This window comes from Paenibacillus sp. MER 180 (assembly GCF_023713665.1).
GTDB lineage: Bacteria > Bacillota > Bacilli > Paenibacillales > Paenibacillaceae > Paenibacillus_B > Paenibacillus_B suaedae.
On record NZ_JAMAVT010000003.1, the window covers coordinates 1 to 57,671 of the forward strand.

45 protein-coding genes and 1 CRISPR repeat array are annotated in these 57,671 nt (G+C 46.0%); of the genes, 27 read left to right on the forward strand and 18 right to left on the reverse strand.

Features of this window, described 5'->3' with window-relative positions; genetic code table 11:
* The 4 genes from M3661_RS05010 to M3661_RS05025 all read left to right on the forward strand — a co-directional run.
* A partial coding sequence (locus M3661_RS05010) for a hypothetical protein (RefSeq protein ID WP_251482778.1) occupies positions 1-206 on the forward strand: 206 nt, incomplete at its 5' end.
* The gene (gene cas2, locus M3661_RS05015; protein WP_251482780.1) at positions 176-457 is read left to right on the forward strand and encodes a CRISPR-associated endonuclease Cas2; all 282 of its coding nucleotides are present in this window, start codon (positions 176-178) and stop codon (positions 455-457) included. The genes M3661_RS05010 and cas2, both read left to right, overlap by 31 nt.
* 177 nt (positions 458-634) lie before the next feature.
* A CRISPR array of direct repeats spans positions 635-2,382; the repeat unit is 30 nt; unit sequence GTTTGACAGTAACATGAGATGTATTGAAAT.
* A gap of 349 nt (positions 2,383-2,731) precedes the next feature.
* The gene (locus tag M3661_RS05020) at positions 2,732-4,030 is read left to right on the forward strand and encodes a helix-turn-helix domain-containing protein (protein ID WP_311279535.1); all 1,299 of its coding nucleotides are present in this window, start codon (positions 2,732-2,734) and stop codon (positions 4,028-4,030) included.
* Positions 4,031-4,279: 249 nt separating this feature from the next.
* A complete protein-coding gene (locus M3661_RS05025; protein WP_251482784.1) occupies positions 4,280-4,435 on the forward strand; it encodes an aspartyl-phosphate phosphatase Spo0E family protein in 156 nt (51 codons plus the stop codon).
* Positions 4,436-5,152: 717 nt separating this feature from the next.
* Here the strand turns inward: M3661_RS05025 and M3661_RS05030 are convergent.
* The 5 genes from M3661_RS05030 to M3661_RS05050 form a co-directional block, all read right to left on the reverse strand.
* Positions 5,153-5,518 carry a hypothetical protein gene (locus M3661_RS05030; protein ID WP_021253174.1) on the reverse strand — a complete coding sequence of 122 codons (366 nt, stop codon included), beginning with the start codon at positions 5,516-5,518 and terminating at the stop codon, positions 5,153-5,155.
* A 160-nt stretch (positions 5,519-5,678) separates the two neighbouring features.
* Positions 5,679-6,128 (reverse strand): hypothetical protein, encoded by a 450-nt coding sequence (locus tag M3661_RS05035; RefSeq protein WP_251482787.1) that lies wholly within the window; start codon positions 6,126-6,128, stop codon positions 5,679-5,681.
* A gap of 378 nt (positions 6,129-6,506) precedes the next feature.
* Positions 6,507-6,686 carry a hypothetical protein gene (locus M3661_RS05040; protein ID WP_065293685.1) on the reverse strand — a complete coding sequence of 60 codons (180 nt, stop codon included), beginning with the start codon at positions 6,684-6,686 and terminating at the stop codon, positions 6,507-6,509.
* A gap of 74 nt (positions 6,687-6,760) precedes the next feature.
* Complete coding sequence (locus M3661_RS05045) at positions 6,761-7,552, reverse strand: bacterial surface protein (RefSeq protein ID WP_251482789.1); 792 nt, start codon at positions 7,550-7,552, stop codon at positions 6,761-6,763.
* 314 nt (positions 7,553-7,866) lie between these two features.
* On the reverse strand, positions 7,867-8,328 hold the full coding sequence (locus M3661_RS05050) for a hypothetical protein (protein ID WP_021262189.1): 462 nt from the start codon (positions 8,326-8,328) through the stop codon (positions 7,867-7,869).
* Between the two features lie 618 nt (positions 8,329-8,946).
* Between M3661_RS05050 and M3661_RS05055 the strand changes: the two genes are divergently transcribed.
* On the forward strand, positions 8,947-9,402 hold the full coding sequence (locus tag M3661_RS05055) for a macro domain-containing protein (protein ID WP_251482797.1): 456 nt from the start codon (positions 8,947-8,949) through the stop codon (positions 9,400-9,402).
* Positions 9,403-9,440: 38 nt separating this feature from the next.
* Here the strand turns inward: M3661_RS05055 and M3661_RS05060 are convergent, their stop codons facing one another.
* Together M3661_RS05060 and M3661_RS05065 are read right to left on the reverse strand one after the other, a co-directional pair.
* The gene (locus M3661_RS05060) at positions 9,441-9,830 is read right to left on the reverse strand and encodes a BsuPI-related putative proteinase inhibitor (RefSeq protein ID WP_251482799.1); all 390 of its coding nucleotides are present in this window, start codon (positions 9,828-9,830) and stop codon (positions 9,441-9,443) included.
* Between the two features lie 249 nt (positions 9,831-10,079).
* Positions 10,080-11,396 carry an NRAMP family divalent metal transporter gene (locus M3661_RS05065; protein WP_251482801.1) on the reverse strand — a complete coding sequence of 439 codons (1,317 nt, stop codon included), beginning with the start codon at positions 11,394-11,396 and terminating at the stop codon, positions 10,080-10,082.
* Positions 11,397-11,871: 475 nt separating this feature from the next.
* Here M3661_RS05065 and M3661_RS05070 point away from each other — a divergent pair, with 475 nt between their 5' ends.
* The 7 genes from M3661_RS05070 (at position 11,872) to M3661_RS05100 (ending at position 19,922) form a co-directional block, all read left to right on the forward strand.
* A complete protein-coding gene (locus M3661_RS05070; protein WP_251482803.1) occupies positions 11,872-13,227 on the forward strand; it encodes a cohesin domain-containing protein in 1,356 nt (451 codons plus the stop codon).
* Between the two features lie 167 nt (positions 13,228-13,394).
* A complete protein-coding gene (locus M3661_RS05075) occupies positions 13,395-14,621 on the forward strand; it encodes an acyl-CoA dehydrogenase family protein (RefSeq protein WP_251482805.1) in 1,227 nt (408 codons plus the stop codon).
* A 68-nt stretch (positions 14,622-14,689) separates the two neighbouring features.
* Positions 14,690-15,466, forward strand: coding sequence for an SDR family oxidoreductase (locus M3661_RS05080; RefSeq protein WP_251482807.1), 777 nt, complete (start codon positions 14,690-14,692; stop codon positions 15,464-15,466).
* Between the two features lie 87 nt (positions 15,467-15,553).
* The gene (locus M3661_RS05085) at positions 15,554-16,639 is read left to right on the forward strand and encodes a phosphotransferase family protein (protein WP_251482809.1); all 1,086 of its coding nucleotides are present in this window, start codon (positions 15,554-15,556) and stop codon (positions 16,637-16,639) included.
* A gap of 65 nt (positions 16,640-16,704) precedes the next feature.
* Entirely contained in the window at positions 16,705-17,484 is a 780-nt protein-coding gene (locus M3661_RS05090; RefSeq protein WP_065293696.1) for an enoyl-CoA hydratase/isomerase family protein, read from the forward strand.
* Positions 17,485-17,545: 61 nt separating this feature from the next.
* Entirely contained in the window at positions 17,546-19,231 is a 1,686-nt protein-coding gene (locus M3661_RS05095; RefSeq protein WP_251482811.1) for a long-chain fatty acid--CoA ligase, read from the forward strand.
* 124 nt (positions 19,232-19,355) lie between these two features.
* Positions 19,356-19,922, forward strand: a complete 567-nt coding sequence (locus tag M3661_RS05100; RefSeq protein ID WP_251483211.1) for a TetR/AcrR family transcriptional regulator — start codon at positions 19,356-19,358, stop codon at positions 19,920-19,922.
* Positions 19,923-20,139: 217 nt separating this feature from the next.
* Here M3661_RS05100 and M3661_RS05105 read toward each other — a convergent pair whose 3' ends face one another.
* Positions 20,140-20,328, reverse strand: a complete 189-nt coding sequence (locus M3661_RS05105) for an aspartyl-phosphate phosphatase Spo0E family protein (protein WP_065293698.1) — start codon at positions 20,326-20,328, stop codon at positions 20,140-20,142.
* 441 nt (positions 20,329-20,769) lie between these two features.
* Here M3661_RS05105 and M3661_RS05110 point away from each other — a divergent pair, with 441 nt between their 5' ends.
* The 8 genes from M3661_RS05110 to M3661_RS05145 all read left to right on the forward strand — a co-directional run bounded on the left by M3661_RS05110 (position 20,770) and on the right by M3661_RS05145 (position 32,943).
* Complete coding sequence (locus M3661_RS05110; RefSeq protein ID WP_251482813.1) at positions 20,770-21,786, forward strand: LacI family DNA-binding transcriptional regulator; 1,017 nt, start codon at positions 20,770-20,772, stop codon at positions 21,784-21,786.
* 116 nt (positions 21,787-21,902) lie between these two features.
* Positions 21,903-24,272: a glycoside hydrolase family 65 protein gene (locus M3661_RS05115; RefSeq protein WP_251482815.1), complete on the forward strand. Its 2,370-nt coding sequence runs from the start codon at positions 21,903-21,905 to the stop codon at positions 24,270-24,272.
* Between the two features lie 112 nt (positions 24,273-24,384).
* On the forward strand, positions 24,385-25,680 hold the full coding sequence (locus M3661_RS05120) for an ABC transporter substrate-binding protein (RefSeq protein WP_251482817.1): 1,296 nt from the start codon (positions 24,385-24,387) through the stop codon (positions 25,678-25,680).
* A 60-nt stretch (positions 25,681-25,740) separates the two neighbouring features.
* Positions 25,741-26,637 carry a carbohydrate ABC transporter permease gene (locus M3661_RS05125; protein WP_065293701.1) on the forward strand — a complete coding sequence of 299 codons (897 nt, stop codon included), beginning with the start codon at positions 25,741-25,743 and terminating at the stop codon, positions 26,635-26,637.
* A gap of 13 nt (positions 26,638-26,650) precedes the next feature.
* Complete coding sequence (locus tag M3661_RS05130; RefSeq protein WP_065293702.1) at positions 26,651-27,493, forward strand: carbohydrate ABC transporter permease; 843 nt, start codon at positions 26,651-26,653, stop codon at positions 27,491-27,493.
* A gap of 85 nt (positions 27,494-27,578) precedes the next feature.
* On the forward strand, positions 27,579-29,774 hold the full coding sequence (locus tag M3661_RS05135) for an alpha-L-rhamnosidase-related protein (RefSeq protein WP_251482819.1): 2,196 nt from the start codon (positions 27,579-27,581) through the stop codon (positions 29,772-29,774).
* Between the two features lie 65 nt (positions 29,775-29,839).
* Positions 29,840-30,574 (forward strand): beta-phosphoglucomutase, encoded by a 735-nt coding sequence (gene pgmB, locus M3661_RS05140; RefSeq protein ID WP_251483213.1) that lies wholly within the window; start codon positions 29,840-29,842, stop codon positions 30,572-30,574.
* Between the two features lie 62 nt (positions 30,575-30,636).
* Positions 30,637-32,943: a glycoside hydrolase family 65 protein gene (locus M3661_RS05145; protein WP_251482821.1), complete on the forward strand. Its 2,307-nt coding sequence runs from the start codon at positions 30,637-30,639 to the stop codon at positions 32,941-32,943.
* 79 nt (positions 32,944-33,022) lie between these two features.
* On the opposite strand, the gene M3661_RS05150 is transcribed toward M3661_RS05145, so the two are convergent.
* The 5 genes from M3661_RS05150 to M3661_RS05170 form a co-directional block, all read right to left on the reverse strand.
* Positions 33,023-35,071: a methyl-accepting chemotaxis protein gene (locus M3661_RS05150; RefSeq protein ID WP_251482823.1), complete on the reverse strand. Its 2,049-nt coding sequence runs from the start codon at positions 35,069-35,071 to the stop codon at positions 33,023-33,025.
* A gap of 261 nt (positions 35,072-35,332) precedes the next feature.
* Positions 35,333-37,393 (reverse strand): methyl-accepting chemotaxis protein, encoded by a 2,061-nt coding sequence (locus M3661_RS05155; RefSeq protein WP_251482825.1) that lies wholly within the window; start codon positions 37,391-37,393, stop codon positions 35,333-35,335.
* 250 nt (positions 37,394-37,643) lie between these two features.
* Complete coding sequence (locus M3661_RS05160) at positions 37,644-38,825, reverse strand: hypothetical protein (RefSeq protein WP_251482827.1); 1,182 nt, start codon at positions 38,823-38,825, stop codon at positions 37,644-37,646.
* Positions 38,826-38,850: 25 nt separating this feature from the next.
* A complete protein-coding gene (locus M3661_RS05165) occupies positions 38,851-39,567 on the reverse strand; it encodes a YiiX/YebB-like N1pC/P60 family cysteine hydrolase (protein ID WP_065291279.1) in 717 nt (238 codons plus the stop codon).
* A gap of 99 nt (positions 39,568-39,666) precedes the next feature.
* Positions 39,667-40,941 (reverse strand): esterase/lipase family protein, encoded by a 1,275-nt coding sequence (locus tag M3661_RS05170; RefSeq protein ID WP_251482828.1) that lies wholly within the window; start codon positions 40,939-40,941, stop codon positions 39,667-39,669.
* A gap of 225 nt (positions 40,942-41,166) precedes the next feature.
* Here M3661_RS05170 and M3661_RS05175 point away from each other — a divergent pair, with 225 nt between their 5' ends.
* The 3 genes from M3661_RS05175 to M3661_RS05185 all read left to right on the forward strand — a co-directional run bounded on the left by M3661_RS05175 (position 41,167) and on the right by M3661_RS05185 (position 47,498).
* A complete protein-coding gene (locus M3661_RS05175) occupies positions 41,167-43,692 on the forward strand; it encodes a GH39 family glycosyl hydrolase (RefSeq protein WP_285852837.1) in 2,526 nt (841 codons plus the stop codon).
* 255 nt (positions 43,693-43,947) lie between these two features.
* Positions 43,948-45,189 carry a PTS sugar transporter subunit IIC gene (locus M3661_RS05180; protein WP_251482830.1) on the forward strand — a complete coding sequence of 414 codons (1,242 nt, stop codon included), beginning with the start codon at positions 43,948-43,950 and terminating at the stop codon, positions 45,187-45,189.
* Between the two features lie 23 nt (positions 45,190-45,212).
* Positions 45,213-47,498, forward strand: a complete 2,286-nt coding sequence (locus M3661_RS05185) for a beta-glucosidase family protein (protein WP_251482832.1) — start codon at positions 45,213-45,215, stop codon at positions 47,496-47,498.
* A 129-nt stretch (positions 47,499-47,627) separates the two neighbouring features.
* On the opposite strand, the gene M3661_RS05190 is transcribed toward M3661_RS05185, so the two are convergent.
* On the reverse strand, positions 47,628-48,326 hold the full coding sequence (locus tag M3661_RS05190; RefSeq protein ID WP_251482834.1) for a cupin domain-containing protein: 699 nt from the start codon (positions 48,324-48,326) through the stop codon (positions 47,628-47,630).
* 196 nt (positions 48,327-48,522) lie between these two features.
* On the opposite strand from M3661_RS05190, the gene M3661_RS05195 reads away from it, so the two are divergent.
* On the forward strand, positions 48,523-49,068 hold the full coding sequence (locus tag M3661_RS05195) for a putative glycolipid-binding domain-containing protein (RefSeq protein WP_251482836.1): 546 nt from the start codon (positions 48,523-48,525) through the stop codon (positions 49,066-49,068).
* A 157-nt stretch (positions 49,069-49,225) separates the two neighbouring features.
* Here the strand turns inward: M3661_RS05195 and M3661_RS05200 are convergent, their stop codons facing one another.
* The 4 genes from M3661_RS05200 to M3661_RS05215 form a co-directional block, all read right to left on the reverse strand.
* The gene (locus tag M3661_RS05200; protein ID WP_251482838.1) at positions 49,226-50,365 is read right to left on the reverse strand and encodes a glycoside hydrolase family 18 protein; all 1,140 of its coding nucleotides are present in this window, start codon (positions 50,363-50,365) and stop codon (positions 49,226-49,228) included.
* A 6-nt stretch (positions 50,366-50,371) separates the two neighbouring features.
* Complete coding sequence (locus M3661_RS05205) at positions 50,372-51,472, reverse strand: acyltransferase (RefSeq protein WP_065291274.1); 1,101 nt, start codon at positions 51,470-51,472, stop codon at positions 50,372-50,374.
* A 75-nt stretch (positions 51,473-51,547) separates the two neighbouring features.
* Entirely contained in the window at positions 51,548-52,873 is a 1,326-nt protein-coding gene (locus tag M3661_RS05210) for a glycosyltransferase family 2 protein (protein ID WP_065291273.1), read from the reverse strand.
* Positions 52,874-53,361: 488 nt separating this feature from the next.
* Positions 53,362-54,411, reverse strand: coding sequence for an AI-2E family transporter (locus M3661_RS05215; RefSeq protein ID WP_065291272.1), 1,050 nt, complete (start codon positions 54,409-54,411; stop codon positions 53,362-53,364).
* 292 nt (positions 54,412-54,703) lie between these two features.
* Between M3661_RS05215 and M3661_RS05220 the strand changes: the two genes are divergently transcribed.
* From M3661_RS05220 to M3661_RS05230, 3 genes are all read left to right on the forward strand, one after another.
* Positions 54,704-56,392: a methyl-accepting chemotaxis protein gene (locus M3661_RS05220; RefSeq protein WP_251482840.1), complete on the forward strand. Its 1,689-nt coding sequence runs from the start codon at positions 54,704-54,706 to the stop codon at positions 56,390-56,392.
* Between the two features lie 68 nt (positions 56,393-56,460).
* Entirely contained in the window at positions 56,461-56,742 is a 282-nt protein-coding gene (locus M3661_RS05225) for a hypothetical protein (protein WP_251482842.1), read from the forward strand.
* A gap of 191 nt (positions 56,743-56,933) precedes the next feature.
* Complete coding sequence (locus tag M3661_RS05230; RefSeq protein ID WP_065291269.1) at positions 56,934-57,626, forward strand: hypothetical protein; 693 nt, start codon at positions 56,934-56,936, stop codon at positions 57,624-57,626.
* Positions 57,627-57,671 lie beyond the last annotated feature (45 nt).

The following is a 57,671-nucleotide window of genomic DNA, read 5'->3' on the forward strand; positions in this document are numbered from 1 at the left end:
ACCGCTGTACGACATGTAATTTTACTTCTAATGATACTGGACTTCTTTTAGACATTAGAAAAACTCCCATCATTGTAGCAGTAGAAGTTTTGTTTTTCCTACTGTCTACTATGATGGGAGCATATCAGAAACACCGTTTATGCCTTTTCTTCTTAAAGAACGGAGATGAGCGAGCATGGGAAAGAATTATAACTATGTTATTTTAGTTTATGATATCGGAGAAAAGCGTGTAGGACGCGTGTTTAAAATATGCAAAAAATATCTGGTACATTTTCAGAAATCAGTGTTTCGTGGAGCAATTACACCTGCGAATTTATTGAAATTGCGAGGTGAATTGAAGAAGGCAATTGATAAAGAATCTGATTTTGTAGCGATATTCAAAATGACTGGTGACTATGTGTTTGATGAAGAGATTATTGGGGTTAGATTGAACAACTCTGAGTCTTTACTACTCTAATTTTCCCAACCTCTTTCATACATAAAATTGTTCTATCCTTTGTGCAGCAAGGGAATAGGGCGATTATTGACACGTTGAAAGAATTACCCACTCCCGGTTGGGAAACAAATAGCGAAAACCGCGTGGCTGTAGTAAAATTGACTTATTCAAAGATTAGAAAACCCTGATTTGACTAGGGTTTGACAGTAACATGAGATGTATTGAAATTGGTACGGACGTTTGTAGTACATACTCGCCATGTTGTTTGACAGTAACATGAGATGTATTGAAATTATGGTCACCTATGATCATACGATCGAGCAGAATCTGTTTGACAGTAACATGAGATGTATTGAAATAGTGCAGACTTGGACGTATTCGTCACACCGCCGCGCGTTTGACAGTAACATGAGATGTATTGAAATCTAGTTACCCGCTCCCCGCTAGTTGTCTTGTTACCCCGTTTGACAGTAACATGAGATGTATTGAAATACGAGCTTACCAGCAACTTGTGACAGGCGGTTGATTGTTTGACAGTAACATGAGATGTATTGAAATTTCCAGCACGTTCATATTGTTTTGAGAAAACCATATGTTTGACAGTAACATGAGATGTATTGAAATTTAATCAGGCTCACAGATTCGCGCACGATCGTTACCGTTTGACAGTAACATGAGATGTATTGAAATTCTCTCTGTGAGTCCATCTTGGCTGCAAGCTGCCTTGTTTGACAGTAACATGAGATGTATTGAAATGCGCCAACATTCGCCTTCTCCCGAATCACAATACCGGTTTGACAGTAACATGAGATGTATTGAAATATCTTCGTATATCTCACCGTTTCCGCCGTCTCGTCGTTTGACAGTAACATGAGATGTATTGAAATTATCGAGACTTTGCGGAATCCTCGCGAAGCCGCTTAGTTTGACAGTAACATGAGATGTATTGAAATTGCCGTACAAATGTATATTCACAGCCGAGTGTCGCCAGTTTGACAGTAACATGAGATGTATTGAAATTCGAAATACGCACCGCTGCATGAGGTAATTAACGTAAGTTTGACAGTAACATGAGATGTATTGAAATAGTTTCTATAAACAACTGTCAGGGAGAGAGTACCAACGTTTGACAGTAACATGAGATGTATTGAAATAGACGATAAGAAAGTCGACAAAGAACAACTTGAAAAGTTTGACAGTAACATGAGATGTATTGAAATCAGCAGTTGCGTAGCAATCGCGTAAAGCCGACACAGTTTGACAGTAACATGAGATGTATTGAAATACTGTATTGTACTGGACAGGTAATAGCGTTAATTATGTTTGACAGTAACATGAGATGTATTGAAATCGGACAGGTGCGTAAGCTGTTCCCCCAACTGTCTGGGTTTGACAGTAACATGAGATGTATTGAAATCGGCTTGTCTCGCGCGATCGTATCCGACTCGTAATGGTTTGACAGTAACATGAGATGTATTGAAATAGGAAGATGTCTTTAATACCTTCAAAAATGATTACCGTTTGACAGTAACATGAGATGTATTGAAATATGAGGCTCGATACAAGCCCACACGCTGCCGTCAGGCGTTTGACAGTAACATGAGATGTATTGAAATTCGAATGTAAGTTCAGCTGGATTCAAAGTGAGATAAGTTTGACAGTAACATGAGATGTATTGAAATTACCAAATTACGATATAAACCTTATTCATGACTGCTGTTTGACAATAACATGAGATGTATTGAAATGGAGATAGACGCTGGAATGAAACGCTAATGCAAAAGGTATGACAATAACATGAGATGTATTGAAATAATTCATACTGGTCGTCGGTCATCTCTTCAAGCATGTTTGACAATAACATGAGATGTATTGAAATGTATTATATAGCGACAGGGCGCAGAACGGCTCCGTTGGTTTGACAGTAACATGAGGTGTATTGAAATGGATCAAAGCTTTTTGGATTTTCCATGTCTGCTAGTTTCTAACGTACCTATGAGAATTGAAACTTACGATGGCTAAATGGGGATAGCTAATATGGCGCAATTAGGAGTGGTTCGACTTGTAGAAAGAGTTAGAAACAGGTATCTGTCATTTCTCAATGCTTCAGCCAATAAACTCGAAATAAGCACAGAAAAATTAATAAAAGCATATAATCTAGTATAAAAGCCGTCTAAAAACAAAGGAGCGAGATAATTCTTGCGCCTTTTAATGTTATTACTCTGTAATATCTTTAAATTTACATGAGCTACACAACATGGTAAAATATAGGTATTAAATTGAATAGAAGGAGGGATGATATTGGACGCAACGATCATTACAACAATCGGTGAACTAATCCAAGATTCAAGGCGCTCATTAAATATGACAATTACTCAATTGTCAGAACTATCAGGTGTCCCTAGAGGGACGATATCAAGAATCGAGAACGGCGAAGTAAAGCGTCCAGAGTTTTCGAGTGTACGTCCATTGGCAATGACTTTGAATATTCCCTTTGAAACATTGGTTGATTATTATGTAGAGGTTGAGAAAAGATCAGAATCCTTGTTACACATTCTGCAATCAACGATTCAGCAAGAATGTTCTATTGAACTGATACGAAAAGTTGCGACCAAATATCTTGAATCTCCGAATCAAGACTGCTTAGATTTAACAGAAAAGCTGTATCAACACATCGATTCCATAGTAGATCCCTCCATTAAATTATCACTGTATAACCTCATCATCGACTACTCACGCTCACATGGAATTATGCCCTATATTGCAAAAGGACTATACCAACGATATCTTATAGAACGAAACGATTTCAGCAAATTGAAGGAAACCTACTACATTGGGAAATATATTCTTCACTACATCGAATTCTTATCGGAACAAGATCGCATTGAGTTATACTACAAGTTAGGAATTCATGCTTTTAATCTAGGAAATTATATTGAAAGCATTGACCATTGCAGGAGAGTATTAGTAGAAGATACTAGTCAAAGTCAACATAAAATATATGCACTTGGAATACTTAGAGACGCACACTTTATTTTAGAGCAATACAAAGAGTCTGAAATGTATTCTGTACAATATAAGCAATTCAATTACCTTAATTACCCGCACACAAAAGAACATGTCATCCTAATGGATGCCCTATTTGCCGCGAAGAAGGGCGATACTGAGAAAGCAATTGGGCTGCTTTTATCCTTTCTTGAGACTTGTAGCGATATACATACAGTTTCTGCATACAAGCAACTGCTTGAATTGTACCTACAACAGAAAAACCTTGTAGGAATGAAGGACACATTGGACAAATGTAAAGAGATTAAACCAGTCACTGATACTAATAATCCTTTGATATGTTCAATGTACGGCGACTTACTGAGAATCAAAGGGGAGTGCTATTTAACATTAGGTGAATATACGCAATGCATAGAATTAATGTTGGAAAGTGCCTCATGGTACTCCAAAGTAAACGATACCAAGAAAGAGAAAGAATGTCTTAACGTAATTATGCGAATCAATTTAGAGCATAATGTTTCTCCGCAGGATACATTTAATAAGTTAAGCAAATATTTCGCTCATAGCGTTAAAGAAATGGAGGGTTAAGTATGAAAAACTTAATCAAAAGCCTGTATTTCAAGTCTCTTCTTTACACAGTTACCTTTGTGACAACAGTAGCGGAACTCTCTGGCGGGTCAGGAAGCATATATCCGTGGTAATGTTGGGAGCATATTTTGATGCTCTTTTTCATTTTTCGACAAAGTGAAACAGTGGTATTTTCTCACATTTCTTACTGGAACGTGCATTATACTCAGGGGAGAGATAGTGTACGTGAGGTGAGCGGTTATAGATTCATTGGAGCATAAAATAAATGAGCTAAGAAAGAAGCTTACAGAGACTGTTCAGATTAAAGGTGGATTTGCAGACGAAGAAGTGATACGAATCAGTCAACAACTTGATACATACATTGTTCAAATGCAATCACGTCAGGAAAAAAGAAAGAATCAATAATTTAGTAACCCCGATAATTTGCTCAACATATTGGGGTTATTTTAATTGAAATGGCAATAACAGATTCATATAGAGGAGGCTTGATGCGATGGTTTTATTTTTTCTTTCTTGTTCCTCTGCTGCTATTGCATTTATTCTCTGACAAAGGATCATCGACAATACGAATGCTGGCAATTTGGTTCGTTCGATAGAGAATTTGAACGGGACCTGCACACTTAAAACATTTCCACAGTGTAATCCAACCTCTCCCTTGTCTGACGACTACCTCTTGTACAAAGGAAGGAAACCCTTTATTTTGGCCCTTAATACGTACGAACACATATTTACCGACAAACTTTTTTAGACTGACTATTGACATGACTGCACTCCCTTATCATAGGCATATTTTTTTATATTCTGTTCACTCCTTCGTTGTGTGGGTTGTAGCCCTATAATCAGCAGGATTGCCTGCGAAAAACATCATTCATGATCCTTCCAGGTCACGGGCTCGATGGACATATCGGAAAAAACGCCAAGCTAGGCGCGTTGCAAGGCTTAGTGATATTTTGGGTGCAGCATAAAGGAGTTATTGATATTGGATGGGGGCAAAATGGAAAGAGCCCATGTCTTAACAAGGGCTCGGGATGCTTCTATTAGATTACGTGTATGTTTGGGGAGTACATTGAAGATGGGTAAGACAAGGTACTGTAGGATACAACATGTTCTTGATGAACTATTTTAGCGTGGAGCTAATGTATAGGTTTCACCCAGAGCTGTAATGTTGCTGAGCGTATCTTTCCAGCCTGATTTTTCTACAAGAGTTTTAACGCCTTTTGCGATCTCCTCATAGAACTGCTCTTGTTTTTTGTTGTATTTGGGATTGTCGTGAGGATTCGGAGTTATTTTGTACGTATGTTGACCTGGGTTGAATGTAATCCCTCGATTTTTTCCGAAAGATTCTTCGATATATTTATATGTTTCTTTGTTGATCGTGATTGAGCCACTTACCCCTTTAGCATCTACATTAGTGCCGGAGAAAGGAAACACGATTAAAGCAATGGCCAAAAACAGGGACAATGATACGGCAAGAAATCCTTTTTTCATGTAAACACTCCTTCTTTCGAACTGAGAGGTGGCCACCTCCTTATTTTATATATTCCATTTTGCGTGATTAATACCTTAAATTTACTTTTTGTGTTATGCGAATGACGTGTTGGTGCTCCCCTATAAAAAATAAAGCCTCGGATTGCCCGAGGCTTGTTTGTTACTTCAGTGGCTCAGTTTTGAACTTGGAACGCATCTCATCATAATTTTTCTTCATACTCTCACTTTTGCTATCAGGACTAAAGTCGAATCCTATTTTCCCATCCATCGTTAACACGATCATTTCTTTATCTTTCCCGTCTACAGTTCCTGACAGCAATACGATAGTGGCTTTCTCTCCATCCTTTTCATAATCCGTTGATTCAATAACTTTCGGGTTTTTGTACATCTTCTTTTCAGGAATTTCTAGGCCTATCCCCATAGCGAACAGCGGCATAGCTTCTGGATGTACCTTCTCTTCAACGAACTTTTCCTTAGCTTCTTTGTCAGTGCCGTTTAGGTATGTATTGATGTAATCGAGTGCTAATGCTTCATCTTTGGACGCTTGTCCACCTCCGCAGCCTACCAATACTAATACGCAGATTAAGAATATTGCACTAATTTTCTTCAAATAAATAACCTCCTTTTTCCTACATTATATGATTAATTGTTCATATACGCACGAAAAACATCATACTAAGTATCACCATGACGAGCACAGAGCTATTGTGGTCTACAAATGCACCAATAAATACGATCGTATGGTAAAAGACATTTGGGTAGAATGATTGTAGGGGGGATGTCAATATCACTAACATTTAGGTCTTGCTTACGGCGAGGCCTTTTTGATTGAGAGGAGGCGAAGGATGTGAACAACGAATAAGGGAGTTTGCGAGGGAAGAACTAGCTGCCCTTCAATCGGGGCAGCTAGAGGAATAGTCATTGAAATCGATTAAGCAGAGTTGGAAAGAACTGTTGCGGAGGCTTTGAAAAGCATAGAAGAAAAATCCTAGTCTGAATCGATAAGTTCGAGGCGCTCAAGAATTTTAATTGTCGTCAGAGCTGATAAGCGAACAGTCAATTCAACATTACCTGTTAAGACAGAATCATCTTCCAGGGCTTCTTTATTTTTGGCGAAAACCTCTTCGGTAACTTCGTTAACTAGTTTAAGAATTATAGACTTATCCATAAAAATAACCTCCATTCCGTCGATAGTTCTACATACTTCGACAAGTAAGGAGGTTTTTCCTACGTCTCTCAGAATTATTTTATGGAATACTCATTTACTTCGAACGTTAGTATTTTATCGAAAATTACATAGTCTTTGCGGTTGCTGAACGGGCCCTTGTTATTGTTATGCTTGTTTATGGCATAGGATGCTGTGCCTGAACCGGCTTGTTTATTTTCATACCAGTTGATAAAGGCGTTCACTTCTCCCAAGCTCAGGTCAAATTCCTTTTCTAACCCCGTTGTCATGGCAACGACTAGAATTGCTCTTTCGCCTTGTTCGGGTTCCGGTTCTGGTTTAGGCTCGGGCTTTGGCTCTGGTTTAGGTTCCGGCGTTTTCGGATCGAACGGTTGTAATGTGCTGCCGTCAGGCAAATCCAGAGCAACGATAAATAAATATTCTTTCGTATTGTTCACGATTTCAACGGAGTGTTCTTTGGACACCAAAGTAGGGCTTTCGTACGTGATTCTCGAAGTGCTGTCATTATTGCCGTATAGTGAGAAATTGTCTGTTTTTACTCCATCAATATAAACATCGATGTCCTTTGAGCCAGTGCTGAAGTAGTAGGAAATGAATCGGAATTGTTCTCCGACGAAATTAAATTTCATCTTCGCGCCGCCCGTTTGCCATACGTTTTTGGTACAGCGCGACACCTCACAGACAGCCCATTGTCCCTCGTATGTTATGTTGAACTCGTCATACAGGAATCTTTTCCAACCGTTCTCGGGATTGCTGGATGCTTGCCCAATATTTGAAGCATATACACTTGAAGAAAATGATAATACAAGAAAGATGGATAATAAAACAGGCAGCAAGTATTTTTTCATAAGATCGATCTCCTCAAATGATTAATATATGGACATATTACTGGGTATTAATAGGGATTGTCTAAACATATGAATCCATTTATTGATAGAAATAGAAATAATTTATAAAAAATATATATTGGGTGGTGGAAAGAGAACGTTTGTCGGAGCATTAAAAATAACTAAGAGGAGTTTAGCGTCGGAGAATGGAAGCGCGATTAATGCAATGGCCAAAAACAGAGACAATGATACGGCGAGAAACCCTTTTTTCTTAGTAGCAAATAAACAAGAGCCGTTGAGGAAAGAATCCCACGGCTCTTTTGCAAGAAGTAAATTTAAATTGTTTTTTTGAACTCGAACTTGTATTTCGAATTAGGATCGAAATCGTTCGGCCCAACTGGCATTACGCGATAAAAAGCTTTTTCTCGCGGCTTAACGGTTCCACTATGAAACTCTTGTAAGCCCGGGCCGTTTTGGTTTATATATTGAATCGAGATAATATTGTTATCATAATCCGTTCGAACGTATTGGAGTTGCAAATTCAAACCAAATGGGGGAGTCAACAATACATAGTAATTTTGTTCCCATTGTCCGTAGGAATTATCATAGACATACCAATCTTCGTCAGTCAAGCTTTCGAGAGGTACCCAAGACTGGTAATAAGAACCGTCTGACATGTCGTTAGCTGTTCTCATTGTATCTCCCCAACCATGGAGTGCAAACGACGAACTTGATCCAAAGACCATTAAACAAGCGACCAGCGCGATTGATGCTGATAGTTTCTTTAATCTCTGCATATTTCATGCCTCCCATTATTTCAGAATCTGAATGTAGATCCTAGTAGCGTGTATGAAATACCAAGATGTAAAAGAACTCAGTTTCTGGCTGGCCAACCATGATTAATCTTAACATACATTTTTGTCCGAGTATATAGTATTTATGGATATTATTGGATTATTTTTTTGTGTTGAAATATAGTTGGTTATTCCGGATATTGGTTCCATTTGACAGTTTTGATATAATGATGATACAGATCTTTACAGCAGCTGGAGGTGGATGTAGTGGGATGGGTATATTGGCCGGAGCTATTATTGTTTGTTGCTGGCGTGATATTAGTTCTATTTGGAATTTATTATTGCATTCGCAAATTGATAAGTATTCCTCGTAGAGTTAAACGATTAGAGGATGTTGTTTATAGAAGTGAGAAGCAAAAGTAACCTGTCATTGTGGCAGGCTACTTTTTTTGAACGATTCACTACATTCATTTTAGCAGGGATCTCCTTGTTAAAGATCGAAATATGTTCAAGGATTGGGGTTGGGTATTTTCACATTCACAACATGCATCATCCCTTATGGTGCTTTTTATAGTTCAATGAACAAAGCATATATGTCAGATTGACAAGGAGAGGTACTGAATGCCAGTAAATGTAATCATAGGTGACTTATTAAATGCGGAGGAACCGATTATTGGACATCAAGTGAACTGCCAAGGGGTAATGGGTTCAGGCATAGCGAAGGCACTGCGGGACAAATACAGTACGTTGTATCCAAGCTATAAGCAGTATTGTTCCCAGCATAACAGTCCAGATGAACTGCTGGGCAAGTGTCATATCGTCCAGGAAGGTTCTCGATATATAGCGAATCTGTTCGGTCAAGTAGACTATGGCAGACAAAAGAGTAGAATATATACGAACTATGAGGCGCTTCGAACCTCCCTGACTACGTTACGAGAATATGCTGTGCAGAACCAATTATCTGTTGCTCTGCCTTATGGTATCGGTTGTGGCTTGGCTAATGGAGATTGGGATGTTGTAAGTGAGATTATTGAACATGTATTCGGTGATTATGATGTTATTCTGTACAAGCTATAACTGTATCGTTTCGATATTTCAATCAATACATCTTCCCACTACATTTCGATGTCAGTACTGATCTCGGAGCTGATTGCCAGGTACTGAGGAGATTGTGGCTCGATCAACTCAGGCAGGTGAATGAGGAAGACTACTTCTATCTTATATTTGCCTCTCGGTACCGGCTTGTCTTCGTTATTTTGAAAAGACCATCGTTCCTCATAGCTCATCTTCTCATCCTTGTTCAAGGTTCGTTCGACTACTTCTGCGGTAAAAAGTTTATTCAACGACCAACGGTACACTTCTTTGCCAACTTCATTCTTTACGATAAAGTCGTACGGTTTCGAGCCATAGGAAATGACCAGATCTTCTCCTGCCACATTGTGTATTCCGAATTGCAGTGTTATGTAGTCCTTATGCTGCTCTGTTGAGAGAAACGTTGTAAGCATATGACTCGCCCCTTATCCATCTATATGATAAAAAAACAGAAACAACCTCATTCCTCATAGTGTGAAGTTGCTGCGAAAGATTCCACCCGAGAGTTACTATCCCCGAAGTCGGTTTCTCTTACAAATTCTCTACCCATCTCTATCCAAACCTAAGTGAGATGTGACAAAGCCGCTGCACCTGACCTCGGTACAACGGCAGGAAATAATATTCGACCTCTGCTGCTCCCCCTGTAAACGATTCTACCAATGTTATATCCAAAATGTCTCATAGAATAACATTACAATTAAGCTCGTAAGTACACCAACCACCATCCAACCCCATATGTTTGTGAACAGGCTGTTTTTATACTCGCCCATATACTTTTTGTTGTTCGTTAGAATCATGATAAAGATAAGAACCGGCACCATCAGCATGCCGCCTATTGCTTGTGTGAGTACGGCGATGAAGTTGAACGGCAAATCCGGGATCAAAATAAGCAGTGCAGCTAAAACGAGACTGCCGATATAGACGAGATAGAACTTCGGCGCTTCTTTTATCTTATTGTTTAAGCTATGTTTCCAATTGAATGCTTCTGCAAACGTCCATGAGGAGGATAGGGAGATCGTGATTGCTGCGAGGAAGCCTGCGTTGAATAGGCCGAATCCGAACAGGCTGCTTGCCCATGGGCCGAACAGATCGTGCAGAGCCATAATGATTGTCGACGGATTATCCTCATTCAAGATTTCAGCCTGACCGAATAATGAGGCTCCGATTAGAATACAGCAGATCGCTATGAACACTTGGCACACGCTGCCGATAATGGTGTCAATGCGGGCGAGACGCAGGTCTTTGGCGGTAATGCCTTTGTCAATTATGGCGCTGCCCTGAAAGAAGATCATCCACGGTGCGACAGCATTGCCGATCGTGGCGACAATATACCAGATAAGACTGCCCTGAAGTAATTCAGGAACATTCCAGCTGGCAAATGCGCGACCGATATCGGAAATGCTCGGACGAGTAATGAAGGTGACGACCACAAATACCAAGTTCAATGCGCCAACGCACAGTGCCAGACGTTCCTTCGTCCAATATCCTGTGAAGATCGCAACCGAAATGACCAGCAATAAGCTGAGCAGTGTACTCAGCCATAATGGAATGCCAAGCAGCACTAAGCCTGCGGTCATACCAATGAATTCGGTCATGAGCGTGAACAGATTCTCGAAAAATAGGGAGAATATGTGATAGAATCCCCAGCTCCGTCCGAAGTGCTCGAAAATAAGCTTCGTGAATCCTTTCTGCGTAACCGCACACATGCGAAGGGTCAGTTCCTGAACGGTAAAGGTGATCAACGCAAGGCAAGCCACTAAAGGAATAAACAGCCCAATTCCGAAATGAGCCCCTGTAATGACATACTCTAGCACTCCGCCAGCATCATTATCGCCGATCATTGTGAGAAGCCCTGGCCCCATTAAAGCCCAGAATAGTAAAGCGTGGCGTCTAAATCCTTTTTTCCGCTTCGAAATTAAATGTTGAAAGGTGGATAATCCCGTCTCAGCACTTCCTGCATTCTGCTCTTGCTCCTGCATGCCAAGCTCCTCCTCGTTGTGAGATGAGAATATCCTATGAGTCATGTTGCAAAAAGTGCATGGGCACCTAAAATTTTGTTGTGATTTTGCAACGAGCGCGGCTGGGAACAAGCAGAGTGTTGAGAAATTCTCAACATCAATTCAGTTGGACTAGCACATTTTGATCAACAGGAGAAGTAGAATATAGAAATATTTTACAGGAGGGGGAAAGGTATGAGTACAGGAGCATTTATTCTAATGGTGGTTTCGACAATCGTATCGTATTCACTAGGAATATATGTGTTGAATAAATTTCATGGGAGAAGAAAGTAAAAGTAACTTTGGTGATTCACGTATTTTTGAAAAAAGAATGAAATAATGCCGAAAATATTCGAATATAATATAAATTCTGTATTTTATAGGTAATATTGTTTAGACAGATTCATGTTTCTTCCCTAAGATGGTTGAGGAAAATAAATCAATGGGGGTAAGAGAGATGAAAGCATCGAAGAAGTACCTGGCATTTTTAGCTTTTATGCTAATTTTGCTGGTGGTACCACAGAAGGGTTATGCAGCAGTGGATTACCGTGGAGGGATATTAGACGGAGCTAGTTTGTATCTCAATTCGAGCGAAAATGTAGGCGGTTCGCTATTGAATGAAGCTACAGATAATAATGAAGAAACAAAAATCGCGATGACAGGCCGAAATGTAGGCGGTGATCGGGATCATATCGTAAAACCGTTTACGGAACCTGTAACCGTTAGTGCTATAAGAGTGAAGGCCAATAAATCCATTAATGTCGGATTCTACGATAGAAATGGAAGATATATTACGGTCAACGGAAATACGTTGAATAAAATCTCGGCTGAGGAAGCAGATGGAAGACTGATTCCGATTCCTCAAACTAAAGGTATATATAAGGCTATTTTGTTTAACGATTTAAGTGTGCCCGTAGATATTTACGAGTTCAATCTCTATAACGAAAATGGATATGTGACAGAAGAATCCGAATTGACTGCCAGTGGGGCTGTTAACAGTGTAAACTTGAAATGGGATCCAGTAAAAAATGCGACTGGATATACAATCGAGCGTTCCAAGACGCATGGCGGCCCATATGAGAAGATCGCTGCTGCTAGCGTAACAGAGACTACCTACACGGATTTGAACGTGGTGAACGGCACAACGTACTACTACATTGTTACTCCATTCAACAGCTTAGGGAATGGGCCTAGAACGAATGAAGCTTCGGCTACGCCACGCGCTTCAGAAGTGACCTTGGATATTGAGTCCGCGAAGGACAAAGTATTTCTGAATGAGATCTTTACTGTACAAGCCGTATTGAACAATGCAACGAACATTTACGCAGAAGATTTTAACGTGAAATATGATAAAACGCGTTTCCAGCTTGTAAAGGTAGAAGCGGCAGACCATATGGGGTTATTCCATAATGGAACAGTAGCAGATGATACAGTAAGATTGATCACTGCAAGCTTGGGTAAAGATTATGGTATCAACGGAAAAGGTACATTGGTTCACTTTACGTTCAAAGCAATCGGTCTTGGAAAAGGCAAAATTGACGCAACAAAAGGGAGAATCGCGGATAACGGAACCACTGAGGTTACATTGACCGAAGAAAATTGCGGTGAAAAAGAGATTGAGGTTATTGGTGGGGAGTTAACGAATTTTACACTGAAGCACCTTGGTTTTTTGGGATTTAACTATACAGAGGACAAAAATAAATTGACCGATGAGTTGAAAAACTTGTTGGGCTCCACAGGCAATGTTGCGGATGTCGATCTTGTACAGTTGACGAATGCAATTTTGGCTAACCCGAACTACGATTTCAATTAATAATAGGTTTGCCGCTCCTTATGGGGGCGGCTTTCTTTTTTTTTGATTATGAAAATAGAAGAGTTTCAATACCAAAATCGTCTTGAATAATTTGGAAATTGGATCTATAGTAAGTATAACGTCAACATACTAACCGGTCAGTATGTTGAGCGAAAGGAGGATATGCAATGAATTTCGATTATTCCAAGAAGGTTGAATCTTTGCGGAAAACGTTGCTGGAATTCATGAATGATGTGGTGTATCCGCAAGAACGAACGTACGAGGAGCAGCTTAGTCAGGCCGGCAGCAGATGGGAGATTCCTCCGATTATGGAGCAGATGAAGGAGCAGGCTAGGCTGGCTGGTCTCTGGAACCTGTTCCTGCCGGACAGCGAATACGGTGCAGGCCTCAGCAACCTAGAATATGCGCCCCTGTGCGAGATTATGGGACGTTCTCTTATTGGCCCAGAGGTATTCAATTGCTCGGCGCCAGATACGGGCAATATGGAGGTACTAGTGCGGTATGGGACGCGGGAGCAGAAGGAGAAATGGCTTGTTCCTCTGCTTGAAGGGAATATCCGTTCATGCTTTTCGATGACGGAACCGGACGTCGCGTCCTCGGATGCAACGAGCATTGAAGCAACCATTGAACGGCAAGGCGACGAATATGTCGTAACTGGACGAAAATGGTGGTCTTCCGGTGCCGGTGATCCGCGCTGCAAGGTGGCGATTGTGATGGGGAAGACCAATCCGAACGCGTCGGCATATGAGCAGCAGTCTATGATTCTCGTGCCGATGGATGCTCCCGGTGTAACGGTCAAGCGCATGCTGCCCGTGTTCGGCTACGATCACGCACCGCACGGGCATGCAGAAATTGAGTATGATCGCGTACGAATACCGCTGGATTCCATGCTGTGGGAACCGGGCAAGGGATTTGCCATTGCGCAGGGAAGGCTTGGTCCGGGACGCATCCATCATTGCATGCGCCTGATCGGTGCGGCAGAACGCGCGCTCGAAGTACTGTGCAAACGTGTACGGCAGCGTACTGCATTCGGCAAGACGCTAGACCGTCAGGGCGTCGTGCAGGATTGGATTGCCACCTCGCGTATTGAGATCGAGCAGGCCCGATTGCTGACGCTTAAGGCGGCTTACATGATGGACACGGTCGGAAATAAAGCGGCGAAAGCGGAAATTGCCATGATTAAAGTGGTCGCTCCCAATATGGCGCTGCAGGTGATTGACCGGGCCATTCAGGCGCTTGGGGCCGCAGGTGTCTGCGAAGACTTCCCGCTTGCCTCGCATTGGGCCAATGCGAGAACGCTGCGCTTGGCGGACGGGCCGGATGAGGTGCACAAGGCGGCCATTGCCAAAATGGAGCTTCGCAAGTACGAAGAGATGAAAGCGATTACGATGTAAATAGGTCAATAAAGAGTAGATGGTACGGAACGAGAGACTATAGCCTTTTCATGAATGGGGGATGGAAGGTGAACGTCAAGCAATTATTTGACTTAACAGGTAAAACGGCGATTGTAACTGGCGGCGGGCGAGGACTCGGCGAGCAAATTGCTCATGGCTTGGCTGAAGCGGGTGCGAATCTCGTTCTCTGCTCGCGCAGGGTTGACGCATGTCTGGAGACGGCGGCCCGAATCCAACAGGATACAGGCTCCTCATGTCATGCGATGGCTTGTGACGTTAGAAATCCAGACGACGTACGGCGTGTGGTGGAACAGACGGCAGAAAAGTTCGGTCGTCTCGACATTTTGGTGAACAACAGCGGTGCTTCTTGGGGCGCGCCAGTTGTCGATATGCCGCTCGAAGCTTGGAATAAGGTAATGGATATCAATGCGACCGGTACGTTCTTGATGTCGCAGGCAGCTGGGAAGATCATGATTGAGCAGCGCGGCGGCAAAATCATTAACATCGCTTCCGTGGCAGGACTGGGCGGGTCGGATCCGGAATGGCTGGATGCCATTGGCTATAGCGCAAGCAAGGGCGCGGTCATTGCATTCACGAAGGATCTTGCGGTCAAATGGGGCAAGCACAACATTCATGTCAATGCGATTGCTCCGGGATTTTTTCCGACCAAGATGACCCGCGATGTTCTTCAACACGGAGGCGAACAAATAGTAAGCCTCACCCCGTTGGGGCGGCTCGGATCTGATCGCGATCTGAAGGGGAGCGTCGTATTTTTGGCATCCGAGGCTTCCGATTACATCACCGGTGCGGTGCTGACTGTGGATGGCGGCATGACAGCCATGTAACTGTCCCTGAATGGCGATCCATGGCAGGTGTTTCGTCCTTTTTATCCAGTAAAGCTATTTTGAAAGAATGAAGGAGGTCTGCATACCATGACGTCCAGGCAAGAGACATTACAGCAGGATACGATTCCCGTTCGCAAGGGCGAGGAGTTGAATGTTGCTGCGCTAGAAGAGCATTTACGCGAGCATCTCGATATTCCGGAAGCCCCATTGGAAGTGGAGCAGTTCGGGGCGGGACATTCCAATTTAACATACGCGATACGGAGCGGAGATTGGCAGGCAGTAGTGCGCCGTCCTCCACTAGGGCCAGTCGCTCCTAAAGCACACGATATGCAGCGCGAATATACGATCCTTTCAAGACTGCATCCATTTTTTTCGCTTGCACCTCGTCCGTATTTGTACTGCGGCGACACCTCAATCATTGGCAGTCCTTTCTTCGTGATGGAGCGCCGGAACGGAATCGTGTTGGATCGAAGCTTTCCATCGGATGTGGAATATACGCCTCAACTGGGCAGGGATATTTCCGAGACGATGGTCTCGACATTGGCCAGGCTGCATGAAGTTCCTTATCGTGAAACGAATCTAAGGGCGATTAGCCAGCCAGACGGCTTTATGCGTCGGCAAGTGCATGGCTGGATAGAACGTTATGAGCGAGCCAAAACGGATGAGATCCCAGGAGAAGAGAAACTCAAAAAATGGCTGGCTGATTTCTTGCCGAATTCGCAGACACCGACTGTCATCCATTACGATTATAAGCTGAACAATATCATGTTCGCAGGCGACAATCTTACAGAGATCGTCGGCGTATTTGACTGGGAGATGGCTACGGTGGGCGATCCAATGGCCGATGTCGGAGCAGCGCTCAGCTACTGGTTCGAACCGAATGATCCGTCGGAACTACTGCACGGCTTGGGGCATGTCCCGCTTACGGTTCGCTCGGGCTTCATGTCGCGTGCCGAATTCCTAGAGGCATATGCGTCCAAAAGCGCGCGAGATGTATCGGAGGCCCATTACTACTTGACCTTCGCTTACTTCAAGCTGGCGGTCATCTGTCAGCAAATTTACTACCGTTGGAAAAAAGGGCAGACGAGCGATGATCGCTTCGGCCGTTTCAACGATATCGTACAGACGCTGATTGCGCACGCTTGGCAGCAAGCTGAACGTGGCAAGCTGTAAACTAGATTACCATTATTGCGCAAGATAGAGTTGCGGTTCATCACAATAGGGAGGTTCTTTGAAATATGGGCAATGAGCATTTACTTGTACAAAAGATAGGGCATGTTCTGTCGTTGAAGCTGAATCGTCCAGAGAAGCTGAATGCGTTCAGTCCTTCGATGATTCGGGGGATTATCGATGCGCTGGAGGAGGCGCAGAGAAATACTGACATTCGAGTTATCTGTTTGTCGGGGGCAGGACGCGCCTTCAGTGCAGGCGGAGACGTGACGACAATGAGCGGCGCAAAGCCGAATAACGTCTATGATCATATTGGAATGATGAATGAACTGGTTCATTCCATTAAAGAAATCGAGAAGCCCGTGATGGCGGTCGTGCATGGATTCGCGGCAGGGGCAGGCTTCAATCTCGCGTTAGCTTGCGATTTGATTGTTGCAGCCACTGATGCCAAATTTGCGATGAGCTTTGCCCAAGTCGGTCTCATCTCCGATGGAGGGGGATTGTTCTTCTTGCCGCGCCTCATTGGCATACATCGAGCTAAGGAATTGCTATTTAATGCCGAGCCGATCGATGCGGAATATGCCCACCGCTTAGGTATCGTAAATAAGCTGTATCCTTTGGAGCAATTGGAATCCGGTGCGCTGGAATACGCATCCCGCTTGGCGAAGGGTCCCATTAAGGCGTATGGGATGCTTAAGAAAATCGCCGACCGGTCGTTGACTTCCTCGTTGGATGACATATTAGAACGGGAGAGAGTTACGCAAGCCATGATGGTCACGACCGAGGATCACCTGGAAGGTGTCCGGGCGTTCGTCGAGAAGAGACAGCCTTCTTTCAACGGTCTGTAGCACTTGTCGGTTTTATTTGTTCTGAATGACAAAATGGTTAGCAATGAGGAGGCGATTTCTGATGACGCAATCCCATTATGCGCACTGGCCCGCGCGAATGCCTGTTTCCATTTCAGTTCCGGACACGACGCTTACTGACAACTTGGAGGTTTCTGCCCGCCGTTATCCGGATAAGACGGCAATCATTTATTATAACAATTTTATTTCCTATCGAACCTTATGGAAAGAAGTCAATTTGATGGCTGCTTATTTGCTCCATCTCGGTATAGAGCAAGGCGATCGCGTGCTGTTATATATGCAGAATAGTCCTCAGTATATTATCTCTTATTACGCGATTATGCGATCCGGCGCTATCGTTGTACCTATCAATCCTATGAATCTCACCGAAGAGCTCTCCTACCTTATTGAAGACAGCAATGCAAGAGTCGGCTTTGTGAGCCAAGAGCTGTACTCACGTATCGAACCGTTGTTATCAGATCGTTCCCTCGAACGCATCATTGTTGCTACCTATTCGGATTACTGCTGCAATGTGGGTGAAGAAGTGCCTGACATCGTCAGGGCATCACGTCTTGAATCGATATCCCCACAAGCTGTGTCCTGGACGGAGGCCATGAAAGTAGCGACTGTTCATCGGGGCTCCTTCCCGACGACGAAGGGGAGTGATCTGGCAGTTCTCCCGTATACATCGGGCACGACCGGCAAGCCCAAGGGTTGTATGCACACCCATAAATCCGTACAAGCGAACGTGATTTCATCTGCCTACTGGGGGGGATTGACACCGGAGGCAAGGGGATTGGCGACACTTCCCTTCTTCCATGTCATCGGAATGATTCATGGCATGCACGCTCCCATTTTTGTCGGTGCAGCCATGGTCATCATGACGCGTTGGGATCGCAGCACGGCCGCCCTGTTAATGGAACGCCACAAATGTACGTATTGGACAGGAATCAGCACGATGATTATTGACTTTTTAGCCAACCCTGAACTATCTCAGTATGATTTGAGCTCGCTTGTGCTGATTAACGGTGGCGGAACTGGGCTGCCGGAGGTCGTGGGCGAGAAGCTCTACCAGGTTACGGGACTGCGATTCGTAGAAGGATATGGATTATCCGAAACGATGGCGCAGACGCACTGCAATCCGCTTGATCGTCCGAAGCTGCAATGTCTTGGCATTCCAGCCTTTGGCGTAGACTCGCGGGTCATTGACCCGATGACACTTGAAATAAAAGGGCCGGGGGAAGAAGGAGAAATTATTATAGACGGACCGCAGTTATTTCAAGGCTACTGGAACGATTCGGAGGCTACGCGGGCCGCTTTTGTAATGGTGGAAGGCAAATCATTCTTCCGCACGGGAGACATTGGGCGTTACGACGAAGATGGATACTTCTTCATCGTCGATCGAATGAAGCGCATGATTAACGCCTCGGGATTCAAAGTATGGCCGACGGAAGTAGAATCGATTCTATATCGGCATCCGGCGATTCAAGAGGTATGCGTCATTGGCATTCCGAATGAGCGCAAGGGAGAGGAAATCAAGGCTTACATCGTACTGCGCGAAGGGGAGCGCGGCAACGTGTCGGAAGGCGACATGATAAGCTGGGCGCAGGAGCACATGGCAGCTTATAAATACCCGCGCATTATCGAATTTGTTGCTTCGCTTCCGGTTACTGGCAGCGGCAAAATTTTGTGGCGCAAATTGCAGGACGAGGCATGGAAGAAAGCCGGGGAAAAATCGAGCTCCAGATAGAAGAATCGTATCAACGATTTGAAATGTAAAATATCCACTTGTTCCCTTTACATGTCTCTATTGTTCAAGCTAACATAGAAACATATTATTCGACATGAGGGGAGAATCACGCTTGGAGCTGTCCATGAAGGATAAAATCATCAGACACAGTATTGCGCTGTTCGAATCGAAAGGGTTCAGCGAAACCTCGATTCAAGATATTGTCGACACGCTCGGCGTGACAAAGGGCACCTTTTATTATTATTTTACGAGCAAAGAACAGCTGTTGACGCATATTCATCTGCAATATATTGACTATTTACTAGCGGAACAGCAAACCATTTTTGAACGCCCGGATAAATCGTGTCAGGAAAAGCTGGCTGGCGTAATCAACATGATGATTCGGGAAATCGCGGAAAAGGGGGCCAGCGCACGGATATTTTTTCGCGAACTTATTCATATATCGGGCGATGATCTGAATGTAATCAAGGGGAAGCGGGATCAGTTCCGGTTCAATTTACAATCCGTCATCGAGCAGGGAATGGAGAACGGAGAATTCCGCAATGATATCCCGGCGGATATGATGACATTCGGTATCCTTGGTGCCTGTAATTGGTGTTACACCTGGTTCAATCCGGAAGGCGCCGTATCCGATGTCGAGGTTGCTTCGATCTATACGAAGATGTTTTTGAATGGTATGAATAAGCAATAGCACGTATTCTTAATTGACAATACGCTTCAGGCTGTGGAGGTTCGTGAATCACGGCAATTTCATCGTATTTATTGGCCACTATAGAGACGAGACCTCCGTCCCTGGCAAGGAGCAGACCAAGCAATCCGTGGTCTGCTTTTTGCGTGTGCAAGACAATCATCGCGTAATCGCATGTTTCGTACATCCAACTGTTTCGAAAGGTTCTACCTGGAATCGTTCATTTCCTTGTTTCCTGCTGGAACTTTAATAGATGATGATCCAGCTCTTGGCTTAAGACAATTACCTTCTCATCGGTAAGGCTTTTTCTCTCTGTTGCCACTTTAAGCAATTGCTGGCGAATTCGCTCGATTTTATCTTTCAAATCTTTTTTTTGCTGATCATCAGAATTAGACGGGGCAATAGCCACTCACCCTCTCTACTTTGATAAATGTTTCTGGCTCATTCTGGCTCCTATTATGGAAAATATACCACATCAACTTTTTTTTGAATCTAAAACTTGCTGAATGTGTTCCATTGGCATGATAAATGTAATTATCGTGTTGAGGGTATTTATCCTAAGGAAATATAAGTTGGGAGATATTATGATGTTTATCGGAGATTTGGGAGAGTTTGTGAAGGGTTTTTCTATAAAATGGGACAAAAGTACAAGCTCCAATCCGCATCGCGAGATAACCAAATCGAGGTAAATGAGTTATTGCAGATCCGAATTATAGATAAAAGAAGTAACCTATGATAACATGATACAATGCGGATCAAGATAGGATAGGCATGGCATCCAGTAACTTGTGTCCGCATGTTTTGCAAGTAGCGGGAATGATTAATGACGCACAAGAGGCATAGGTGATGAATGATGGTATCTATTAAAGATGTGGCAAAGCGTGCGAACGTTTCCGTAACCGTCGTATCCAAGGCATTAAACGGATATACAGACGTAAGCGAACAAACGCGGAAAAAGGTGCTGCGGGTTGCAGAAGAGTTGAAGTATTCGCCCAATATGCTCGCCAAAAATTTAAAGCAAAAGGTCGCGAAGTCGATCGCGCTCATTATCTCCAACTTCGATCGTACCGATGGGAGAGACGGGTTGCTGGTGCAGATTATGAGCGGTGCGTTCGAGGCTGCTACCACGAACAAATATGAAATCGTGATATATACGAGCAGCTTATCGGAGCAACAGGACAAGTCGTATTGGCAGTTTTGCAAGGAGCATAAAATTTCTGGCGCTATTATCGCCGGCTTAAAAACGACCGATCCATATTTCCAGGAAATTATTAAAAGTGATTTCCCATGCGTCGTTATCGATACGATGCTGACAGGCCCTCATACGGGATCTGTATCGACGGATAATGTACTGGCTGCCAAGACCGCCATCGAGTATTTAATTGAACGTGGGCATAGATCGATTGCGATGCTGAACGGCCATGAATTTGCTGTAGTCAGCAAGCAGCGGCTCGAAGGCTATCAACAAGCGCTTGTGGAGAATGGGATAGAATTCGATCCGAAACTGGTCATCAACGCCGACTTTTCCGAGGAGATCGCATATGAGGTGACGGAACGATTGCTGCAGGAGCAACCGTATGTTACGGCTGTGTTTGCTGCCAGCGATTTGATGGCGATTGGCTTTATGAGACGTTGCCGCGAGCTTGGTGTACGCATTCCGGATGACGTATCCGTCATAGGGTTTGATGATATTGTCCTTTCCAGCTATATGACGCCCCAATTGTCGACAGTGAGACAAAATTTCCATAGTATTTCCTATCAAGCGTTCGAACAACTTATCGATATTTTGGAGAATAATTGTCCGGGAACCCACATCAATACTCCATTCCGCATTATTGACAGAGAAACGATCAAGGTGATACAATGACCCTGAAAACGTTTTCTGGCAAGTTTTTTTATTTTTAATCATTTCGAAATCGTTTTCGATTTTTTTATCTCTGTTTCGAAAACGATTTCGGTAAAACGAAAGGCTGGGAATCTGCCATGCTTAATTACAACGCAATTTTACCGGATGTAGGCGAGAACTGGGCTTTCATGGAGGAAAAATTCGATCCGCTCCGTCTCGGCAAATGCGAATCCATCATGTCACTGGGGAATGGGTACATGGGGCTTCGAGCTGTTACCGAGGAGCCTTATTTGGGGGAGACGCGCAACTTGTTCGTCAACGGAACCTTCAACAAGTTCGATGAACGGGAAGTTTCCGAGCTGCCTAATGCGGCGGATGTGACGCGGCTTGATATGTGCATTGACGGCCGCAGATTTTCCTTAGAAACCGGAAAGGTGGAGGACTACTCGCGCACACTCAATCTTCGCCATGCAGAGCTCGTGCGAACCTTCATATGGGAGAATGACGAGGGCAAGAGGATGCGATTTACATTCCGCCGCTTCGTATCGCTCGATCAGCTGCACCTGATCGGCATGAAGGTGGAAGTTACACCGCTGAACGAAGCGGTGCGTTTGCAAGTGACTTCAGGCATCAATGCGCAGCTGACCAATACGGGAAGCCAGCATTTTCATGAGGGAGAGAAGCGGATTTTCGATAAGCAATACATTCAATTATTGCAGACGACGACGCAATCTCAGATTGATTTCGTCCTGCATGCCAGTCATCGCTTCAAGTTAAATGGAGAGGCATTGGATCTGGTTCCTAAGATGGACATTCATCGCCGCAAGGCAGCGTTGAGCTATGAGATAGATATTCCTGCGGGATCAACGCTAACGCTGGAGAAACTAAGCACGATCTATACGAGCCGGGATAGCGAGTTCACTAAGAATGATGGACTAGCAACTTTGAAAGCGGTTGCGCTCGGTCGAATAAAGCTCGCGGACGCGCAAGGATACGATGCTTTGTTCGAACAGCATAAACGGGAATGGGCAAAGGTATGGGAGAAATACGATATCCACATTGATTCCGATCAATCGTTCGATGTGCTGGCACTGAGGTTTGCCATTTATCATCTCGTCGCGATGACTCCAGCTCATGATCACCGTATGGGGATCGGCGCCAAAGGTCTCAGCGGTGAAGGGTATAAGGGTCATTCATTCTGGGATACAGAGATTTTCATCCTTCCGTTCTACATATACAGTAGTCCAGAGATTGCTCGTTCTTTGCTTGAATATCGTTATCTCGGTTTGGAGGGAGCACGCCGCAAAGCGAAGGAGAACGGCTTCGAAGGGGCCATGTATCCATGGGAGCAAGCTTGGCCATCCGATGGCGAGGTTACGCCGGTATGGGGGGATGTCGATGTCGTGACCGGCTTGCAGACGAAGATATGGTCAGGATTCATCGAACAGCATATTACTTCCGACATTACCTACGCCGTCTGGCATTATTATCAGGCGACAGGCGATCAGGATTTTATGGATCGCTTCGGATACGAGATGATTTTCGACACGGCCGTATTTTGGGCGAGCCGCCTGGAATGGGACGACAACAAAGGGCGCTATCACATTAACGAAGTCATTGGGCCAGACGAGTACAAGGAGCATGTAAACAATAATGCGTTTACCAATTACATGGCTCATTTCAATATGGAGCTCGCCATTCAGTATTATGATGTGCTTCAAGCGAAGCAGCCAAGATTACTGCAGCAGCTTGACGACAAGCTGGGATTGCAGGCCGCCTATGCCAATTGGATCAGCAAAATCGATAACATTTATCTGCCACAGCCGAATGCGGAGCAAATTGTGCCACAGGATGATACCTATTTGAGCAAATCGCTGATCGACTTGAGCAAATATAAGCGGCAGGAAAAGGTCGGCAGCATATTTCTGGACTACAGCTTGGATCAAATCAACCAGCTCCAGGTATCGAAGCAGGCTGATATTATGATGCTGTTCTTCTTGCTGGAAAATAAGTTTTCTCCGGAAGTGAAGAAGGCCAATTATGAGTATTACGAGCCGAAGACACTTCATGACTCTTCACTGTCGCTATCCACGCATAGCATTTTGGCAGGAGATTTCGGCGACGAGGAGTTGGCATACAGCCTGTTCAGGAAGGCAACGGAGATTGATTTAGGGCCGAATATGATTTCTTCAGATGCAGGCATTCATTCGGCCTCGATCGGAGGAATCTGGAAGTGTGTTGTAATGGGTTTTGCCGGATTGCGGATGCTGGACGGCAAGCTCCACTTGAATCCTAGTCTGCCCAAAGCGTGGAGCAGGCTGGAATTCCCTTTCTATTGGCATGGCAGTAGGCTATTGATCCAAATCACACGAGATGCGGTTCGAATCAAGTCTTCCGGAGCTGAGGAGATTGCCCTGACGATTTGTGGGAGGGAAATTCTTATCACGCGTGAGCTAAATGTATCTCTACATTCCGATATTGCCGATATTGGGGCAGGCTCCATATAAGGTATTATTTCTATTGTTCTCGAATTAACGAATCATAGCCTTACGAGGCTGCTGATAATGAAGCTGATCCATGCATGAACACGCAGTGCACATCTAAAGGGAGGGTTATGAAATGAAAAAATGGGCTTGTCTATTGGTTGTGACGATGATGGTTCCGCTGATTTTGTCTGCTTGTGGCAGTGGAAAGACAGATGGCTCGGCCAAGGGAGACGAATCCAAGGAAGTCGTTGAGCTGAAGTTTACGGCATGGGGAGACGTGAACAGCGGTCAGTCCGAGGTGAAACTGGCTGAGGAATTCAACAAAACGCACGACAATATTAAGGTGAAGTTCGAACCCGTCCCCGGTGATGGGTACGGCACGAAGCTGACGACTTCTCTGGCAGCGGGTAATGCGCCGGACGTATTCCTGATCGGTGAGGGAGACTTCTACAAATATGTTGATAAGGGCGTAATTGAGCCGTTGGATAGTTATCTGGCAGAGGATAAATCCTTTGATACAGGCTTATTCCAGCAGGATCTGCTGAATATGGGCCGTATTCACGACAAGCTGTATTATTTGCCCAAAGATTTCAACCCGCTGTCCTTATGGTACAACAAAGCGATGTTCGATGAAGCGAAGATGGAATATCCAAATGAGAACTGGACATGGGATGACCTGATGGACACAGCACAGAAGCTGACCGCGAAGGACGGAAGCGGCAAATACGTTAAATTCGGCTTTAACGCAACGAAGTGGGAATATCCAATATACACCTATCTGTGGTCCAATGGCGCAGACATCAGCAATGAGGACGGGACAAAAGCCGAAGGCTACATGAACAGCGATAAGACGATTGCTGTGCTTGAAAAATACATCGCCATGTCCAAAGGGGCTAACAAAGTGTCGCCGACACCTCAAGATGCAGAAACGCTGGGCGGAGACAGCTCGATGTTCATGACGAACAAGCTGGCGATGATGGTAACAGGCCGCTGGGTGAAGTCGGATTTGGACAAATCGGATGTGAATTATGGAACGGCGCTTATTCCGAAGGGGGAAGGCGGCAACCGCGCCGGTATCATTGCGGCAGCGGGCTGGGCGATGAACACGAACGGGAAGCATAAGAAGGAAGCTTATGAATTCATGAAATGGCTTTCTGGCACGGAGGCCCAAAAATTGCGTTCGGAAAATGGATTCGTGCTTCCAGCAACCGTCAAGGAACTAGAGGAAGTAAAAAGCAAGGAAATTGCAGACAAACCGGTTATTGAAATGATGCAGTATGCGAAAAAGCCGGTTACGCTCATATCCGGCCATGGGCCGATCTTCGTAGAAGAGTTCAGCAAAGCGTTAGAGAAAATTTTGCTGGATCGATCCTCCATCAAGGATGCCTTGGATGAAGCCGCAAAAGCGATTGACAGCAAGATCAAGTAAATTGGGGTATGGTGGAGCCGACTCGCTCTGCTCCACCCTCCATTCTTCAAGGAGGTTCCTATGGGCAAATTTCGTTCGGAAAAAACCGGATATTGGTTTATCCTTCCGTGGTTTCTGGGACTGCTGTTGTTCACGATCGGGCCGATGATTTTCTCGTTCGTGCTTTCCTTCAGCAAATGGGACATTATTACGGGAATTGATTCGATTCAGTTTGTAGGCTTTGAGAATTTTATTCAAATCTTTCAGGATGAGCTGTTTTACCAGTCATTGAAGGTCACCTTCATCTTCGCGCTCGTATCCGTACCGCTGTATCAAATGATTGCGCTGTTTGCGGCAATGCTGCTTAATATGCGCAGCCGCGGCATGAAATTCTTTCGCTTAATCTTCTTTATGCCCTCTGTCATTCCGGCGGTGGCCGTGTCCATGATGTGGATTATGATATTGAATCCGGAATACGGCATTCTGAACAAAGCGCTCGCTTGGTTCGGAATCCAGGGCCCTGCTTGGCTGCAAGATCCGTCTTACGCACTCGGTGCGTTAATCGTGATGGGAATATGGGGCATAGGCAATACGATCATTATTTACCTGTCAGGACTGCAAGGCGTACCTGAAGAGTTGTATGAAGCCGCGCAGTTGGATGGAGCCGGCATGCTGCGCCGTTTCATAAACGTAACCGTTCCAATGATTTCTCCTACCATTTTCTTCAATCTCATTATGGGGATCATCGGTGGCTTCCAATATTTCACGCAAGCGTTCGTCATGACCAACGGCGGACCGTTGAACTCCACACTGTTCTATAACTTGTATTTGTATAATAAAGCATTTTTGACCTACGAAATGGGATATGCATCGGCGCTATCCTGGATTTTGTTCGCCATTATCTTGATTTTAACGCTGCTTGTCATTCGCAGTTCCTCCATGTGGGTGTATTACAACGGCGATGACGACAGAGATTGAGAGGTGTCCATCAATGAGTACAAGTGCGATCAACACGAGGAAGCTGGCTAATGTTCTATCACTTGTTCTATTAACGGCAGGCTCGCTTATTATTTTGGTGCCGTTATTATGGACGATTTCGACCTCATTGAAATCGCCCGGTGAAGTATTTGGTGACCAATTCTTTCCGAATATTTGGAAATGGGATAACTATGCAAAAGCAGTAACCGCAATACCGTTCTTCACGTTTTTGGCGAATACACTGATCATCTTGATTCCGGTCTTAATCGGTACCGTATTCTCTGCCGCACTGTGTGCATATGGCTTTGCGAGATTCAAGTTCAGAGGCAAGCGCATTCTATTTCTCGTTCTGCTGGCGACAATGATGCTGCCTGGCCAGGTGACGATGATACCGATGTTCATTATGTTCAAAGAGATCGGATGGGTCGATACGTTCCTGCCGCTTATCATTCCGTCCTTTTTTGGGGGCGGGGCCTTTAATATTTTCTTGATCCGGCAATTTATGCGTGGAATACCGAAGGATTTGGATGAGGCTGCGTTCGTGGACGGGGCGACTCGATGGACGATTTTCACGAAGGTCATGCTGCCGCTGAGCAAGCCTCCGCTCATTGCCGTAGCGATTTTTACATTCATGGGCGTGTGGAATGATTTCCAGGGTCCGCTGATTTATTTGAATACGACGGATAAATATACGCTTGCGTTAGGATTGTCGATGTTTAAAGGTCTATACAATGTCGAATGGAACATGCTGATGGCGGCCACCATTCTCATTATGCTCCCTGCGCTCATCGTATTTTTTGCGGCACAAAAATACTTTATCGAAGGGATATCCATTTCGTCAGCTATGAAAGGGTAATACGGGATGGGCAACGGAGACGGAGATGCTTCAATTTAGTGAGCTGGGAATCAAGTGAAATCACATCGATAAGGGAGAGGGCACTATGTCAAGCAAGATAAGCAGACACCCCTTCAACGTGTACTTGAATGCGGGGGAGTACGTTAAAGTAAACGGTACGCAGGACGGTTATTTCCCCGATTTTGGGCATCATGTTGCGAATGAAATGGGCGGAGTATGGCTGCACCCGGTTAAGCTGCTGGACGGCTTCTGGCTAAAAGTTACGGATACCGAGCGGCATATTTCCGTATGGTCGAAATCAGATTCTTTTGAAAATTTGCCATGGGGAAGCCGGTTCGGATACGACCATGGCTTGGGACATATACCGGTAGAAATCACGCGAACACAGTTCGCGCCGGAGCTGGAAAAAGGATTCGTCGTTCATTATGAAATCCATAATTATGCGGATTGTAATACGCACTTGAGCTTGGAACTGCTCGCACGGACGGATCTTCGTCCCGTGTGGTTCTCGGAGGAAATTGGCATACAGGACGGAGAGGAGGATACGGCCCAAATCTTGACGCCTCGCACGGTGCTGGCAAAGGATTGTGACCATGAATGGTATGTGCTGGTCGGTACCGATCTTCCCGGGGATCAAGTGGAAACAGGCCGGCATTTATTCGGACCTGAGTTCACGAGCGGGAAAGGGACGGGGATTACATTTGCCGCTGATGTCACTTTGGCTGCCGGCGAACGATTGTCTTTTCACGTTGTAATCGCCGGTTCTTATATGTCCCGTGAGGAATGCGAGCAAACGTATCGGACACTATCGACTTCTCATTCTGATTTGCTGAAGGAGAAGCAGGCTCTGTATGAACAAATTGCACAGCGCGCCGAACTGGAGATCGAAGGGGAGAGCACGCTTAATGAAGTGTTTGCGTGGGTGAAGTGGAATAACCAGTGGCTTGTTCAAACTGTGGACGGGATCGGCAGAGGATTGACTGCCGGGTCTCCGCACTATCCGTGGTGGTTCGGCTGTGACAATACGTATGCGCTGCAGGGCGTACTGGCGATCGGTGATCAGCAGCTCGTGCGGGACACGATGGGGCTGTTGCGGAAGAAGTCGAAGGAAGTGAACGGCAACGGCCGCATTGTGCATGAGATTACGACGATGGGCGTCGTCTCTAATCCGGGAAATACGCAGGAAACCGCGCATTTCATCGCTTTTGTCTGGGAAATGTTTTGCTGGATTGGCGATGTGGAGCTGCTGCGCGAATACTATCCGGATTGTGTGCACGGCTTACAGTGGCTGCTTGAAGAGATGGATCCAGATGCAGACCTGCTGCCTTCCGGTTATGGAATTATTGAAATCGCCGGCTTGAATATGGAGCTGATCGATTCGGCGGTGTACACCGTGAAGGCTGTGGAAGCTTTGATGCACATGAGCGCAGTGCTGGAAGAACGCGAGAACCACGAGCGGTACAACATGCTGTATGAACGCATCCGTGAAGCTGTAGAAGCGCTGTATTGGTGCGAAGAGGAATCGCTGTATGCGGACGCAGTGGCGGCGAAGAAAGATATCGCTCCAAAGGCTGGCGTCATGGCAGCACTGGCTGAGAAGCATGGGATTGCTGACTATCGCGAGTATATCGAAGATTTGCTCGCCCGCCAGTCTGATGAGGAGCAAGAGCGCGGCTGGCTGCTCAACAAGAACTGGGTTATCGTAACGCCGATGGAAGCGGGAATTGCCCAGGCTGATCGTGCGCAGCGAGCGCTGGCAAGTATGCGGAACGAGGAGTTCATCGGCGAGTATGGCACTTATCTGGCTGCTCTGTATAAGCAGGGCATGATGACGATCTCGACGGGAGCGCATGCTGTAGCCGAGGCTACCTATGGCAATGCTGATGCGGCCTTGGATTTGTTGAACCGGATGCTGCGCTCCTACTCCATGGTGCTGCCGGGCTCCATGAGTGAAATGTCGCCTGATTATGGCTGCGCGGTTCAAGCGTGGACGACTTATGCGCTGGCTGTTCCCGTCATCCGCCATTTCTTCGGCATAAAGCCGGAAGCTTATCGCAGCCATGTTCGGCTGGAACCGGTTATTCCGACCGCTTGGGCGGGGAAGCGAATGCGGCTGCAGCAGGTTCGAATCGGGAAGGCGCTGTTCGACATATCGTTGACGATGTCCGCCGCTTCCAAGCTGCATGTTGAGATTGACAATCCCGATGCATGGAGCTTCGCAATCTTGTGGAATGGACAAACCGTAGAGAGCAGCGAGAAGCACATTCATTTGCAGATATAAGGGCATATCTGTTTGCTTGAAGATAGGAAATGTGAAATAAGCAATGAGCAATGGAAATGGGGACGATGGAACGCAAGGACAATCATGAACTGCATACATATGAGGGGGAGAATCGGATGAAGGTGGAAGCTGTCTTATTTGATCTGGATGGCGTCATTACTGATACTGCGGAATATCACTTTATGGCTTGGAAGCAGCTGGCAGCCGATTTGAATATTGAGATCGACCGCGAGTTCAACGAGCAGCTCAAGGGTGTAAGCCGTATGGAATCCCTTGAGCGCATATTGCGCCATGGAGGATGCGAGCATAACTTTACGGATGCGGACAAAATCGGGCTTGCGACGAAGAAAAACAAGCAATATGTGGAGCTGCTCAAGCGGGTAACGCCGCAGGATGTGTTTCCAGGAATTCGCGAATTGCTGCTGGAGCTGCAGGATAACGGTGTGCATGCGGTCGTTGCTTCGGCAAGCAAAAATGCGCCGCAAATTTTGCAATCCTTAGAGTTGACCTCGTTGTTCGATTATATTGTCAATCCGGACGAAGTTGCACAAGGCAAGCCGGCGCCTGATATATTCCTGCGCGGTGCTGAAGCCGTAGGCGTGCCAACAGACCATTGTATCGGAATCGAAGATGCGCAGGCTGGCATTGCCGCGATTAAATCTGCCCATATGGCGGCGGTCGGCATCGGCAACGAGAACCTGCTGAAGGCCTCGGGGGCGGATGTCGTACTGCCGACGACGGAGGCACTGACGCTCTCTTTCCTGCAATCGGTAGGCAAAGCGGAAGCAGCAAATCAATAAGGAGCCGATCATCAATCGGCTTCTTTGCTTTTAGCAACGGATAGGCGAAGGGGGAACCTGACATGAAACAAGGAAGCATCATTTATCCGAATGAGCCTTGGACAATAACAGAAGAAACGCCAGCTCTAGTGAATAATCAGCGCAGCGAAACGGTGTTCGCCGTCGCGAATGGCTACATCGGCATGCGCGGCAGCTTCGAGGAGGGCTTTAGCGGTTCGGAAGGTTTGTCGCTGAACGGAACTTATTTGAACGGATTCTACGAATCTACTCCGATTCAATATGGGGAGGAAGCCTTCGGTTACGCCAAAAACAGGCAAACGATGTTGAACGTTGCCGACAGTAAGGGCATTGAGCTGTGGGTGGACGGAGAAAGGTTCGATGTAATGAAGTCAACGGTAGAAGAGTATCGTCGCCAGTTGCATATGCGCCAAGGCACCATGACACGAAGCTTGCGCTGGAAGACTGGACAAGGCAAGCTGCTCGACCTGCATATCGAGCGCTTTGCGTCTTTTGCTGAGAAGCATCTTGCCTTGATTCGTTATCGGGTTACACCGCTCAATTTCTCGGGGCCATTGCGAATCGTCTCCACCATGAACGGGGAAGTGTCCAATCAAGTGACGATGGGCGATCCTCGGACAGGCTCAGGCTTTGCAGGACAAGTGCTATTGACGAAGGAGTTGAAGGTGAACGGAACGTATGGCGGCATGCTGCATCGCACGAAAAATACCGGATTTACGCTGGTGTCGGGTATGGAGCATGACTTGAATACAGCGTATACAGCCACAACGGTCATGCAGGATCAACGAATGGAGATGACATTCACGGTGGAGGCTGTTCAAGGAGAAGCCGTCATGTTTGATAAATTCATTTCCTATCATAGCTGTAAGGAAGAGACGCAAGCCGACTTATGGCCCCGTTCGATTGCGCTGCTAACCTCTGCCAAAACGAAAGGCTATGAATGGTATCAGTTACAGCAGGCGGACATTCTCGCCGAGTTCTGGAGTACTGCAGATATTTCCGTAGAAGGCGATCCGGCACTGCAGCAGGGGCTTCGGTTCAATGCTTATCATTTATTTCAATCGGTCGGCAGGGACGGCGAAACGAATATGGGGGCGAAGGGCATTACAGGAGAAGGCTATGAGGGCCACTATTTCTGGGATACGGAGACGTATGTTCTTCCCTTCTTCTTATATACAAACCCCTCTATTGCCCGTCAATTGCTGAAGTATCGCCACCGAATTCTGCCTAAGGCGAAGGCGCGCGCGGCAGAGCTGGGCTATGCAGGGGCATTGTATGCGTGGCGGACGATCGACGGAGAAGAGACGTCTCCCTATTATCCAGCAGGCTCGGCCCAACTGCACATTAACGCGGATATCGCTTATGCTGTGAAAAAGTATGTTGAGGCGACGAATGATGACGCCTACCTACTGGAGGAAGGCTTGGATATTTTAATCGAGACGTGCCGATTTTTTGCCGATGCGGGCGATTGGATCGAAGGGAAAGGGTTCTGCCTGAATGGGGTGACGGGGCCTGACGAGTATACGGCCATGGTCAACAATAATACGTACACGAATGTGATGGTGAAAGATCAGCTCGAATTTACAGTACATTCGCTGCGGCGAATGAAAAACGACATTAATGCATGGAACCGGCTCACCTTGTGTCATCAGGTAAGCGATCAAGAATTGAATGAGTGGTCAAGAATGGCTGAGCATATGTATGTTCACCGTGCAAAAGGCTTGATCGGACAAGACGATAGCTTCTTGGACAAGGCTGTATGGGATTTTGAGGGTACACCCAAGGATAAATATCCGCTTCTGTTACACTACCATCCGATGGTTATCTATAAATACCAGGTGCTCAAGCAGGCGGATTTGGTGCTTGCCTTTTATTTGCAGGGACATCGTTTTACGAAAGAAGAGAAGCTAGCCAACTATCGGTACTACGAGCCGCTGACGACGCATGATTCTTCCCTGTCGGCCTGCATTTATGCCATTGTCGCGGCAGAGCTTGGCGAGATCGAGAAAGCGTACGACTATTTCATGCAATCGGCGCGGATGGATTTGGACGATTTCCATGGCAATGTCAAGGATGGCATTCATTCCGCCTCCATGGCCGGCAGCTGGCTGACAATCGTGAACGGCTTTGCGGGCATGCGCCATGACGAGCACGAATTAACCTTCTGTCCAACCATTCCAGCAGCTTGGAGCAGCTACGCGTTCCGAGTACAGTATCATGGCAGAATCGTTGAAGTATCGGTAACCAAAGACGCTGCGACATATACGTTAGCTGTGGGTGAGCCGGTTCGGCTGAAACATGGAAATAAACCGTTCGTGCTGGAAGGCAGCATGACAATAAAATTACATTAGAATAGGAATAATTTCATACCACACGAAAATATTTACGCAAATAGACCGTTTCTGGTAAGGAAACGGTCTATTTTGCATTCTATTCGGTTTTGAAGTTCGAGGAAGCCTCTCTTAGCTGCTTGGTCAATGCGTCGATCTCCTCAATCATGGAGGCCAATTGCTGCACCATAGCTGATTGTACTTGAATCGTGGAGGTTACCTGCTCAACAGAAGCAGACACTTCTTCGCCAGAAGCGGACAAGTTCTGAGCCAGCTCCATAACGTCCTCTTTGCCCCGCTTCATGTTGTCCATTTCGTAGGCCATGCCCTTGACTTGTTCAGTAATGTCAACAACGTTGTTCAAAATGGCTTCAAACGCCAGCTTCGTATCGTCTACGTATTGATTTTGCTTGGCAGACACATGTTGAAGGCTTCTTACTGATCCATTTGCCTCCTGCGCCAAGCTTAGGTTGTCTGTGATGATCTCCTCGATCTCGCTTGACTGCTTGGCACATAGCTCCGCCAATTGTCTTACTTCGGAAGCGACAACGGCGAATCCTTTGCCATGCTCCCCAGCTCGTGCGGCTTCTATTGAGGCGTTAAGAGCGAGCAAGTTCGTTTGTTTTGCAATCTTGCCGATGGTTTCCGTAATGGAGGCAATGCGCAAGGAGCTTTCCTCCAGCTTGGCTGTGATGGCTGCGATTGAAGCAACTTCCTGTTCACTGTCACCATGGGTATGGATCAGCTGATTCACGACTTCATTTCCACTATGGAAGACTTCAATAATGGAATCCGTCCGCTCCTTCACAGCGGATGACAATTGATTGACAACTGCAATTTTATCTCCGAGATCACCGAACTTATTTACGATTTGCTCGGTATCAAGCGCTTGGGACTCTATAGCTTTGGCGATTTCCATGGTCGTAATCGATGTTTCCTGAATGGATATCGTCGTCTGCTTGGAGGCGGTATCCAATTCATTTGTGCTTGTGTTCAAGTGCTCAATTGAGTGATTCATTTGGGAAATCAGGCTCTTATTTTGTTCGACCATAACGGTGAAACTATCCGCCAAGTCTTTGAATTCACTCTTGTAGTTGCCTGTTGCGGCAACGGTAAGATCGCCGGACGCCAATGTCTTGAACAAGTCGGTTAGTCTTGCGATTGGCCGCGTAATCGTACGTGAGATGATGATACCTATCGTCAAGGATATCAATAGGGCAACAAGCGTAATGATCGATATGTTGGCGAATAGATCATTTAGAGGTTTCTTAATGTTCTTATAGCTGTCTTGCACCACAATTGTCCAATCTGCTTTCGGAATTTTGGAATAACGGATAAAGTATTCCGGATCCTCAATACCTCCTCGGGAGATTTGCCCCTTAACGGGAGTCTGAACGACTGAATTAAACTTGTCGGATTCTACCATCTGCCCAATTGCCGAGTTATTGCTTGAGTGGAAGATGGTTCGGCCTTCGCGATCCAAGATTATGGTGCTTCCTTGCCCATTGTCGTCCGCATGCTTCAGTTGGTCTACAAAAAACGAGGTGTTTACGGTCATAATAAACACACCTTCAACATTCGAGCCATCCCCCAGGATAGGCTGAGCGAACACAACCACCTGACTGCCGGTACTTTTGGATACAATCGACTCGCTGATGAACGATTGTCCTTTCATTGCCGCTTGGAAATAGGCCCGATCCGTGCGGCTGCTCCCAATGTTGTCTCGGTTCGAACTCGCAATGATGATGCCGTTCTTATCGATGAGACTGCCCGAGCTCGTTTTGAGACTATCAGCCATCAGCTTATTCGCCTTCATGAAAAGCGGATTGCGTTCAGAGAAAAAATCGGCATCCATTAACGAATGCTCCGCCCGAAGTTGCAGCAAGGAGAGGTATGTCTGATTGATAGACGCCAAATAGATGGACTGCTCCTCCAGTTGCACGGACGACCATAACCCTTCACCGATGCGGTTGGCATTCAAAATCATGTTGTTCTTGCTTTCCTTCAAAAGCATGTCGGATCCGTACCAGTACAATATGGAACTTGTTCCGATCAACATGCATACCGCCAAGGTGCTGATTAACAACGGAAGCTTTACTTGCAGTGACATATTCCCGATGTGAATGCCCCACTTCTTATGTGTTACCATCCTCGTCTCACCCCTGATGTACAAGATATGTTCCTATGACCCCTATGTAAATCCGATTTTCCATCTCTGTATATGCCTCCTTCCCAACTATTTGGAAAAATATGATCAGAAGTCTATTAATCTATTCAACGGAAAAATTTAAGTGTTTTTATATAGGTAAATTACGGTAAATGGGCGGGGTGAACACTTGAGTCATAAAGAAATAAAGAAAGGGGCGTCCCTAGTCATCTCAAATGACTATTGGGAGCCCCATTTTGCATGTTATTCGGTTTTAAATTTCGAAGAAGCTTCCTTCAGCTGCTTGGTGAGGCTGTCAATTTCCTCAATCATCGAGGACAACTGCTGCACCATAGCTGATTGTACTTGAATGGTCGAAGTAACCTCCTCAACGGAAGCCGATACTTCTTCGCCAGAGGCGGATAAGTTCTGTGCGAGCTCCATAACGTCATCTTTGTTCTGTTTCATAATATCGATCTCATGGGCCATGTCTTTAATCTGTTTGGTGATATCCATGACATTATTCAGGATCACTTCGAATGCCTGTTTTGTCTGGTCGACATATTGATCTTGCTGAGTGGATACGTTTTGGAGACTGCGTACGGAATCGTTCGCCTCCTTGGTCAAGCTTAGGTTATTCGTAATGATTTCCTCAATGTCGCTTGACTGCTGCGCACACAGTTCTGCGAGCTGTCTGACTTCGGAAGCAACGACACCGAATCCTCGGCCATGTTCACCGGCGCGAGCGGCTTCAATCGATGCGTTCAGTGCTAGTAGGTTCGTTTGCTTGGCGATTTTGCCGATCGCTTCCGTAATCGAAGCAATGCTGATCGAGCTTGCCTCTAGCTTGGTGGTAATGGTCGAAATGGAGCTGACCTCTTTCTCGCTGTCGTCATGGGCCCGGATAAGCTGGTTGATAACTTCATTTCCGGTATGGAAGACGTCAATAATAGAGTCCGTACGCTCCTTAACTGCTGACGACAATTGGTTAACGACTGCGATTTTGTCACCGAGATCACTGAATTGATTAACAATATGTTCAGTATCGAATGATTGAGATTCCATCGCTTTTGCGATTTCCATCGTGGTGATCGAAGTTTCCTGAATGGATATATTCGTTTGTTTGGAAGCAGCGTCCAATTCGTCTGTATTTGTATTCAACTGTGCAATGGAGCGGTTCATGTGGCCAATCAAGCTTTTATTTTGTTCCACCATGACCGTGAAGCTGTCTGCCAAGTCTTTGAATTCACTCTTATAGCTTCCTGTAGCAGCGACGGTGAGATCGCCGGAAGCCAGCTTCTTGAACGATTCTGTTAATCTGCCTATTGGCCGTGTTATGGAAAGCGAGATAAGTAAGCCAGCAGCTACGGACAGCAGCAGAGCGCCGATCGTTATGAGTGATATGTTCATAAATAAATGATCGAGTGGGCGCTTAATGTTGGCATAACTGTCGAACGAGAATACAGTCCAGTCTGCTCCTGGAATCTTCGAATACAGAACATATTGATCGGCATCGTCAAGATTTCCGCGAACAATATCCTTGTTTCCAGAAGCCTGGAAAATCGATTTCAGCTTGTTGGATTTGATCTGTTTTCCAGTCGCAGTCTTATCTTGTGAATGGAAGAGCGTATGGCCTAGGCGGTCTGTAATCATAATTGTGCCTACTTTATCGCCGGCCATTTGCTTCAACTGGTCCACGAAGAACGAGGTGTTGACCGTCGAAATAAAGACACCGTCTACCTTCGAGTCGTCCGCTGATATCGGTTGAGCGAATACGACGATTTGGCTTCCGGTGCTCTTCGAAGTTAAAGCGTCACTTATGGTCGGCGTTCCCTTCATGGCAGCCTGAAAATAAGCGCGATCTGCGCGGCTTTGCCCGATGGCTTCCGGAGTGGAGCTTGCAATGACGATCCCTTTCTTATCAATGAGCTGATAGGATTCCGTGCCCGTACTGCCTTGGAAACTTTGGGCCAGCAGCCTATTTGCTTCGGTGAACAAGGAATTGTCCTTCGAAAAGAAATGAGCATCATCCATAGACGACGCTGCTCGAAGATCCAGCAATGAGCGGTATGTACCATGTATTGAGGCCAAATATACGGACTGTTCTTCCAGCTTTACGGAAGACCATAATCCTTCGCCGATGCGGTTGGCGTTCATAGTCAAACTGTTTTTGCTTTCCTTCAAGAGAATGTCAGAACTGAACCAGTACAGTATTGTACTCGTTCCAATCAACATAGCTACTACCATCGTGCTGATTAACAGTGGGAGCTTTACCCTCAGCGACATATTAACGATGCGAGAAGTCCACTTCTTCTGTGTTACCATGCTAGTCCACCCCTGCTGTTATATTTTGCGATGCTATGGTCTGCTTTTACGCGGTTGAACGTCTAATCACCTCCTTTCTGAATAGGTTGGAAAAATATGATGTTGTGCTCATTCAATCTATTAAACATATAATTTTAAGTAAATTTCTATAGGTAAATTACGGTAATCAGGGGAGGGAGGGAGACGATCTCATTCAAATGAAAAGGGCTGCCTCGTCTTGGATGAAGATGAAGGCAGCCCGCGAGGGCATTTACAGATTGGTGAGCATTTGAAAATCATATAAGTAGACGCCGGAGGAGAGTTTCGAAGCCAGGTTAGGAATAAGTAGTTTTTTCAGCAATTTTCCATCCGACAATTGGTATTGTTCAATCTTATGTATTTGGTCGGACTCATCATAGCGGAACAGGTAATAGAAAGTGCCATATACGTAGCCCATTGCATCGTTCAGATTGGGTGTCCGATGGAACTTGGCAAGGGTGTTGGACTTCACAGAAGCCTTCGTATCCAGTGAGAACGAGAAAATTGTACCGTAGCCGTCTACATAATAGAGCATCTTATCCACGATGCCGATACTATTGGCGCTAAGCGAGAAATATGCATTGTCTGGCTCTTCTCCGTATGTATGAAGCGAATAGGTTGTTGCCGTATGTGTGGACTTATTAATTTCCATAAGCTGAAGATGGATACGATTGTGCTCATCTCGGGTTGAGAAGACCACGTACATATTGTTTGGTGTGGAAACCATCTTCGATTGCACGATAAGAGATCCTGTATAGATGTCCAATAGAGGATATTTCGTTTGTTGAAGCTTGTTCCCCTCTAGCTCCATCACAACTAGATTTAGCCCTTGCAGAGAGGCATGATCGGAGGTTAATGCATAGATATGATTCTCGTCGCTGCCCTGCGCCTCAACAAACTCTGGAATATCCGCGCAATTATGGTGCTGCGCATCTCCCCAGCGGATGGTAGATATATAGTTGTCATGGGTGTCAATCCCTTTGTTGAACAAAGCATAATATAACTTGCTCGAGGTTAAGTAGCCCGACATCTGTCTATACCCTGCACTTACTTTACAACGTGAAGAATATGTATCCTCAGTTCCCTTGCCCTGCTGCACATGAACCTTCTCTCTTGCTTGGATGACAATGCGATTCGAGTCCTGAAGCTGGACAGGGGCATTCCATTCCAATCCATCTCCGTTCCGAGTCTGAATGCTCCCGTCCTTGTCGATAGACAAGAAGTAAGAGTTCCCGCCGCCGATGATTTCCTGGGATAAGGAAGTAGAGTAGTAGACAAGGGCGACGGGAGGGTTATTCAGCTTGGTATTATTGTCTTGTGGAGATGATTGAGAACAAGAGATGAGAAGAGAGGAAATGACTAGGAAGACGGTATAGATAAGGATGCGTAACATAGCCTGATTCGAGGTCTTCAAGCTTCTCATCTCCGTTCCGAACAAATTAATAGCTTCTTACTGTTGTGAACATGGATGAGTCGCGAATATCGACAGGATATACACCGAGTCCGCCATCTCCATCAATATCGATGTTGGCTTTCTCTTTGAAGGCGCACCATACTAACTTGGAGCAGTTCTTGTCGCCGGAGCATGAGGTAAGACGATTCGTAGCAAAATTGTAGGAATACTTTTCACCGATACGGCCATTTGCCCAGTCAGCAGCTTGAGACCGCGCAGTTGCGCCTGCATATTCGTTCTTGAGGGTGAGAATCTTGGAGCCGCTATCTACTCGCTTATCAATGAGCTTTACTTTGCGGACTCCTGTGCTAGGGACAGACTCGACGATATAATCTGGTGTGTAGTAGATGCCTACATGGCCATGAGGGATGCCGATCGTCGAAGCGGTCTCGAAGAACACATCGCCTTTGCTGGAAGAGGCGAGCTGATAAGCTCCTTGACCTTTGTCCCCTGAGGCGATGCTCATTTGCGGTGACAGCCTTTTGGAGCTGAGCTCCTTGTACATCTGTTGGATGATGATGTTGCGTGGCTGATTAGTAACCTGGGAAGCGTAATCAATTTCGGACAAGAGCTGTTCCTTCGTCACATCAGGGTATACCCCTAACACGCGATCCAGCTGTGCTTCTTCATCTTGACCCAACGCGCCAACGGTAGTAGGAACGAACAACGTCAACAGAAGCATAACAAGCAAAATCTTTTTCATTCAAATCCTCCCATCTATCAATTGGTATACTTTCACTCCTATCATACAATCAACTTGGGAAAATATTCAATAATTTTACTAATTATTAATTTTTTTGTATTAAGGAGTTGCATTGAGCCATTGTTCGATGACATTTACGGATTGCGGAGCCCAGGCTAGTTTTAAGTGATTGAGCTTCAAGGTAACATTTCCTGCGACAGTTCCAATTCCATCCGTTGCGGAAGCACTGTTCACGAATACCACTCCATCGCTGGGCCCTGTATGCTCATTGTGTACGTTCGGAATGTTGTTTTCATTGCCAGACAGTAGGTAAGTGGCAATTGTATCTGGTATGCCAGAGCCTATAAGTTTGTTAATGAGCGATCCCTGCTGAATTGCGGTATCGATCCCATCTCCTTTCGTGAAGAATCCCGTACCTCCATAATAGGTTGTATACCAATCTTGCTCAGTTGCCGGAAGCGGGTACGTAGTGTCCCATTTTGCCAACATTTGCTTTTGCCCGGGGAAATAGTTGCCTTGAGAAGTACTGTATATGGACAGCTCGGGATGATTGCGCCAGATGCCATAACATATCATTTGTGTGTGGGGAGAAGGGGCATTGACATTGCCGCCGCATTCCGGAATGATTCCATAATTGAAGGTCCATCCGTGCCTGAATATAAAGTCCGTTCCTTTATTCGGACTGCCAATGAGAATAAGTTTTCGAATATCATTGGCATACGGAGTTCCGCCGCCTTTTGCTACGGAGGAAGCATACATCCGCGAGGCGAAGGCCCCTTTGCTCCAAGCGACAACATCAACTTTGCTGGCACCCGTTGTTTGCTTAATAATATGGATCGCATTCTGGATGTGCTCGGCGGCATAGTAATTGTCCCCATGCTTGTGTCCGAATCCGATTGCAAATACTTTATACCCTTGGCTGACAAGCTGCTGCATCAGGCCTGTGCTCGGGCATGAGGAAGCTCCACATGTATTCGGCCCAAACTCATTTGGGTTAGCCCAAGCCCGGTCGGCATTGTCATTAGCGCCATGGACGAGCAGAACGGGTGTGGATTTTGCATTGGTGTCATATTGAGGTGCATAGTACAGCAAGAAGCGGCTTGAATGGGGCTGGCCAACGCCTCCGAAGAAGGTGAGCCGCTGTCCATTCTGATCTCCTCGGCCATCTGGGGGATATTGTTCCGCTGTGAACATGGGATTACTGTCCTTCCAGCGTTCTACCTTGGCCCAGCCATTGGCGACATTTGGGAATGATTGCTCCATGGCCAGCGTTGATCCGCCAGCCTGGACTTGCGAGAAGGAGATGAGCAGCGTGCACATGAGGAGCGCGACGAAGGTCACCATGAGCTTCTTGCCATGCTTAAAACGGGACATAGCATCCTCCCTTTCCTAGACTGCTTCGAGGCAGTCCTTCATTAGTTATCGGGAGTTCGCGAAGGACCCCCTAAACTTCATTATAAAGAAAACGGTTACAATTTAGTTGCTGAGCATCAGTAATAAGTTCCCTGTACTGGAATTAGTTTTGTGTTCGGAGGAAGAAGAAGGCTCCTTGAATTTCCTGGACGCTCTATCACATAATAAAGTATGGAAAGGGGGAGCTTGATTATCCGTTACTTATACGAGTTTATACAGCACCAAGACGATTTGCCTATCAAATTATTCGTAAACAGCGTGAAGCATATCCATTTCCATTGGCATAAAGAGATTGAAATTATTTATGTTCTTCAAGGCTCGGTGGTCATGTATACGGATCAGCGCCAATATTTCCTTCATCAGGACGATATTATTGTCATCAATAGCATGTCCGTGCACAAGATTGAGCGTACGAACGAGGATAACGTGCTGCTAACGCTGCAATTCGGCCCGGAGTGGCTCGACACGAACGCGTTTATTCATTGCAATTCCAGTACGCAGACGGAGGAGAATCGCGGCAGCTATGATGTCATCCGCCATTATTTGGCGAAGATGGTCTATGAGATCAACAAGAAGGCAAGCGGCTTTCGCAGCTACACCCTGGGGTGTCTGCAGATGCTGTGCGGCCATCTGCTGCGCTATTTCGCATCAGGAACTAACGAGGCTGTCGAGGAAGATACGAAGTCGTATGACTACAAGCGGCTGAATCGGGTGCTCGAGTACATCGATCAGCATTTTAACCAGAAAATTACGCTTCAGACGATGGCGGATCAGGAGCATTTAAGCCTGCATTATTTTTCGCATTTCTTCAGCGACAAAATCGGCATCCCCTTTCAAAAGTATTTGACGCTTGTCCGTCTCGAGAAAGCACAGGCAGAACTGGCCAATACGGCCAAGAGCATCACGGAAATTGCCCTCGACTGCGGCTTTGCTAACGTTAAGCTGTTCAATAAATATTTCAAGGAAAAATACAATAGCACGCCGAGCGCATATCGTGAATCTTTCGCCCTGACCGATTTGCCGGATCCAGATCGAAAGCCGCTAACCTATGAAGAGTCATCCAGCGGAGACTATTACGAAACCGATACGATTCAGGCAATGTCTTCACTGTATCGTTACCTTCATCTCCATTCGGACGAGGGAACTGAGTCCAGGCCCGTTTCCCCGGTGCCGGGAACTTTATCAGCCGCTGCTTCAACGACGGTAAACGTAATGGTTCATGCGAATGAGCAGAGCGCGCCTTTCGATAAGCATTGGAACGTCGTCACGACGGCAGGACGGGCGGTCGAGGGATTAAGAGAGGACTGGCGATGCCAGTTCAGCGGGATGCAGCGCCAATTTCCTTTTCAATATATTCGCTTCCACGGCATCTTTAATGATGAAATGATGGTATACAGCGAGGAGGCTGACGGTACGCCGATCTACAATTGGTCCTACGTGGACAAGCTGTATGATTATTTGCTTCAGCAGGGCGTAAGGCCCTTCGTCGAGCTTGGGTTCATGCCGAGTCCCTTGAGAAGATCGAATGAAACCGTTTTTTGGTGGAAAGGCAGCATTTCCCCGCCTAAGGAGCAGGCCAAGTGGGATGCTCTGATTCAGGCATTCGTTCGCCACTGCATGAACCGCTATGGCTGGGAGGAGGTGAGCCGCTGGTACTTTGAGGTATGGAACGAGCCTGACTTGTCCGGCGTGTGTTGGGCAGGGACGAAGGAGGAATACTTTGCATTCTATGAATCGACGGTGCAGGCGATTAAGTCCATCTCACCGGAGCTTAAGGTCGGCGGACCTGCTCTTGGCTACGGTTCGTTATGGAACGATACTTGGGCGGAGGAGTTTTTGGCGCATTGCAGCGATCATCAGGTGCCGCTCGACTTTTTCTCCTTCCATGTGTATTCGGAGTACCCCTTCCAGAAGGAAGAGAATGATCGCCTGACCACGATCATGCCGCCGTCCTTTTATATGGAGAGCATTGACCGATTGAAAGATAAGCTCTCGGTTACGCCTTATCGCGATGTGGAACTATTCATAACCGAGTGGAACTTCTCGCTGTATGACCGCAATCTGGTGCATGATACGGCGTTTATGGCCCCGTTCGTCATTTATCATGCGCTCACAACGCTTGGCACTATGAAGGGACTGGCCTTCTGGTCTTTTACAGACGTATTCGAGGAAAGCATCGTTCCGACATCCCACTTCTACGGGGGGTTCGGGCTTATTAATCGGGATGGGCTAAGAAAGCCAAGCTACTATGCTTTTGAGCTGCTGCACAGGCTTGGGGATCAGATCATTGCTCGCGGGGACGGTTATTTCGCGACAAGGCGCAGCGACGGCAGTGTCCAGCTGCTTCTGTACCATTACGTGCATGTCGATCAGCTCTTCGCAAGTGGAGATTGGTCAGAGTTGTCCGATACGAATCGATATGCCGTATTCGAGGAGAAGGGAAATAAAAGGTTCCATATCCACCTCGAAGGGCTTGTTGGGAGCTATAAAATGACAAGCTACCAGCTGGACCGCGAACACGGATCTGTGTTTGATGAATGGATCCGACTTGGCGCCCCTCAATTTCTCACTGAGGAGGAGCTTCATTATTTGGACGCTCGAAGCGGGCCGGTGATGAATACTCGGATGATTTATGGTGTGCAGGGCTGGCAGCAAGAAGTGACCCTTCCACCTCATGGCGTGATCTTGCTTACGTTTGCAAGGCAATACTAGTCGGCCTCAGTTGCAGCAGGAGGCTTCTGTTTTTCTTATTATCAGTGCCATGAAACGCAAAGTGCACCCCTTCTCGGAGGGGTGTTTTTTGTTGTGTAAACGGTTTCCATTCTGCAAATGCTAATCCGGTTGGGGGTAGGAGAACAAGAAACGTCCCTAATTGCAGCAAAGAAGAACAAGAAAGCGCTCTCAATCAATTCTATACTTAAGACATGACATAACCAATCAATAATATGCTGCGAAGGGGGAATATACATGGATCGTCTCATGAAGTGGATGAACGAAAAATTTGCGCCGCGTTTGGAGGCGTTTACAAACAACGTATGGGTATCTTCCATTCAGGAAGCCATTATGGTTACACTACCTATGATTTTTATTGGATCGTTTGTTACCTTGATCTCGATTCTGAAAGACTTTATTCCGGGAATGCCGGACTTAACGCCTATAACTACATTCAGCTTCGGCCTGCTGGGGATCTTTATTGCTTTCCTAACGCCCTACACGGTGATGCAGAAGAAAGGGCGCGACAAAATCAAGCTCATTGCCGGCGCGACAGGCATCTCCTTATTCCTGATGCTGCTGAAGCCCGTCACGAACGAAGACGGAACGATTCAGTTCATTATGGAACGTTTCGGGCCTTCTGGAATGATTACCGCGCTGCTTGTCGGAGTTGCGGTGGCCGTAGTACTCAATGTGTTCAACAATTTCTCATTTTTCAAAAAGGATTCGAACTTGCCAGAGTTCATCATGGAATGGTTCGACTTCCTCGTTCCGATTGCGATTATTCTTACGCTGGGTTGGGTGCTCGTATATCAGCTGAACTTCGATATCTTTGATTTGATTGTAAGCGTATTCGAGCCAGTTAACGCATTAGGCCAAACGCTATGGGGCTTCCTGCTCTTTAACATAATTGGCGTCGCGCTGTATTCCTTCGGGGTCAGTCCGTGGGTGATCATCCCAATCTTCTATGCAATCTGGATTCCAGCGATTGAGCAGAACGCAGCCCTGGTGGCGCAAGGACTTGAACCGGTCAACATTAATACGTTTGAAACATTCTTCTCCGGTTGGCTCGGAGTAGGCGGACTTGGTGCGACCCTGCCGCTTATCATCTTGTTCCTGTTTGCAAAATCGCAGAAGCTGAAATCGATTGGCAGGGCGACGCTCGTTCCATCTTTATTTAACATCAACGAGCCTGTGATATACGGAGCACCGATAGCATTTAACCCGATTTTGATGATTCCGATGTGGATCAACGGTATCATTACGCCGATTATCGTATACTTGGCGCTAGACCTTGGATTCGCTCAGATTCCAAGCAAGGTGTTCCAGCTGTGGTATACGCCGATTGGAATCTCCACATACCTCATGTCCGGCTTCAATGGGCTTATCCTGTTGGCAGTCGTACTGGCTATCATCTTTGCCGTATGGTATCCGTTCTACAAGATTTATGATGCGCAAGAGCTGAAGAAGGAGCAGGAAGAAGCGAAACAGCAATAAAACATAGAAAGTGGGGAAATATTATGAATCAAAAGATAAACGATTGGATGAAGGAATTAACGCTAGAGGAGAAGGCTTCGTTATGTGCAGGACTGAATATGTGGATGACGAAGGGGATTGACCGCTTGAACATCCCACCGATCCACATGTATGACGGTACGAATGGCATCCGTAAGACGAATAGCGATGAAGAGATGGGGATTGCTACGGAGGGGAATATTCCAGCTACGTGTTATCCAACCGGCTCCGCGATTGGTTCCTCTTGGAATATGGAGTTATTGCACGAGGTTGGTGTAGCGCTTGGCGTTGAAGGGAAGGAAATGGGCGTCGAGCTTCTGCTAGGGCCTGGCATCAATATGAAGCGCACACCGCTAGGCGGCCGCAACTTCGAATATTATTCCGAAGACCCTTGTCTGTCCGGTGAGCTCGGCGCAGCCTTCGTGAATGGGCTTCAAAGTCAAGGCGTTGGCGCTTCCGTGAAGCACTTTGCCTGCAATAACCAGGAGTTCGAGAAGATGGTGACAAGCTCGGAGGTCGATGAGCGTACCCTGCGCGAGATTTACCTAAGTGCGTTCGAGCGGATTATTAAGAAGTCCGATCCATGGACAATTATGTGCTCTTACAACCTGCTTAACGGCTCCTATACGAGCGAGAATGAGCATCTGCTTGATGACATTTTGCGCAAAGAATGGGGCTATGAAGGCGTCGTATTGTCGGACTGGACGGCGGTCAACGATCGTATTCGCGGTCTCAAGGCAGGACTTGATATTGAAATGCCTGGACCTGCGCATTACAATGCAGCTGCGATTGTGGAGGCTGTTCAGAATGGTACTTTGTTGGAGGAGCAGCTGAATAAGAGCGTGCGGCGCATTCTTACATTGGTAGAGCAGGTAACGGCCAATGAAGAGGAGTCGAATACGGCTGCAATTGATTATCATGAGCTGGCGAGAAAAGCAGCGGCTGAGAGCATTGTACTGCTCAAAAATGATAACGGCATTCTGCCGATTGACCCTGCTAAGGCCCAATCTATTGCCGTAATCGGTACATTCGCGAAGAAGCCGAGAATTCAAGGCGCGGGGAGTGCCGAAGTGACGCCAACGTGTGTCGACATCCCATGGGAAGAGGTGCAGAAGATTGCCGGCGAGTCTGTACAATTCAGCTATGTGGAAGGCTACCCGAAGGATGAGCGTATCGATGAGGCCATGATCGAAGAGAGCGCAGCGCTTGCAGCGAAGTCTGATCTCGCGATTCTGTTCGTCGGACAACCCGAATATGCGGAGTCCGAAATGCATGACCTTGAGAGCATCGATCTTCCCGAGCATCAGGTGAAGCTAATTCAGGCGGTAGCGGCTGCACAGCCGCGATGCATTGTCGTAACGAGCAGCGGTACTGCAATGGCGATGCGCCCTTGGGTGCAGCATGTACCGGGTGTGCTCCACTCCTGGCTGACTGGGCAAGGCTCAGGCCGTGCAATTGCGGAGATTCTGTTCGGCTTGACGAATCCATCTGGCAAGCTGTCCGAGACATTCCCTGTGAAGCTGTCCGACAATCCATCCCATATGCGAATCCGCGGTGAGAACGGCAAGCTGTATTACCGTGAAGGACTGTTTGTCGGGTACCGCTACTATGACCGCAAGGAGCTTGCGCCGCAATTCCCGTTCGGCCATGGATTGTCCTATACGACCTTTGCTTACTCGGACATGAAGGTTATGCAGCATGATCGCCGCGTAACCGTGTCTCTGCAAGTAGAAAACACGGGAGCCGTAGCAGGGAAAGAGGTTGTCCAACTGTATGTTCACGACGAGGAGTGCAAGTGGACGCGTCCAGAGAAGGAGCTCAAGGCCTTTGCCAAGATCGAGCTTCAGCCGCATGAGAAGAAGGAAGTCGTGTTCGAGCTGGAAGAGCGGGACTTCGCTTACTACAATACAAAGTACAATCGTTGGGTCGCCGAAACGGGCTATTTCAAGCTTGTTGCAGGCAGCTCTTCCCGGGATATTCGCCTGACGGAGCGCGTATTCTGTGACTTTGGCAAGGAAGAGGTGTCTTTCCACAAGTTCAGCCTGTTAAATGACTGGATCGCTGATCCGCTTGCCAAATCGGTATTGGAAAAGTGCTTCAATGAGATGAATAAGCATGTTATCGACCAGGTGGTTTTGAATGAAGGATTTGTCGGATTCTGGGGAGACTTCCCAGCGATTAAGGTTCTGCAAATGTTCGGTCAGAACTGGCTCGTTCACCGTACTCCAGATCAAGTAATAGAAGAACTGATTGCCGAAGTGGATCGCGAGCGCCGTCAAGCGGTTCAATAAAGGCAAAATACGCCGCGGTTATTCGGTTAACTTCATAGATAGGAAAGAGGAATCCCCCCATGCGTTGCCATCGGGGGATTTTTCTTCGTTTGCGGAATATCTATAATTTGCTTGCCGCTGTGATCGATTTCAAAAAAACGTTCGTTGAAAAGGATAATAGGGAGGAAATCCATTTGCTGAATAAGCAGGGTGTTGATACTGGGAGTAAGGGGAGTGTGGATGTGAAGACGAGTTAGAGGAATAGCTGTAGGTTGAATGCGTCGTATCATCGACTTCCTGTTCACAACATGCTTGGCAATCTGCCGGTGGCCCGATGACAACGGTCTTTGTAATTGGGGCTAATGTATCTTTTACTTTCGCCTCATCAAGGCAATACGAATGCGCCCAGGCTGCTGGAGGGGTCAATCGGAGTATATCTGAGCCGAAGATGACTTCTGGAGTAGGTGCATCGAAGATCGCAATCAGATGCGTATTGTCTTGGTTCGCAACCTCATAATGCCACCAGCCTTGAGGCACATTGGCGACCTGACCTGGCTTGATTTGATAGTTTAATAATTGATTCGTGAACGGATTAATGAGGCTGACAAGTGCTTCTCCTGTTACACAATAGACCAATTCACTCGCGTTCTGATGAATATGGGGTTCTACCGTATTGCCGCTGCTTAAATAGATATCCAGTAACGAGGCGTTGCCTAGCGTGTTTAATTGGCTTGCGCCCAATACGTTAATGTAGTTGTTTGCATCTTTGCGAAAGAATAAGGACTGATTCACATCATAAGCAAAATGAGCATCCGGTGAAGCGAAATCAATGGAGTTATTGGTAGCCACTGCTCGTAACCTGCCTTTACAAGAATTTGTATGCCATATCATATGTATTCGCCTACAAGACGTGAGCCCAAATTCTCTAGTTGGAGTGCAAACCTCAGGTAAGGTAGAATGAAGTGGTAATCTATGGATAGGTGCTAGACGCATTTATAGATACGGCTGACAAGGAAGTTGCGACAACATGGAAAAGGGAGGCATCATGATGACATATGATGTCATATGGAAACGGCTTGAAGGCGAAGGCCTTGAATACTGTACAGTTACTTTGCAGCCTGCAACGGTAATTCAAGGCAAAGTAATCTGTGCCGATGCGGATCGCTGCTTCGTTGAATATGAAGTGAAGTGCGATGCAGAGGGGGGGACTGAGGAAGTCGTGGTGCGTTACCACGAAGAACAGAAGTTAAGAACGCTCAGGCTGGAGCGGGATCATCAAGATCGCTGGACAGTGAATGGGGTAGTTCGAGAAGAACTAACAGGCGCCAAGGATATTGATATCGGTGTAACGCCATCGACCAATGTGCTGCCTATTCGGCGTTTGCAACTCGAGATTGGCCAATGTGCCGAGGTTATGGCGGCCTGGATCTGTTTCCCCGAATTCACGGTGCAGCCATTGCTGCAATCCTATGAGAAGACAGGTGACAACACCTATATTTATCGCTCCATCGATAGCGGATATACTGCTCGTCTACAGGTGGATGCGAATGGGGTTGCTATGAATTATGAAGATCAGTGGAAGGCATTATAGGCATTCTGCAGGTACAGGCAGGGTGCTGAAGCTGGAACAAGAAGATCAGGATTAACAAGCTTCCTTAGTTTGCCTTGCTTATCGCAAAACTAGAGCAGACCCCATGTCGCTGTATGTGGCGGCAATGAGGTCTGCTTTTCTCATTCATTCATTCACTTTACTTGTTCAAGTGCTTCGTTAAATAACTGACGATTCCATCCTTCGCGTCTTGCGAATATTCCCAGACCATTGCACCGCCCAGTTCATGCTCCTTAATGTATGCAATCTTAGCCTTCAAGGCCTCCTCATCTTCATAGGAGATGAAGGTATCCCCATTAAACAAGTAGGCAGCCTTAGCCGTCTCATCAAAATAACGCTTGAATCCCTTCTGATTCAAGTATTTCTTCACGATCGTGCTATAGCTCAGATCGATCTTGTCAATGTCGATAGGCTTGCCGATGGAGAAGTCGCCCTTGCTGCCCGGCTCGCTCTTGACCTTCTCCCATCCATAGGAATAGGCTGGAATGCCCAGCAGTAGCTTCTTGCTGTCTACCTCATGGGCCTTGTAGCGCTGAATAATGTCATGGACACTCTCTTTGGCTTTGCCCTTCGCATCTTTGTACAGATTCGCATTATAGTCGGTCGTATCCGACCATCTTCCAGTTAAGTCATAGCTCATGACATTGATGTAGGAGACGTATTTCTCTATTTCCTTGACGTCGACCTTCTCGAAATACCAATCCTGCGTGCCCGCGGCAAAGGTTAACAAGTACTTCTTATGCACATGCGGGAGTCGGTTCAACTTCTCCCTCAATTCCTTCATCAGCGATGTAAAGTTGACTGAATCCTCAGGGCGTGCCTTAATTGCCCCCCAGGCATCGAAGGCGGGATATTCCCAGTCGATATCGACACCGTCCAAATCCAGTTCCTTCACCATACTAATAATGCTTTCCGTGAACGAATAGCGATTTCCATCCATCGCGGCGTCAGAGAAGCCATCGGCATTATATCCGCCAACGGCGAGCACGAATCGAGTCTGAGGGTGCTGTTCCTTCAGCTTCGTGATTTGCTGCTTAATCCGCTCATTTTCGTCCTTGTTCTCATGGAAATAGATGTTGTTCTTATCAATTCGGGCAAATGCAATAAAGGCGATATCAATCGCTTGATCCTTCCAGTTCATTTGACTGATATCTTTCCAGATTGGAATATACACCGAAGTGATCTTCTGTTCGGCCTGACTGCTCACATTGTAAGCATAGAGAGACATTCCAACCAGCAGAGCGGAAATAAATAATTTCGTATAGAGACTGACCTTCATTCGCGCTTACCCCTTTCCACCGAACAGAACGGTAGTCATGACCTTGCTGAGATTCAACATTTTCACAAGCAGATAGCTGACAGTGAATACGGCGATAACATTGAACACGAGATTGGATGATGTCTGGAGTAGGGACGCTTCTGTTTCGGCCCTTCTCGATACGAGCAGCTCAATCAATAAATGAATGAGATAAATACTGAAGCTTGCTTTCGAAATCGAGCCAATCATTTTTTGCAGCTTGTAATTGACTCGCTCATGCAGGGTTGGTTCCTTCTCCTTAAACCAAATAAACATGGCCACAGCCATGAAAAAGGTCGTAATGGAATAGTTCCCGTAGAAGGTCTCATCCAATATCCCTAGATGTCTAGAAGCGAAGTAGGTGGCCACAGGTGTTAGGAAGAAGGAGACGATGCCTAAATTGAACAATACCTGCTTCCATTTGTCAGGCAAGCCATATGTAAATAAATAATGCCCCAAGATGAAGTAGCCGAGAAAACCTGTGAACAGCGGAATGTTCAATAGTGGGATATTGATATACTGTCCCGTCAGCTTGACGATAATGTCTGAAATGAATCGGTAGCCGATGCTAATGGCAGCCCACCAGGATAAGTAATAGCGCAAATCCCTCTCACTGCATGTCTTAACAAGCTTGCTGATTAAGGGAATCGTCATATAAATGGCGATAATCGCATACAGGAACCAGAGATGGACGTAGTTGCCGTCCGTCAGCAGCTTATAGCCGAAATCCTGCAGAAACGCGAGTGCATTCATCTTGCTGTTAACGATAACGTATTGATTGTAAAGCGCATAAATCAGTGACCAGCTGACTAGTGCGATGACGAGTGGAAGTACTCGTTTTATATAAAAATCCCTGTATGTGGTAATGTTCACCCGCAGCATCATGGCGCCGCTTATCATGAAAAACACAGGAACTGCAAATCTCGATACGGAGTTGAAAATATTGCTGACCCACCAAGACGATGTGTCGAAATCATTCGTTCTCGTCAGCAAATCTGCAGTAATATGCAGCACGATAACGGCGAGAATCGACAGAATGCGTAGTATATCTACATAAATGATCCGATTGCTCTTCCAAATACTCTCCATATTCTCCCTCCCAAATTGAACATGCGGCTTTTTATTTGTTTTATGGCCGCAATGATGGTTGTGCAGATTCAATTATTAACTAATGGTGGCTACGCCTTTGCGTTCTACGAAGCCCCAGCCCTCATCATTATCGAAGTACTTAATGGTGCCGACAATATTCAAGTACAGCAGTAGATTCCGATAAGTGAGCAGTTCGTATTGACTGAACAAGAACATATAGATATAATCTCGGAGCGAGTAGCTGCTGTCGTATTTCTTGCATAAATACAATGAGGTGATGATTTGAGCGGCATTTACGAGAACAATGATGGAGAACAAGATGAGCATTTGTGTGATACTGCCGCCGAATAGAAGCATGTTAATAAGATAGATAATCGTCGTGAACGCCGTAAGGGTTCCCAGCACAAAGCCATCGATAGCAAAAAATAGACTGACGCCTAGGCTGAACTTCTGTGATAGCTGGGACCAGTAGATCAGGATGCAATCTACGAAAGCCTTCTGCCAGCGTATCCGCTGTTTATTGAAGTTCTTCAAATTCTCAGGGCATTCCGTATAGCATACTGCTTCAGGTGCGTAAACCAGCTTCTTCTTCAGTTGATTGGCCTTCATGTATTCATGAATCTTCAAGGTAATGTCGATATCCTCGCCAACGGTGCTGCGGAAGCCATTCACTTGAACCAGCACATCCTTGTAAAAGGCGCCAAATGCACCAGAAATAACGACGATCGAGTTGAACACGGATTGGGTTAGCTTCCGGACATAGAACCCGTGAATGTAATTGAGAATTTGGCTCTTGATTAGGCCTTTCCCCATAAACTTCTCTACGATAACGCCATTTTTCTTCTCAGCACCCTGTACAATCTTGACCGTACCGCCAAGTGCAATAATATCTTCATTGTGGAAATATTGATTGACATACTTCAATGAATTGACTTCAAGCATACTGTCCGCGTCAAGTGTAATGACAATATCCGATTGTGCGCAATCAATGCCGGCATTGAGCGAATCTGCCTTGCCGCCGTTAAGCTTATCGATCACGAAAATATGCTTATATGTAGTAGAGCCATAGATGCCCTTGATCGCTTGATACGTTAGTTTGCCGTCGCCCGTACGCTGAACTGGCTTCAAATCAAGAAGCTCATCTAAACGCTGCAAGGTATTATCCTTCGAGCCATCATTAATAATAATGACCTCGAAGTTGTGGTAATTGACACTGTTCATTGCCTCGATGCAATTTTTGATCGTGAGCTCTTCGTTGTAGGCAGGGACGAGTACGCTGATTGACTTTTCGCTCAGGCCATTATTCAATTGCTTCACCTTGCTGAACAATAACGGAACGATCGTATACAAGAGCTGAAATCCCAAGAAGATGAATGTCGTCATATAGAAAAAATACTGCATTAGTTTCACTCCTTCTCTCTCTAATTCGAACGAAACATGGAAAATCTTCCTTGCTTTGTGGTGATAAAGCGAAAAAGTGTGTAGGTGTGTGTGTATAGCGCGAGATGAATAAAATTGAGTGCTGCTTCAACGAAATAGGGCAGTAGTCCCGTGATGATGTGGTCTAGGTGGAATAGCAGAGCGGTGTATTCAAATATTGACCAAGCGTTTATTCGTGTTTCCATCATCCTCCAATCTGTTAATTAGGCCGTATTCTACCTAATCACAAACTATCCTAATGATTACCATATGTAAAACCGCTTTAACTTTCAAGAAAACGAATACATCACTTTCAATCGTGAGCAGACGAGCATTTTTGTCATTTTTCGTGGAACAGTGAAATTTAGGAAGTCTTTAACGTTGTGAAACATAAATGACATATCAAAAAGAGCCGAGTGCTTAACGCACCGGCCCTTCGTCATGAGATGATAGTGGTTATGGAACAGCTGTTATTCTGTCTTCACAGGTTCTTGCTTCACGCTAACCTCAAGCAGATCCAAGAAGAACATGAATATCGGTACTCCGAGAATCAATCCCCATACGCCGAGGAAATGCTCTGCAATAATAAGAACGGCAAACGTATAGAAAATTGGCAAGTGAACCTTCGCTGACATCAGTTTAGGATTTAAGATATACGCCTCGATCGCATGGATGACGATGACCATAATGACGACGTATAAGACCTTAATCAAGCCACCGATGGTGAAAGCAATCGCACACAACGGAATGAGTGAAATCACAACGCCCATTACCGGGATCAGCCCGAGCAGGAAGATCATGATAGCTAAGCCGAACAACTGCGGGAAGCCGAGCAACCATAAGCAGATTGTGGACAAGATGGTATTCACGATGGCGATAAGGAACTGTGCTTCAATGACCTTGCCAAATGAATATAAGAACTTATTTCCGAAATACTCCAACTCCGAATAAATGAATCCAATCTTGCTCGTTCTGAACTTCTCCGTAAATTCCATGACACGCTTCTTCTCCAGTATGAAGAACAAGCTGAGGACGAAGGAAATGATAGCTCTCGTACCCCATTGTCCAATATCAGAGACCGATTTCACGATAAAGTCGAAGCCCTTGCTCACATAGCTCGCTAGGTCGATCTTCTGCAGCGAGTCTGTAATGTATTGCATGAATTCGAAATCAAAATCGTAATTCATGAAAGCCTTTGAATTATAGAACTGAATAATACTGTTCACAAGCTGCTCAATCTGCGTAATAACTTTCGGGAAGACACTGTATGCTCCACCAATGATGGCGAGCAGCAGCACTGCATAGAGAAGCAGTACGGTAACTTTGTAATTCACCTTTATGATCTTGTTGATCCTCCGATGGAGGAATGTGTGCAGCCTGTCCACTAAGTACGTTAAGATGAACGTTATAAGGATGAGGTGGATCATGCTTCGCATTGCAAAGAGCAAGGCGATAATTACAAGAAGAATAAGGATGCGTTTGACACCAGGACCTTTGAAAAATTCTTTCACTGTTTCCATCGTAAATCTGGGGCTCCTTTGATTGTCACTTGTGAGAGCAGTTCGGTCCCTTGCCATATCTGTTAGAAGAGAACGCTCTTCCTTTCACTGTATTCAAGCATATGACATTCCATACGCGATAGCAAATGTAAGGATTCAATCTTTTACTGAAAAAAGTAAATAACTTTCTTACTTTTTTCTTAAGTAGGCGACATCACTCGGAAATATTGTGAAATTGTAAACTGACAAATGGAATATATTGCGCTAAGATGTGAATGAGACGAGGCGATTGACATAAGAAGGAGAGGCATAAATGAGCATCCGGTGGAAAAACAGAATAGGGTTTTCGATTATTGTCATCTGCATGTTTGCAATTTTTACGTATCAATATAATGCGTCGAGCAATCAGCTGAGCACAATGAAAGAGATAAAGGAACGAACACTTCAATCAACATTGCTCGCAGATAATATGAAGCTGTCGGTCGTTCAAGTTCAGCAGTGGCTTACCGATATTGGGGTTACGAGAGCGCAGGATGGTATGGACGATGGATTCAACCAAGCCGCTAAGTATGTCTCACAGTTCCAAGCAGATGTTCAGCACTTCAAGCAGCTTCATCCAGAGCTGTCCGGCAAATTAGATGAGATTGAGGGATCGTTTAAGAAATTCTATGAGATGGGCCAACTGATGGCGCATGATTATATTGATAAAGGAACGGAAGCGGGGAACCAGACGATGGGCTCCTTCGACCAAGCTTCTGAACAAATTAACAAGCAGATGGACGACATACGGTCGCAGCAATTGGATCGTATTCAGCAGGCGATGGACGCAGTGGAACAGGCGAATCGTTCTCATCAGTCTGTCTTATTCACTTTGCTGATTGCAACCGTTCTCATTGCTGTTACGACAGCTGTGGTGTTGACCAGATCCATCGCTCTATCTATGAAGCAGTTGAATGAATCTGCCCGTGTAATCGCAGACGGTGATTTGCGTCACCCTATTATTCGGACTACAAACGATGAGATGGGGCAATTGGCGAAATCATTTGAGAAGATGCGTGTTGATTTATCCCAATTGATTAGTCATGTACAATCCGCAACAGATATGGTGGCGGATTCGTCAGAGCAGCTTCAGCAGTCGGTATTGCAGACCACGGATGCGACCAATCAATATTCGGTGTCGTTGCAGCGAATTGCTGGAGGCGCCGATGTACAAATGCGTGCATCTGCCGAGAGTGCAAGAGCAGTGGAAGAAATGGCGCAAGGGATTGCAAGAATTGCTGCAACATCTGCTGAGGTTGCTGATTCCGCTCTATATACAGAAAAATCGGCCTCGCGAGGGGACGAACTCATTCGTCAAGCGGAACAGCAAATCGCAGCTGTTCATGAGGCGAACCGCAATGCCTCATACACGGTCGAGCAATTAAGCAAGCAATCTGCTGAAATTCAACAGATGGTAAACGTAATGACGACTATTGCTGCGCAGATTCAATTGCTTGCTCTAAATGCCTCTATTGAAGCGGCACAAGCTGGGGAGCATGGCAAGGGATTTGCTGTTGTTGTATCAGAAGTAAGGAAACTGGCAGATCAGTCTAAGCATGCGGCAGGGCAAATCGCAAGCCTTGTAGGTCAAGTGAATGAGAAGATGGATGCAGCGGTTGAAGCGATGGAAGAGAGCACACGAGAAGTTCTCCTCGGGCAAGAGGCAGTGCTGCATGCTAGGCAATCCTTCCATAGTATCACCCAATCGACGGAACAGGTTGCGTTGCAAATTCAAGACGTTTCCTCATCTACGGAAGAGTTGTCAGCAGGATCAGAGGAGGTTGCAGCTGCATTGTCGCAGTTGAGCGATCTTGCACAGCATGCATTTCAAGAAAGTGAGCTGTTATCTTCCGCATCACAGGTTACATCGACGGCTATGGAAGATATGAATCGATCGGTTACGCGATTAAACGGTCTTGCTGGTGAGCTGCAAGCTTCTGTACGTCATTTCAAGCTAAGCTAAGTGACTGGCATCGAATCGGATTTTTACCTATAATGATAGAGATTGAAGGATGAAGTGAGGGATAATACATGAGTGTAACGATAATGAAGGCATCGATGCGTCAGAATGAAGACAAGACTTATATCGGACAAGTAGTTTTCCAGTTAGAACAATTGAAATCACCGTATGAAGTTAGCTTCTTCAGCAAGAACGGGAAGGATTGGGATTACAACCTGCACTTCACAGCCCAGTCTGGTGACGAAGAAGAATTCTACGAGTTGGATGCGAAGCTCGAAGGAGACGACGATTTGTTCGATGAATTGTTGTCTGCAGCATGGGATACGCTTGAAGCACCTGCAACCGACGTATAGCATATTTGGATGAAGGCAGGACATAAGTTGAAGTGGGTAAAGGATGTGAAGCAGCAGCTTCATATCCTTTTATTTTTTTGAATGGAAGGAAGACATTTTATGAGATGGAATGGTATAATACGGAAACGTAAATGGATTCCAAGACATCACAGAAGCAGGCAGGAAGGTAATCATTGTGTGGAGGTGTAGCCTTGAGAAGGATTTGTTGCCTTGGCTTATTTCTATGGCTGACTATATCCTTCGTAATCCCTGTTCAAGCCGCAGATGTACTACACCGATTGACTCACAACGACCAAGATACGCTGCTTATTGGGCAAGTGATACGAAATGAGAAGGCAGGGGTGGCGATTCAAGTCATCTATATCGTGTCAGGTGAGCAGACGAAGCAAGACATTACAGTTACCTATGCTCAGCAAGCGAATGTGTGCTATGCATGGAATGTTGGGGATATGGCGTTATTCTCACTCGATAGGACGGATACAACAGATAGGAACTATAAGATGAAGTGGGGAAGTTATCCGCTTAAGATTGCAGAAGGTAAGGCGCTTTTGAAGGATGCACAGGTAGAGCCGGACATTGCAGCCTTGCAATACTATGTGAATAGCGGCGGAAAGTCATTATCGTTTGTAATTGATGGAGAACGGGTTCTAGGCAGGTACGACAATGGTGAGATTGTTCGAATTGCGCCTAAGCTGGATCATGCGGCCCAGAAGCATACGGAGGATGGGATTGGGCAGCTGATACGCCCTCATGAATATAATCATCAAGTTAAACAGCTGATAGACATGGATCATGTGGAAAATCGGTATACTCGCGTTATTTGGATTGTTGCAGAAATTCTCGGTTTTATCATTGCGGGTGCCCTATTACTTGGGAAGAGATAACGAAAAGCCATCAATAATGTTACCGGTAACTCAAATACTCGGCAT

Bases quoted from the DNA above. Each gene is read 5' to 3' on its own strand.
- M3661_RS05070 (WP_251482803.1), top strand. From the start codon at position 11,872: ATGAAAGCATCGAAGAAGTACCTGGCATTTTTAGCTTTTATGCTAATT.
- pgmB (WP_251483213.1), top strand. From the start codon at position 29,840: ATGGAACGCAAGGACAATCATGAACTGCATACATATGAGGGGGAGAAT.
- M3661_RS05210 (WP_065291273.1), bottom strand. From the start codon at position 52,873: ATGCAGTATTTTTTCTATATGACGACATTCATCTTCTTGGGATTTCAG.
- M3661_RS05065 (WP_251482801.1), bottom strand. From the start codon at position 11,396: ATGCAGGAGCAAGAGCAGAATGCAGGAAGTGCTGAGACGGGATTATCC.
- M3661_RS05100 (WP_251483211.1), top strand. From the start codon at position 19,356: ATGAAGGATAAAATCATCAGACACAGTATTGCGCTGTTCGAATCGAAA.
- M3661_RS05090 (WP_065293696.1), top strand. From the start codon at position 16,705: ATGGGCAATGAGCATTTACTTGTACAAAAGATAGGGCATGTTCTGTCG.
- M3661_RS05085 (WP_251482809.1), top strand. From the start codon at position 15,554: ATGACGTCCAGGCAAGAGACATTACAGCAGGATACGATTCCCGTTCGC.
- M3661_RS05135 (WP_251482819.1), top strand. From the start codon at position 27,579: ATGTCAAGCAAGATAAGCAGACACCCCTTCAACGTGTACTTGAATGCG.
- M3661_RS05215 (WP_065291272.1), bottom strand. From the start codon at position 54,411: ATGGAAACAGTGAAAGAATTTTTCAAAGGTCCTGGTGTCAAACGCATC.
- M3661_RS05195 (WP_251482836.1), top strand. From the start codon at position 48,523: ATGATGACATATGATGTCATATGGAAACGGCTTGAAGGCGAAGGCCTT.
- M3661_RS05165 (WP_065291279.1), bottom strand. From the start codon at position 39,567: ATGAAAAAGATTTTGCTTGTTATGCTTCTGTTGACGTTGTTCGTTCCT.
- M3661_RS05075 (WP_251482805.1), top strand. From the start codon at position 13,395: ATGAATTTCGATTATTCCAAGAAGGTTGAATCTTTGCGGAAAACGTTG.
- M3661_RS05155 (WP_251482825.1), bottom strand. From the start codon at position 37,393: ATGGTAACACAGAAGAAGTGGACTTCTCGCATCGTTAATATGTCGCTG.
- M3661_RS05220 (WP_251482840.1), top strand. From the start codon at position 54,704: ATGAGCATCCGGTGGAAAAACAGAATAGGGTTTTCGATTATTGTCATC.
- M3661_RS05130 (WP_065293702.1), top strand. From the start codon at position 26,651: ATGAGTACAAGTGCGATCAACACGAGGAAGCTGGCTAATGTTCTATCA.
- M3661_RS05145 (WP_251482821.1), top strand. From the start codon at position 30,637: ATGAAACAAGGAAGCATCATTTATCCGAATGAGCCTTGGACAATAACA.
- M3661_RS05200 (WP_251482838.1), bottom strand. From the start codon at position 50,365: ATGAAGGTCAGTCTCTATACGAAATTATTTATTTCCGCTCTGCTGGTT.
- M3661_RS05115 (WP_251482815.1), top strand. From the start codon at position 21,903: ATGCTTAATTACAACGCAATTTTACCGGATGTAGGCGAGAACTGGGCT.
- M3661_RS05055 (WP_251482797.1), top strand. From the start codon at position 8,947: ATGCCAGTAAATGTAATCATAGGTGACTTATTAAATGCGGAGGAACCG.
- cas2 (WP_251482780.1), top strand. From the start codon at position 176: ATGGGAAAGAATTATAACTATGTTATTTTAGTTTATGATATCGGAGAA.
- M3661_RS05060 (WP_251482799.1), bottom strand. From the start codon at position 9,830: ATGCTTACAACGTTTCTCTCAACAGAGCAGCATAAGGACTACATAACA.
- M3661_RS05205 (WP_065291274.1), bottom strand. From the start codon at position 51,472: ATGGAGAGTATTTGGAAGAGCAATCGGATCATTTATGTAGATATACTA.
- M3661_RS05020 (WP_311279535.1), top strand. From the start codon at position 2,732: ATGATATTGGACGCAACGATCATTACAACAATCGGTGAACTAATCCAA.
- M3661_RS05110 (WP_251482813.1), top strand. From the start codon at position 20,770: ATGATGGTATCTATTAAAGATGTGGCAAAGCGTGCGAACGTTTCCGTA.
- M3661_RS05045 (WP_251482789.1), bottom strand. From the start codon at position 7,552: ATGAAAAAATACTTGCTGCCTGTTTTATTATCCATCTTTCTTGTATTA.
- M3661_RS05225 (WP_251482842.1), top strand. From the start codon at position 56,461: ATGAGTGTAACGATAATGAAGGCATCGATGCGTCAGAATGAAGACAAG.
- M3661_RS05050 (WP_021262189.1), bottom strand. From the start codon at position 8,328: ATGCAGAGATTAAAGAAACTATCAGCATCAATCGCGCTGGTCGCTTGT.
- M3661_RS05040 (WP_065293685.1), bottom strand. From the start codon at position 6,686: ATGGATAAGTCTATAATTCTTAAACTAGTTAACGAAGTTACCGAAGAG.
- M3661_RS05120 (WP_251482817.1), top strand. From the start codon at position 24,385: ATGAAAAAATGGGCTTGTCTATTGGTTGTGACGATGATGGTTCCGCTG.
- M3661_RS05170 (WP_251482828.1), bottom strand. From the start codon at position 40,941: ATGTCCCGTTTTAAGCATGGCAAGAAGCTCATGGTGACCTTCGTCGCG.
- M3661_RS05150 (WP_251482823.1), bottom strand. From the start codon at position 35,071: ATGGTAACACATAAGAAGTGGGGCATTCACATCGGGAATATGTCACTG.
- M3661_RS05125 (WP_065293701.1), top strand. From the start codon at position 25,741: ATGGGCAAATTTCGTTCGGAAAAAACCGGATATTGGTTTATCCTTCCG.
- M3661_RS05095 (WP_251482811.1), top strand. From the start codon at position 17,546: ATGACGCAATCCCATTATGCGCACTGGCCCGCGCGAATGCCTGTTTCC.
- M3661_RS05185 (WP_251482832.1), top strand. From the start codon at position 45,213: ATGAATCAAAAGATAAACGATTGGATGAAGGAATTAACGCTAGAGGAG.
- M3661_RS05030 (WP_021253174.1), bottom strand. From the start codon at position 5,518: ATGAAAAAAGGATTTCTTGCCGTATCATTGTCCCTGTTTTTGGCCATT.
- M3661_RS05180 (WP_251482830.1), top strand. From the start codon at position 43,948: ATGGATCGTCTCATGAAGTGGATGAACGAAAAATTTGCGCCGCGTTTG.